We start from the raw sequence: 54,970 nt of genomic DNA on the forward strand, positions 1-54,970 counted from the left end.
CAAGATCCTCCAGCAGTACCGGGACGACCTGAACGAGGCGCAGTCCGCCAAGGCCGCCGCCGACCAGGAGGTCGCCGAGCAGCAGAAGCAGGTCGCCGCGCTGACCAAGAAGAAGAAAGAGGCCGAGCTGGCCCTGGGCAGCGTCGGCGGCGGTGGCGCGGCCGGTGGCTTCGTCAGCGTGAACTCGCCGCTGGCCCAGCCCGCACCGCGCAACTCGGACGGCTCGTGGCCCAAGGAGTCGTGCACGGTCGACGACCCGACCACGACCGGCTGCATCACGCCGCGGACGCTGCACGCGATGCAGCAGGCGCAGGCGGCCGGCTTCAACCACTATGTGGCGTGCTTCCGGCATCAGGACAGCGGTGAGCACCCCAAGGGCCGGGCCTGCGACTTCGCGGCGCATTCGACCGGCTTCCTGGACGAGGCGGCGACCGGGGCGGACAAGACGTACGGGAACAATCTGGCCGCGTACTTCATCAAGAACGCGGACCGGCTCGGCGTCATGTATGTGATCTGGTATCGGCAGATCTGGATGCCCGGCACCGGGTGGAAGGCGTACAGCCCGCAGGGTGGGCCGGCGGTCGTGCACACGAACCACGTTCACCTGTCCATGCTCTAGTTAAACCGGACATATCGCCGTGCGGCGGTGACCGGGCCGCCCCTCGGGTCACAATCGGCACATGGGGCGAAACGGACAGGATGCTTCGTCTCGCATCGGGGGCCGGTACCGGCTCGTCGAAAAGCTGGGAACCGGCGGCATGTCGGTCGTCTGGCGGGGCTACGACGAGACGCTGGGCCGGCCGGTCGCGGTCAAGGTGCTGTCCCCGCGGCTGGCCGAGGACCAGAGCTTCCGGGACCGCCTGCGGCAGGAAGCGCTGGCCGCGGCCCGGCTCTGCCATCCGCACATCACCGGGATCTTCGACTTCGGCGAATCGCCGCTCAATGATCACCTGACGGTGCCGTACGTGGTGATGGAACTCAACGACGGCGAGTCGGTGGCGGCGCGGCTCGGCCGGCAGGGCCCGCTGCCCTGGCGGGAGGCGGTCACGGTCGCGGTGGAGGTGGCGTCGGCGCTGGCCACGGCCCACGGGCGCGGGGTGGTGCACCGGGACGTGACCCCGGCCAACGTGATGCTCACGGTGACCGGCGCCAAGGTCGTCGACTTCGGCATCTCGGCGATCGTGGGGGAGCGGGACGCGGCGCCGGACGGGAGTCTGCTCGGAACGCCGGCGTATCTGGCGCCGGAAAGGCTGGGCGGGGCGCAGGTAGCGGCGGCGACGGACGTGTACGCGCTGGGGCTGTTGCTGTATCGGCTGCTCACCGGGCGGTTGCCGTGGCCGGCGGAGACGACGGCGGAGGCGTTGCGGGCGCATTTGTACGCCGATCCAGATCCGTTGCCGGCGTTGCCATCGCTGCCCGAATCAGTGGGTGAACTGTGTCTGCGGTGTCTGGCCAAGGCGCCGGGAGATCGGCCGGATGCTGCTTCGGTGGCGCGTGCGCTGGCGGAGGTGGTCGGGATTGTGCCGGTTCTGCCGCCGCCGCGCTTGCGGTCGGAACAGGCACCGGTGGTAGCTCGGGCGTCGGTTCCCGTTCCGGGGCGGGTTCCGTCGGCCGCTCTGGGGCTGCTGACCACTTCTGCTGTCAACGCTGATTCCGTCGCTGGCGCGTGCCGCGGCGCAGGCGCCGATTCCGCTTCTGGCGATCACTCCCTCCCCGAGGCCGCGTCGGGCACCCACTTCATTCCCGGTGCTGATCTCGCCGGCGGTATTGATCCCGCCCCCGGTGTGAGCCCCGGCAGGTCTGGGCCGACCGGCTCGCGGGTCAGGCTCGCGTCGCTGCGGGTGCGGGCCGGCTTGCGGATGGCCGGCTGGCTGCGGCTCGGCCGGGTGCGCCCGCTCGGCGGCGGCCTCTTCACCGGCGGCGGGCTGGCCCGCGAGCTGTTGCTGGGCCGTCATCGCGTGCAGGCCGCCCTGGTGACCGCCGGCTTGCTGGCCGTCGCCGGCGTCGGCTGGGCGGCAAGCCGGGAGACCCGCGAGGTCGAACAGGCCCAAGCCGCGGGCGCCGCACCGGGCGCGGTCGAGCCACCGGAGACTATATGCGCGGTCCGCTACCAGCTCCGGCACGACTCCGGCCGTGACTACGAGGCCGTACTGACCGTGGCGACCTCCGAAGAGGTGGGACGAGCGTCCTGGCGCGTGGTGTTCGCCTATCCCGGCTCCCAGCGCTTGACCGACGCTCCGAAGACCATCACCCAGACCGGCCGCAAAGTCATAGTGAAGGGCCATGGCACCCGAAAAGCCTTCACCCTGCACGGCGCCTACCGGGGAGACAACCCGCTCCCCCTGGCCTTCACCCTAGATGGCCGCAGATGCCGAGCCGAGGTGCTAGGCAGCAGCGTCCCCGACTCGGACGGCGACTCGGCGACGCTCAGCGAAGCCGCCGGCGAGAAGCAAACCCCCGCCACCAAGCGCGACCGCCCGTCCCGCCAACGGAAGCGCTCTCACCACTCGAAGCCGGCTCCCGCGTCGTCAGCACCCTCCCCAAAGTCCCGCAAGGCCACCGGCTACCTCCTCGCCCTCTGATCCGCGCCTGTGCTCTGGTCCGCGCCTGTGCTCTGGTCCGCGCCTGTGCTCTGGTCCGCGCCTGTGCTCTGGTCCGCGCCTGTGCTCTGATCCGCGCCTGCGCTCTGATCCGCGCCTGCGCTCTGATCCGCGCCTGCGCTCTGATCCGCGCCTGCGCTCTGGCCCGCGCACGTGGCCGCTAGTGGCGTGCCCGGCCCGGGCCGTTTGGCAGCGGCCGTCCAACTGGGCTGCGCGCGTGCGGGAGCGTCGATATGGTCGGGGCATGTCGAGGCTTGCGGTGGTGAGCGGTGGCGGGACCGGGATCGGCCGGTCGACGGCGGGCATGCTGGCTGGGGAGGGCTATGACGTCATCATCGTCGGCCGTCGCGCGGACGTGCTGGCCGACGCGGTGAAGTGGATCGGTCCGCAGGCGTCCGCGGTGACCGCCGACGTCTCCGATCCGGCCCAGATCCCCGCTGTGGCCGCCGCGGTCGGCGACCGCCCGCTCGACGTGCTGGTCAACAACGCCGGCGCCTACGTGTCCGGCGCCGACTCCACACTCGACCAAGTCGCGTCGCACTGGCGAGCCAACTTCGACTCCAACGTCCTCAGTGCCGTCCTGATGACCACCTCCCTCCTTCCGTCGCTACGCCGGCCGGGCGGCCGGATCATCCTGACCAGCTCGATCGCCGCCCAGAAGGGTGGCGGTGGCCCCTACTCGGCGGCCAAGGCAGCCCTCCACGGTTACGCGCTGGACCTGGCGGTCGAGCTCGGCGAGTCCGGCATCACCGTGAACGTCATCTCCCCCGGCTACGTCACCGACAGCGAGTTCTTCGCCGGCCGGATGACCCCCGAGGGCCACCGAAGCCGCGTCGACGCCACGCTGGTCAAGCGTGCCGGCGAACCGCAGGACATCGCCGAGGCGGTCCGCTGGCTGGTCGGCCCGGGCGGCGGCTACGTCACCGGCCAGATCATCAACGTCAACGGCGGCTCGGTCCTCGGCCGCTGACGGTCATCGTTGGCTCCTCCGGTCATTTGTCTCCCATGGTGAATCGACCTTCGCCCTCGCGGTTGGCCCGGAAACGCAGCCCCGACCAGCGCTCGTCGATCGCGACCTGCCCGCACGGGCGCATGTCGAAGTCGGCGACGATCGGCCACAACGTGTCTCGGTTGATGTCGGCCTTGTTCCCCTTCGGGTAGGCCACCCAGAACGCCCCCGGTTTGGCCAGGTCGGCGCTGTGCTCCTCGAGCAGTTTGCGCGCGCTCGCCGCATCCTCCGCGAACAGCACCGCGGTGCTGGCGGTGGCCAGCGTCTCGACCTCGCGGACGCCGTCGGGCATCGGGGTGAGCAGCGGCAATCGCGCCGGATCGGAGAGCCACACGGTCGAGTGGGGCTTGATGAGGAGCTTTTCGGCAATCGTCTTGGACATGACCCGAGCCTGGCACCGACAAATAAAGTTGTCAAGGACGTTCCGGCGGCCTGTGGATAACCATGCCCTGTGGATAACTCCGAGTTTTGTCGGAGCGGGCTGATAGACATGCCGGGTGACCGAGACGACGCGGATCAGGGCCGATCAGGCCGAGCGAGCTGCCGTGCGCGAGCGTGCCGAGGGCGTGCTGCGCAAGCTGGCCGGCGACCAAGCACGCCTCCGTGCGGACCAGTGGCGCGCCATCGAGGCGCTCACCGTCGACCGGCGGCGGGTGCTCTGCGTGCAACGTACCGGGTGGGGCAAGTCGGCGGTCTACTTCGTCGCCACCGCCCTGCTGCGCGAGGGCGTCGCGGCCGGCCCGGCTCCGGCCGCCCTGTCGCCGGCCGGCCCGACCGTCATCGTGTCCCCGCTGCTCGCACTCATGCGTAACCAGGTCGAGGCGGCCGCCCGGGCCGGCATCACCGCGCGCACGATCAATTCGGCCAATCTCGACGAGTGGTCCGAGATCGAGTCCGAGATCCGGTCCGGCACGGTCGACGTGCTGCTGATCAGCCCCGAGCGGCTCAACAATCCCGACTTCCGCGACAATGTGCTGCCCGGCCTCGCCGCGAGCACCGGCCTGCTGGTCGTCGACGAGGCGCACTGCGTCTCCGACTGGGGCCACGACTTCCGCCCCGACTATCGCCGGCTCCGCACGTTCTTGGCCGGCCTCCCCGGGCGTACGCCGGTGTTGGCCACCACCGCAACCGCCAACGCCAGGGTGACCGCCGACGTCGCCGATCAGCTCGGCGACGCGCTGGTGCTGCGCGGTACGCTCGACCGAGACTCGCTGCGCCTGGCCGTGCTCGACCTGCCCGACCCCGCCCATCGCCTGGCCTGGCTCGCCGACCACCTCGATCAGCTCCCCGGCTCGGGCATCGTCTACACGCTCACCGTCGCCGGGGCCACCGAGACCGCCGATTTCCTGCGTTCCCGGGGCTTTCCGGTCGCCTCGTACACCGGACAGGTCGAGGATGCCGATCGTCGCGCCGCCGAGCAGGCCCTGCTGGACAACAAGATCAAGGCGCTGGTCGCGACCTCCGCCCTCGGCATGGGTTTCGACAAACCCGATCTCGGCTTCGTCGTGCACCTCGGCGCCCCACCCTCCCCGATCGCGTATTACCAGCAGGTCGGCCGCGCGGGTCGCGCCGTCGAGCACGCCGAGGTCGTCCTGCTCCCGGGCCGGGAGGATGCCGCGATCTGGCGCTATTTCGCGTCGCTCGCCTTCCCGCCGGAAGACCAGGTGCGGCTGGTGCTGGCCAATCTCGCCACCGACCGTCCGATGTCGACCCAGGCTCTCGAGCCTCTGGTCGACCTGCGCCGCACCCGCCTCGAGCTGATGCTCAAGGTCCTCGACGTGGATGGCGCGGTCCGGCGCACCCGCGGCGGCTGGCTGGCCACCGGCGAGCCATGGACCTACGACACCGCCCGCCTGCGCCGCGTCGCCGAGGCTCGTTCCGCAGAGCAAAAGACCATGATTGAGTACGCGGTGACCAGCTCCTGCCGCATGGAGTACCTACGGCGTTGCCTGGACGACCCCGAGGCCAAGCCGTGCGGCCGCTGCGACAACTGCGCCGGCCCCCTGTTCGATACCGACGCGTCGGCCGCCGCCCTCGCCGCCGCGGACGCGTTCCTGGGCCGCCCCGGCGTCGAGATCGCCCCCAAGAAGATGTGGCCAACCGGCTTGTCCGCCGTCGGCATCTCCCTCAAGGGCAAGATCGGCCCCGCCGAGCAGATCGAGCCCGGCCGAGCCGTCGGCCGCCTCTCCGACCTGGGCTGGGGCAGTCGCCTGCGCACACTGGTCGCCCCCGACTCCCCGGACGCCCCGATCCCCGACGAACTGGCCGCCGCGGTGATCGAGATCCTGAAGACCTGGGCCCACGGCGAGGACGCCTGGCGACAACGCCCCGCCGCGGTCGTCGAGATCGGCTCCCACCGTCATCCACAGCTGATCCACGCCCTCGCCGAGCACATAGCCCGCGTCGGTCGCCTGCCTCTCTTGGGCGCGGTCACCTCGGCCGCAGCCCCCGAGTCCGCCTCCCGCGGAAACAGCGCCCAGCGGGTCCGCACACTCCACGACACCTTCACCGTCGATCCCGAAGTGGCCACCGCACTACCCACCCTGAACGCCCCGGTCCTGCTGGTAGACGACCTGGTCGACTCCGGCTGGACGATGTCCCTGGCCGGCCGAGCCCTACGCCGAGCCGGCGCCGAGGGGGTGCTGCCCTTGGCCTTGGCAGTCTCCGCCTGAAACGCGGCGCACGGCGCCCGGCCGCACGCGGCGCACGATGCCCGGCCGCACGCGGCGCACGATGCCCGGCCGCACGCGGCGCACGGCGCCCGGCCGCACGCGGCACACGACGCCCGGCCGCACGCGGCACACGACGCCCGGCCGCACGCGGCACACGACGCCCGGCCGCACGCGGGCCCTCGTTCGGGCGGGATCGGGTCCTGAGCGGAAGGGCCGTCAGCCCAGGGCGAGAGGGCGACTCTGCAGGCGAGTCAGCAGCTCCGGATCGGGGTCGGTGGCTCGGCCGGTTGCGGCGCGCAGGAAGTGTTCCGGGTCGGGGGCGGTTCGGGACGGGCCCAGCAGCAGTTCCTGGAGGACGTCGGCAGCGGTCGGGGTCAGCCAGGATGGCAGGGCCAGGGCGTCGGCCAGGTCGAAGCCATGTACCGCCACCTCGAGGACTCGGGTCTTCAGGAACTCGGTCAGCAGCATCGCGTCGCCGTGGCGGGTGCGGACCACTCGGTCGGGTGGCTCGGGCGTGCACCTGTCGACGATCACGCTGCATAGGTCGTCGAGTTCGGCGAGGATCGTCGGGCCGCGGAGGTCGGATGCGTGGGCTTGGGCGGTGGTGATGCGATCGGCGTTCGTGGTCGGGGAGAAGCGTTCGTCGGGGCGGTAGTACTCGACCGCCGACACCTCGGCGACCGGTGGCGCGGGCTCCGCGAGCGCCTGCGGGACACGGGCCACGGCCACTCGGACGTGGGCGAGCAGGGCGCGGGCGTCCCAGGGGCGGCAACGGGTCGGGTTGGCCCACGCCGCCTCGGGGACGGAGTCGAGCGCGTGCGTCAGCGCGGCCGTCTCGGTGACCAAGGCGTCGAGCGGGGTAGCGGCTGTCATGGTCGCCAACGTAGTCGGCGCAGTGCGGTCGGGCGGTGCCGTTGCTTGGTGCGGCGCCGAGTCGGTGGGGCTGCTGGTCGGGGTGTCGCTGGGGCTGGTGGGGTTGGTGTCGGGGTGTCGCTGGGGCTGGTGGGGCTGGTGTCGGGGTGTCGCTGGGGCTGGTGGGGCCGGTGGTCGGCGCGGCGGGGTTGTTCGGGACGGGTCGGCGTCGGGCTGTTGTTGTCGCGCGGGTGGGTGGCTCATGGTGACAAAACGGTAGGTAGTGGACAGGATGGTGGCAGCGGGCATGTGGGGAGGGGTGCCGAGGGAGATACGGGGAGGGGGTATGATGGCAGGCATGTCCGAAGAGACGACTTCGCAGCAGCATGGTCCGCATGGGTACTCCGGGGACAAGGCTGCCCTGCTCGGGCGGCTGCGCCGGATCGAGGGGCAGATCCGGGGGCTGCAGCGGATGGTCGACGAGGACACGTACTGCATCGATGTTCTGACTCAGATCTCGGCGGCCAAGAGTGCGCTGCAGGCGGTGGCGCTCGGTCTGCTCGACGATCACCTTGCCCACTGCGTTGTCGACGCGGCGCGGGCGGGGGATCCGACTGCCAAGGTCAAAGAGGCTTCCGATGCGATCGCCCGGCTCGTCAAGTCCTGACGGCCACCGTTCCCGAAAGGCGTTTTCATGGCTGTGACCAGCACCTACACCGTGACCGGAATGACCTGTTCGCACTGCGTCCAGGCGGTGACCGGGGAGCTCTCCTCGTTGCCGGGCGTTGCGGAGGTTCGGGTCGACCTCCCCTCGGGCGCGGTGACGGTGACGAGCGAGGCGCCCCTCGCCGAGGACGATGTGCGTGCGGCGGTCGACGAGGCCGGCTACGAGCTCGCGCATGCCTGACGCCTCTCCGCCCGGCGGTCGTTCCGCCGCTCCCGACCAGCCCACGACCGACCTCAATCGCCTCTGGGCACGACCCGTCCCCTCCGAGAGCCCAGTGACCAGCGCCGCGACCCAGCGACCGAACGGCACGGCGACCGACAGCGCGACGAGTCGCCCGGCCAGCGGGAGCGCGACGAGTCGCCCGGCCAGCGGGAGCGCGACGAACAGCACGGCCAGCGGGAGCGCGCCGAACGGCACGGCGAGCGAGCCAAAGGCCGAAGCGGCGCCCAACGAGGACGAGCCGGAAACCGGGCCGCAAATTGAGGAGACCGGGGACCGCGCCGGGTTCCGGCTCGCCGCCTTCGGGGCGCTCCTGGTCGTGGTGCTCTTCGCGGGCTACGGCCTCGGTCGCCTCAACGCCGGCGGCACCAGCTCGGCTCCCACCCAACCGGCGCCGGCCGCAACCGGTGAGATGCCGGGCATGGCCATGGACGAGAGCCAGCCGCACACCCACGACGCCATCGGCACCACGACCCAGACAAACGGCACGGGCGCCGCCCTGGGCGGCCTCTCCCTGAGCTCCAGCGGCCTCACCCTGGTTCCGGCCCGTACCACCCTCCTGGCCGGCCGACCGCAGCGGCTCAGCTTCCGGATCACCGGCCCGGGTGGTGCGCCGATCACCTCGTACGCCGTGGTCCACGACAAGCTGCTGCACCTCGTCGTGATCCGCCGGGATCTGAGCGGCTACCAGCACCTGCACCCCTCGATGACCGCCGACGGCACCTGGGGCATCGATCTCACCCTCGCCGAGCCGGGGATCTACCGGATGATCGCCGACTTCACCGCGCTGGTCGGCGGCAAACCGGTCGCGACCACCCTGGGCAGTGACCTGACCGTCGCCGGCGACTACGCGCCCGCCCCGCTGTCCGCCCCGGAAAGGGCCGTCGCCGTGGACGGGCTCTCGGTCGGCTACGAGGGCGCGCCGAGCACCCGGTCGACCCAGCCGATCATGATGAGCGTGGCCGGGCCCGATCACCGCCCGGCGGTCCTCGAGCCCTATCTCGGCGCGTACGGTCATCTCGTCGTTCTTCGCCAGGGTGATCTTGCCTACGTGCATGTTCATCCGGAGGCCGCGCTGGTCGACGGCAAGGTCAAGTTCTGGCTGGCGGCGCCGAGCAACGGCACCTACCGGATGTTCTTCGACTTCCAGGTCGCCGGTCAGGTGCACACCGCCGCCTGGACGGTGATCGTCTAGAGCAGCTTTTCCAGGGCGGGCGTCACGGACCACTGAGTGGTCAACAAGTCGTACTCCGCCTGGAGCGAGGGCTGGAGCGAAGGCTGAAGTGAAGCCCGGAGCGAACCCTGCGGCGAAGAAAGCTGAGCCCGCAGCAGCAGATTGCGCGGCGTGTGCGCCGAATCGATGAACTCGACCACGTCCACCCGATATCCGTGCAGCCGCAGCAGCGACGCCCGCAGCGTGTCGGTCAGCACGTCGGCGAACCGCTCCCGCATGATCGCGTGCCGGGTGAGCTCGCCGAACGGCGCCGGCGCCGCGGTGCCCTTGAGCTGGGCGGCGATGTCGTGGTGGCAGCACGGCGCGGCCAGCACCCACCGCGCCGACCACCGCACCGCGCGGGCCAGCGCCTCGTCGGTCGCCGTGTCGCATGCGTGCAGCGCCAGCACGAGATCCGGCGTGAACGGCACCTGCGCCTCGGAGATGGTCCCGGCCACGAAGGTCACCTCCGCCGAGCAGCCCAACGCCTCCGCCACGGCCGTGTTGCGTACCCGCTGATCTTCCCGAACGTCAACCCCGACAACCTGCACCTGTACGCCGCGGGCCGCCAGATAGCGGTACGCGGCGAAGGTCAGGTAAGCGTTTCCGCAGCCCAGGTCCACCACGCGCAGCGTCGGCGGCAGATCGGCCGGCAGCGTCGCGGCGAGCGCCCGCAGGAACGCGTCGACCTGCCGCCGCTTGGCCGCCGTGCCGCCGACCACCTGGAACAGCGGGTCACCCGGGTCGAGCAGCCACTGCTTGGCCCGGTCGTGCCCGGCGTCCGGCGTCGACTCCGGTGCCGCGCCGCGGTGCACCTGGGCGTCACCCTTCTTGGTGATTCGCACCTGCACCGTGGCCGTCGCCGTCTCCACATGCCAGTTCCCGAACGGCTCGGCCAGCAGCGCCTCGACCGCCGACTCCGCCTCGGGGCCGGGCGCGACGTTGCGGGTGAACGGCCGCGCGCCGTCGTCGGTGACGATCTGCAGATGCGGCCCGCTCTTCAACGCCACCGGCCGTAACTCTGCCCTGGTCACCGACGGTGTCTGCCCCCGGCGGCGGCCGGCGGCGACGGCCCGGGTGAGCCCGGGTGTGAGAAGCAGGGTGCGGACCTCGGCGAGCACGTTCGCGAGCGGTTCTGGCATCTCCCCATTCTGCCCGCGTCGCGGCGACCGGCCGGCGCACGGAACCCACCGGTGGCCCAACACACGTTCCCCAACTACTGGGCCGAGAAGTGGATCTATAGATACAGTGTCGGCGCGAGAAGCGAGGTGCGCCGCCGATGTCCTTCATGGCCGACCCGCCGGGGGCCGACCGGCTGTCCGCGCGGCTGCGCCGCGAGACCCGCGGCGCGCTCGAAATCGCCCAGGCGCACGGTTTTCTCGACGCCCTCGTCACCGGCCGGCTGTCCTGGGTCGCCTATGCCGATCTGGTCGCCCAGCAATGGTTTCTCTACGAGGCGTTGGAACTGGCCGCGCACACCATGGCCGACGACCCGGTCGCCCGGCAATTCGTCTTTCCGGAGCTGATCCGGCTGCCGTCGATCGAGGCGGATCTGCGTTTCCTGCACGGCCCGCGCTGGCCGGACCGGATAGCCGCGCTGCCCGCCACGACGACGTATTGCACGCGCCTGCGCTACGCCGCCAACTCGCACCCGGTCGGCTTCGTCGCCCACCACTACACGCGTTACCTGGGCGATCTCTCCGGCGGCCAATACCTGGGCCAGGCGATCGCCCGCGTCTATGGCCTGAACGGCGCCGGGAACCGTTTCTACATCTTCCCCGGGATCGATCTCGAGGCGTTCAAGACCTATTACCGCCGGCTCCTGGACGCCCTTCCGTGGTCGCCCGAGGAGCAGAGTGAGTTGGTCACCGAGGTGCTGGACGCCCACCGCCTGAACATCGCGATCCTCGACGAACTGGCCCGGCGCTGGATCTGAGCGCACACCAGGTAACCCCGGGCCGCTAACTCTCCGTCGTTTGCTTCCGCGCCCTTGACCGTACGCGTGAGTCAGGTCCCCGGTGCAGCGCCCCGGCCTGCTGCAACGCAAGGCCGTCGGCGGCCGCCGGGCTGTCCTGCATGGTGCGGGCCCGGCCAAGGCCGGGCCCGAAAATCAGGCGGTGGTCCCGACCCCGGCCTCGGAGCCGCCGGACATGTCGGAACCGTCGGCGGAGTCCGCGACCGAGCCGCTGCCCGACCCGCGACTGCCCCGGGCCCCACGACGGCGGCGACGCGGACGATCGGGGTCGTCCTCCGACTCCGGCCCGTCGGCGCCGGCCGCGACCTCCGCGGCCGCGACCTTGGACGCCGCCGCCTTGGATGCCCTGGCCTTGGATGCCCTGGCCTCGGACGCCACGGCCTTGGACGTCGTCTCGGCGATCGCGGTCTCGGCGACGGGCGTGTCACCGGCCGAGGCGCCTTCCGAGAACGTCAGAGCGGTGGCCGGAACCCGGCGGCGCGTGCGAGCGCGCTTCGGCGCGGCCTCACCTTCCCCGGCGACCGGCTCGGCCGCCCCGACCGACCCGGACTCCTCCACCGGGGCCGCCGCCGGCGTACCGGACGAAGGCGTGCCAGACGAGGGCGTGCCAGACGAGGGCGTGCCAGACGAGGGCGTGCCAGACGAGGGCGTGCCAGACGAGGGCGTGCCAGACGAAGCCGTACCCGGAAGATCGGAATCCACCCGGCGGCGGCGACGCTGGCGCTTGGGCCGCTCCGACTCCTCGGCCGGAGCCGCCTCCTCGGCGCCGGACCCACCGCCGCGCGGGCGGCGCGCCCGGCCGCGAGTCGGCTCCCGGCGCCGGCGCCCGCCGCCCAGGTCCTCCTCGACCTCCGCGGCCAGGCCGGCCCGGTTGCGCTCGGCGGTCGGCAGCGTGCCCGACACGTCGGACGGGATGTCCAGGTCGGAGTAGAGCGCCGCGCTCGTGTGGTACGTCTCCGGCGGCTGCGGCATGCCCAGGCCCATCGACTTGTCGATGAGCACCCAGCGCGGCATGTCCTCCCAGTCGACGAAGGTCACCGCGACGCCCGTGGCGCCGGCCCGGCCGGTACGACCGATGCGGTGCGTGTACGTGTCCGGGTCCTCGGGGCAGTCATAGTTGATCACGTGGGTGACGCCCGAGACGTCCAGCCCGCGGGCGGCGACGTCGGTGGCGACCAGCACGTCGATCTTGCCGCTGCGGAACGCCCGGAGGGCCCGCTCGCGGGCGCCCTGACCCAGGTCGCCGTGCACGGCGGCGACCGCGAAGCCGCGGAAGTCGAGATCCTCCGCGACCCGGTCGGCGGCCCGCTTCGTACGGCAGAAGATCATGGTCAGGCCGCGGTCGCGCGCCTGCAGGATGCGCGCCACCATCTCCAGCTTGTTCAGCGGGTGGGTGCGGTAGACGACCTGCTTGGTCAGCGGCGACGGGCCGCTGTCGGCGGTGTGCCCGGCGTGGATCGTCACCGGGTGGCTCAGGAACCGGCGGGACAGGGCCACGATCGGGTCGGGCATCGTCGCCGAGAACAGCATGGTCTGCCGCTGCTCGGGGAGCATCGCGAGGATCTTCTCGACGTCGTCGAGGAAGCCCAGGTCGAGCATCCGGTCGGCCTCGTCGAGCACGAGCGCCTTGATCGAGGAGAGCTTGAGGGTCTTCTGCTTGGCCAGGTCGAGCAGCCGGCCGGGGGTGCCGACCAGGATCTCCACGCCCTTCTTGAGCGCGTCGACCTGCGGCTCGTACGCCACCCCGCCGTAGATCGGCAGCACCCGGACGCCGCGCGTGCTGCCCGCGGCCGCCAGGTCGCGGGCCACCTGCAGGCCCAGCTCACGGGTGGGGACGACGACCAGCGCCTGCGGCTTGCCGTCGGCGCCCTCGGCGGGGGAGATGACCCGATCGAGCAGCGGCAGGCCGAAGCCGAGGGTCTTGCCGGTGCCGGTCGGGGCCTGGCCGATGAGGTCAGTGCCGCGCAGCGCGATGGGCAGCGCGTACTCCTGGATCGCGAAGGCCCGGGTGATGCCGGCCTTCGCCAGCGCCTCCACCGTCTCGGCGCGGACACCCAGCTCGGCAAAGGTCGGGCTGTCCGGACGGACGGGGGCGCGATTGACGACGGGGACCAGTGCGGGTTCGGAGTTTTCGATGTCTGTCATGAAGTTTTACGGGTGCCTCTCGTGGTGCGCCCGTTCAGTCGTAGGGCGCGCTATGGGTAGGCGCGGGCCACACGCTAGTGAGCGGGCCGCACGCGCGCGGGTCGCCCGCGGCGAAACGGATTCGCGGGGTGAAAAACAGCGAATCGAATCGACGTCGACGGGCGACAGGTCCCAGTCTACCCGACCAAGAGATCGTGCACCTCAGAGCAGAGTTACGGGAGGGCACCATCGATGCGAGAGCGCCCTCCCGAAACGAACCTCAGCGAGTGGTGAAGCCGAACGGCCGGTTGGACGACTCGGCGATCTCCACGTAGGCCACCTTGCTGATCGGGATGATCACCTTGCGGCCCTTCTCGTCCTGGAGCGACAGCACGCTGTCCTTGGCCATCGCCTCGGTCACTGCCTGCTCGACCTCCGCCGGGGTCTGAGCGCTCTCCAGCACCAGCTCGCGCGGCGTGTGCTGCACGCCGATCTTGACCTCCACGGGGCCCTCCCTCTGTACGGGTCTTACCGCTGTGAAGGTTATCCGATTTCGGCCGTCGAACCGCTGGTTGCGCCGCCCTGCAGGGGGAAGCTGGCGATCCCGCGCCAGATCAGCGCAGCTACGAGCGATTCGGCTTCAGCTTTGGGCGTACGCCGGCCGTTCGCCAGCCAGAACTGGGCGGACTGCCCGGCCGCCCCGACCAGGCCGGAGGCGAGCAGTTCGGCGGCGTCGGCGGAGGCCGCCGTGTCCGAGATGATCGTGTCGGTCACCGCCGCGATGCAGCCCTGCTCGACCCGCTCCACCCGCTGCCGCACCTGCGGGTCGTTGCGCAGGTCGGACTCGAAGACCAGGCGGAAGGCCTCGCTCTCGTGGTCGACGAAGTCGAAGTAGGCCCGGACCGCGCCCTTGACCCGCTCCTTGTTGTCGTGCGTGGCCAGCATCGCCTCACGCACCTTCGCGATGATCGCGTCGCAGTGCGTGTCCAGCAGCGCCAGGTATAGCTCGAGCTTGCCGGGGAAGTGTTGATACAGCACCGGCTTGGAGACGCCGGCCCGCTCGGCGATGTCGTCCATCGCAGCGGCGTGGTAGCCGTGCGCCACGAAGATCTGCTGAGCGGCGGCCAGCAACTGCTTGCGGCGCGCGGAGCGGGGCAGGCGGGTGGGCCGGGCGGTCTGTGCCCCGCCGGACGCAGCGGTCATGTCTCTCTACCCTCCAGCGGGTGTTCGGTCCCCGCGGTTCGGTGGTCGGCGCGGTTTGCCCGGATCGGCGCACGTTGCTGCCGCCCGGTCAATTGTCGCGACGCTGCAACTTATCGCCACCGCACCCACACGGTAGCCTCAGCACGGGCGAGCGAGGAGCACGCGGTGGATGAATCAGGGCATTCCGGAGACACTGGAGCCGCGGAGGGCGGCGACAGTGCCGATTCGCGGGAGCGCACTCGGGTGAACGGCTGGGCGATGCAGGATAGTCCCTGGTCCAACCCCGGCACCGCGCTCGACACGGAAAATGACGTACCGGCTTGGCGTCGGCCGACGCCCTTTCCGCGAAATCAGACATTTCCCCCCATTGGGCGACCGTACGGTTCGGTGCAACCCACGCCCGCCCAGCCGCAGCCCGTCCAGCCCGCCTCGGCCCCGCCGGTCCCCGCGCCCGCCCCGCCCGGCTTCGTCGACGCGCAGCAGTCCGGCGAAATTCCCCCGTCCGTGGAGCCGGCCGCCCAGGCCGCGTCCCGCTGGGCCGACGCCCGCCCGCGCTACTCCGACCTGCTGGCCCACCTGAGCCCGCCCGGCGCCGAGCAGGCCCGCCCGCCGGCCCCGCGCACCGAGCCCGCCCCCTATTCGCAGACTGCCCCGCAGCCCGCCCCGCAGCCGGTCCCGCCGCACCCGCGAGATCTCGGCGAGACGACCGGGTCGATCGCCCGCCCCGGCCGGCCGACCAGCCTGCGGTCGATCGAGCCGATCAGCCCGTACGAGTCGCCCGCCCCGGTCAGCGCGTACGACCCGCCCACGCCCAACAGCGCCCCGCCCTTTCCGTACGAGGGCGACCTGGAAGACACCCAGCCGCCCCCGCCCCAGCAGCGCACCGCGGTCCCGCTGGTCCGCCCGGCCGCGCCGGCCGCCCTCCGCTCCGACTGGGCCCCGCCCGATCCGCCGCCCACGCCCCCCGCGGCGGATGAGCAACCGCCCGCCCCGCCGCCGTATGATCCGAGCTTCCCGCGCCGGGTCTCCTACGAGCCCGGCCCGGCCGCCGAGCCGCCCGGCCACCAGTCCCGAGCGGCCTACGCGGCCTACGGCAGCCAGCCCCCGGCCGCCGGCGGGCCGAACGGACCGGTCGACCCCGGCCCGCGGATAAGTCCCCCGGCCGACCCCGGCCGACGAGCGAGCGGTTTGGCCGACCCCAGCCCACGGGTACTGCCGCAGCGCGTGCCGGCCCAACCGGACGTGCCTCGAGTTCCGGAGCCCCCGTTGACGGAGCCGACGGCGGAGACGCCGGCGCTGGCCCGGATCGCGACCCACCTGCGCCGCGGCGACGTTCAGCCGCGCGAGCGGCAGGAGGGGTTCGACGTGCAGGCGATCCTGGCGGCGGTGCGCGGCGTCGACGGTGTGCGCGACGCGTCGCTGCGCTCGACCCCGTCCGGTGCGCACAGCCTGCGGCTGGATCTCGCCGAGGGCGCCGACCCGGCCGAGGTGAGCCGCCGCGTGGCCCGCCTGTTGCAGGAGCGGATGGGGCTGGACGCCGCGATGAAGGGCGACGCCCTGATGCCGCCGATGGCCATGCCGGTGGCTCCGCCGCCGCCTCCGCCCCCGGCCCCCGTCTCGCCCTCCGCGCCGGTGTCGAGCCGGCCGCGCAGCGCGCCACCGGCTCCCGCGCCGGCCCCGATGCAAGCCCCGGCGCCCATCGCCCAGATGTCCGCGCCGCCCGCGCCCCCGGTCGAAAAACCGCTCGAAAGGCCGGTCGAAAGGTCGGCCGAAAGACGGTTCGAAAGGCCGGTCGAGCAGCCGGTGGAGCCGCCGATCGAGCGGCCGGCCGAGACCCTTCGCCCCGAGCCCGAGGAGGCCGAGGTCGTCCCCGCCGACGACCATCGGCCGACCCGCCCGCTCTTCCCCGGCGAGCAGCCCGGCCCCCGCATCGTCATCGAGAACGTGCACGTCAACACGTACGGCACCGATGCAACGGTCGAGGTGCGTCTCGGCGTCGGCGGCCGGTCCAGCTCCGGCACGGCCAGCGGCCCGTCCGTCGACGGCTACCTGCTGCGGCTGTGCGCGACGGCCACCACCGCCGCGGTCGACGAGCTGCTCGCCGGCTCCGATCACCCGGACGGCCCGGCCCGCTGCTTCGTCGAGCACGCGGCCGCCGTCCCGTTCGGCAATTCTCAGGTGGCGGTCGTCGTGTTGTTGCTGTCCTGCAACGGCTGGGTGGAGCAGCTCGCCGGCTCGGCGGTGGTGACGGGTGACGATCGGCATGCCATGGTCCGGGCCACATTGGCCGCGGTGAACCGGCGGCTTGAGGCACTCTTGTCCCGATGAAGGGCGCCATTCTGGCCGACGACGGCGTATTGCTGCCGGACGGCGACGCACCACCCCCGTGGCCCGCGCGCCGGGTCGTGATCGGCGGGGCAATGCTGCATGTCCGCGATACGCCGGCCACCCGGCCCGGGGCCGAGCCGGCGGTGTATGTGCACGGTCTGGGCGGCTCCTCGCAGAACTTCACCGACATGGCCGGCCTGCTCGCCGACCGGTTCGACGCGCAGGCGGTCGACCTGCCGGGCTTCGGCTACAGCGACCCGAGCCCGCGCTACTCGATCCCGGCCTTCGCGGCGACCCTGATCGGCTATCTCGAGCACGCCGGGCGCGGCCCGGTGCACCTGGTGGGCAATTCGCTGGGCGGCTCGATCGTCGTCCGCGTGGCCGCTCTTCGTCCCGACCTGGTCCGTACGCTCACCCTGATCTCCCCGGCGATGCCGTTCCTCGATCCGCGCCGGACGGCGCACGGCCCCTACCTGCCGCTGCTGGCGCTGCCCCGGGCCGATCGGATCTTCGCGTGGGGGATGACCCGCATCACGGTCGACGAGATGGCCGAGCAGGTCCTCGAGGCGTGCTTCGGCGACACCCGCAAGGCGAGCGCCCAGCGCCGGGCCGAGGCGATCGAGGAGATCAAGCTCCGCTACACGGTGTCCCACTACCCGAACGCCTACCTGCGTACGCTGCGCGGCCTGGTCTCCAGCTTCCTGCGCGCCTACCTGCCCGGGCGCAACTCGCTGTGGCGGCTGGCCACCGAGATCACCGCGCCGACCCTGGTCATCGGCGGCCTCACCGACAAGCTCATCGATCCCCGGGTGCCCGCACAGGCGGCCCGGGTGATTCCGGACAGCCGCCTGCTGATGCTGCCGGGAGTCGGGCACGTGGCGCAGATGGAGGTGCCGCGCCTGGTGGCCCGGGCGATCGTCGGCATGCTCGAGGAGAGCCCGGGCCTCGCCGCCTAGCTGGCGAAACACCGGAAACCGCGCCGCGGCGCGTGGCAATGTCGGCTTTGTCATGACAGGGACGGATCGCAGGCGTCCGGCCGCCGGGACCGCCGCGCCCGGCAGCCCGGCGATGACGCGTACGCCCGTCTGGGATCCCACCCGAAACCCGCCGGCGATGCGCCGGACCCCGCTCACCCGCCCCGCGCCCCCGCCGGCGCCGGTCCCGTTCCGCGACTTCGAGGAGGAGCCGCGGCCCGCGCGGCGGCGCCGACGGGTCCTGACCGTGCTCACCTACGTGCTACTCGCGGTCGCCGTGATCTTCCTCGGGCGCTACCTGCGGACCGGCGAGCGCGACCCGATCGTGGTGCCGACGCCGGCGGCGGCCGCGCCCCCGGCGGCGGCCCGGCGTGCCGCGACGCCCGCGGCGACCGTCGTTCGCGCGGCCGGGACCAGCGGCGTCTTCGACTACGTCGGCGGGTACGGCCCGGTGCTCGGCTTCGCCGGTCCGATCCACCGGTTCCACCTCGGGGTCGAGAAGCCGGACCCGGCCGGGGCGGCCACCGCCTTCGCCGACGCGGTCGACCGGACGCTCGGCGACCACCGCAGCTGGATCGCCGCCCGCCGGTTCCGGTTCCAGCGGGTCCCGGCGGCCGCGCGCGCCGAGTTCACCGTCTACCTGGCCTCGGCGCGCACCTCCGAGCGGATGTGCCGGCTCGGCGGGCTGGAGACCGGGGCCTACACGTCCTGCCGCCTGCCCGGCAAGGTGATCATCAACGACGACCGCTGGGAGGGCGCGGTGCGCGGCTACGGCGCGCCGCTGGCCACCTACCGCGCCTACGCGATCAACCACGAGGTGGGCCACCAGCTCGGCCACGGGCACGAGCAGTGCCCGGGCAAGGGCCGGCTCGCGCCCGTGATGATGCAGCAGACGCTCGGCCTGAAGGGCTGCGTGGCCAACTCCTGGCCCTATCCGGACGGCAAACGCTATTCCGGCCCGGCCGTCCGGTGACCGCGAGAAAATTCCCTCGTCCCGCATGTCGGGCCGGTGGGCAACGTCATGGCTACGACGACGGCGAACGAGCAACAATGGCTAGCGATCCTTACCGTCAACCCGGGGAGTGAACCGTGGCATTGCCCCCGCTCGTCGAGCCGGCCGCCGAGCTGACCATCGACGAGATCCGCCGCTACTCGCGTCATCTGATCATCCCGGACGTCGGGATGGACGGGCAGAAGCGGCTGAAGAACGCCAAGGTCCTCGCCGTCGGCGCGGGCGGCCTGGGCTCGCCGGCGCTGCTCTACCTGGCCGCCGCCGGGGTGGGCACGCTCGGCATCATCGACTTCGACACGGTCGACGAGTCCAACCTGCAGCGCCAGGTCATCCACGGCGTCTCCGACGTCGGCCGGCCCAAGGCCGAGTCCGCGGCGGACAGCATCCGGGAGATCAACCCGTTGGTGAACGTGGTCATCCACAACACCGCGCTGGACCGCGACAACGTCATGGAGATCTTCAGCCAGTACGACCTGATCGTCGACGGCACCGACAACTTCGCGACCCGGTACATGGTCAACGACGCCGCGGTGCTGCTCGGTAAGCCGTACGTCTGGGGCTCGATCTACCGCTTCGACGGCCAGGCGTCCGTGTTCTGGGAGGAGCACGGCCCCTGCTACCGCTGCCTCTACCCGGAGCCCCCGCCGCCCGGCATGGTCCCGAGCTGCGCCGAGGGCGGCGTCCTCGGCGTGCTCTGCGCGTCGATCGGCTCGATCCAGGTCAACGAGGCGATCAAGCTGATCACCGGCATCGGCGAGCCGCTCGTCGGCCGGCTGATGGTCTACGACGCCCTGGAGATGGAGTATCGCAAGATCAAGGTCCGCAAGGACCCGAACTGCGTGCTCTGCGGGGAAAACCCGACGCTCACCGAGCTGATGGAAGACTACGACGACTTCTGCGGCGCGATCTCCGCGGAGGCCGAGGAGGCGACCGCCGACGCGACGATCACCGCCCGCGAGCTCAAGGACTGGCAGGACTCCGGTAAGGACCTCTTCCTCGTCGACGTGCGCGAGCCCGCCGAGTGGGAGATCAACCGCATCCCGGGCGCCACGCTGATCCCCAAGGGCGAGATCCTCTCCGGCGAGGCACTGTCCCGCTTCCCGCAGGACCGGCAGATCGTGCTGCACTGCAAGTCGGGCGTGCGCTCGGCCGAGGCGCTGGCGGCCCTCAAGGCGGCCGGGTTCAAGGATGCCGTGCACGTCCAGGGCGGCATCGTCTCCTGGGTGAACACGGTGGATCCGTCGCTTCCGTCCTACTGACCACTCCCGCCGGGGAGCCGATATGGCTCCCCGGCGGTGAGACGTAGGGGCGGTTTGGCCGCGCAGGTTGTAGCGTCACCCCGTGGTCGACATTGACGCAGCGATTGGGTACGTGGTCGCGCACGGCGATCCCGTGGAACGTGCCCGGCTCTCGTACCTGCGTACCGGCCAGCCCCCGGCGCCGGAGATCGTCGAGCGGATAGCGTCCGGCCAGACCGCGGCCGGCGGCTGGCCCGCGTCCACCGACGGGGTGATCCCCTCGGTCGACGCCACCTGCTTCCGCCTGAACGAGCTCGACGACCTCGGCGGCCTGCACGGCCCCGTCGTCGACCGGGCGCTCGGCTGGCTGGCCTCGGTGCAGCTGCCCGACGGCACCTGGCAGGAGAATGAGGCGCTCGCCGCCGAGGCGCCCGCCTGGGCGATGCCCGGCGACCCCGAGGCGACCCTCTACCTGACCGCGCTGGCCGGCTTCTGGTTCACCGTCGCCGAGGTGGAGCAGCACCCCCATCTGGACCTGCCGGCCCGGCACGCCCCGACGCTGGCCGCGGCCGCCGGCTTCGTCAACTCCCAGCTCCGCCCGGACGGCACCTGGCCCTCGTTCCTGGCGACCGGCTGGCACGCGGCCGGCCTGCTGCACGCCCAGCAGTACTTCTACGAGTCCGCCCGCGTCCAGCTGGTGCTCGGCGACCGCCTGCACGACATGTCCCCGGCGGACGTGGCCTCGATGGCGGCCGCCCTGCGCCGCGTCCACCTCGGCGACGATTGGCTGCTGCAGGCGGCCCGCAAACGCCTCTCCGCAACCCAACGCACAGACGGCGGCTGGGACAGCGCGGAAGGCCCGATCTTCGACGTCAACACCACGCTGACCGTCTTGCGCGCCTGCCGTTAACCGTCAAATTCCGGATCAAATTCCCTTTACCGTACGGGACGGACAAGTCCCGCCTTTTCCGGGCGAGCTGGCTGCCGTCCCGACCTCCGTGCCGCCCCCATCCGGGCTGGGGGTGCAACTCGGGCGGGCCGGCCCAGGCGGTTGGTCACCGTCACTGCCGCCGCCTACGGCGGCGGTCCGCGCCGGAATGCCGCCGGCGTGAGCGGCGGCAGGATGGCGGCTCCGCGCCTGGATCGGCCTGCCTGCGTTGCAGCTAAGCCCGGATGCGGGCGGCACGGGGTCGGGACGGCAGCGAGCTCGCCCGGAAAGGCGGGACTGGCCTGTCCCGTACGGTAGCGGGAATTTGATCTTGAAGTTTACCGAGTGTGCCCGTTGCCGGAGACGATGTACTTTGTCGAGGTCAGCTCGGGTAGGCCCATCGGGCCGCGGGCGTGGAGTTTTTGGGTGCTGATGCCGATTTCGGCGCCGAAGCCGAATTCGCCGCCGTCGGTGAAGCGGGTGGACGCGTTGATCATGACGGCCGCCGCATCCACCCGGGCCGCGAAGCGCCTGGTCGCGGTCACCGACTCGCTGACGATGGCCTCGGTGTGGCCGGTGCCGTAGCGGCGGATGTGGTCGAGGGCGTCGTCCATCGAGTCGACTATCGCCACCGCGATGTCGGCCGACAGGTATTCCTTGCCCCAGTCCTCGCGGGTCGCGGGGACGACGTCGGCGCTGTAGTTGGCCACCCGCGGGTCGCCGTGCACGGTCACCCCGGCCGAGACCAGCTCCTCGATCGCCAGCGGCAGGAACGAGTCGGCGATGTCGATGTGCACCAGCAGCGACTCGGCGGTGTTGCAGGTGGACAGCCGCTGGGTCTTCGAGTTCATCGTGACGGCCAGCGCCTTCTCCAGGTCGGCGGACTCGTCGACGTAGACGTGACAGTTGCCGACGCCGGTCTCGATCACCGGAACCGTGGACTCCTCGACCACCGTCTTGATCAGGTCGGCGCCGCCGCGCGGGATCAGCACGTCGACCAGGCCGCGGGCCCGCATCAGCTCCTTGACCGAGTCGCGGGTGGTGGCGTCGAGCAGCTGGATCGCGTCGGCCGGCAGGCCCGCGTCGGCCACCGCCTTGCGCAGCACCGAGACGATCGCCGCGTTCGAGCTGAACGCCGAGCCGGAGCCGCGCAGCAGCGCCGAATTGCCGGACTTGAGGCAGATGCCGGCGGCGTCCGCGGTAACGTTCGGCCGGCCCTCGTAGATGATGCCGACCACGCCGAACGGCACCCGGACCTGCCGCAGCTCGAGCCCGTTGGCCAGGGTGGAGCCGCGCACCACGTCGCCGATCGGATCGGGCAGCGCGGCGAGCTGGCGCAGGCCGTCGGCCATCCCCTCGATCCGGGAGGGAGTCAGCGTGAGACGGTCGATCATCGCCTCGGACTGGCCGGCGTCGCGGGCATTGTTCACGTCCACGGCGTTCGCGGCGACGATGTCCTCGGTGCGCTCGACCAGCCGATCGGCCATCAGCAGGAGCGCGCGGTCCTTCTCGGCGCGGGTCGCCGCGGCCAGGTCGATCGAGGCCCCGCGCGCGTCGGCGGCCTGCTGCAGCACGGTCGTCATCACGTACTCCCTTTATAGAAGAACCAGGTCGTCCCGGTGCACGACCTCTCGTTCATATCCTGGCCCCAACTCCGCGGCCAACTCGGGGGTCGACCGGCCGAGCAGGGGCGGCAGCTCGACGGCGTCGTAGTTGACCAGGCCGCGGGCCACCGGGGCGCCGTCGCCGTCGACCAGGTCGACCGGGTCGCCGGCGGCGAACGAGCCGTCCACGGCGGTGATGCCGGCCGGCAGCAGTGATTTGCGCCGGGCGACGACCGCAGTGACCGCTCCGGGGTCGAGGTGGAGGCGGCCGCGGGGGGCGGTGGCGTGGGCGAGCCAGAAGAGGCGGGCGGCCGGCCTCGTTTTTGCCGCCTGGAACAGGGTTCCGATCTCCTCGCCGGCGAGCGCGGGCTTCGCCAGGGGAGCGCTGGTCAGGACTACCGGGATGCCGAAACCGGTGGCTATCCGGGCGGCCTCCACCTTGGTGACCATGCCGCCGGTGCCGACGCCCGATTTGCCGGGGGCGGAAATCCTTATTTCCGACAAATCCGATTCGTCGGTTACGTTCGAGATCTTCTCGGACGCCGGATCGGACGGGCTGCCGGTATAGAGGGCGTCCACATCGGAGAGCAGAACCAGTAGATCGGCGTGGACCAGGGCGGCCACCAGCGCGGCCAGCCGGTCGTTGTCGCCGAAGCGGATCTCCTCGGTGGCGACCGTGTCGTTCTCGTTGACGATCGGCAGCGCACCCAGGTCGAGCAGCTTGCGCAGGGTGCGGTAGGCGTTCCGGTAGTGCGCCCGGCGGGTCACGTCGTCGACGGTCAGCAGCACCTGGCCGACGGTCAGGCCGTGGCGCGCGAAACCCGTGGCATACCGCCCGATCAGCAGGCCCTGGCCCACCGACGCGGCCGCCTGCTGGGTGGCCAGGTCGCGCGGCCGCCGGCGCAGCCGCAGCGGGGCGAGGCCGGCGGCGATCGCGCCGCTGGAGACCAGGACCACCTCGTGGCCGCTCGTGGCCAGGCCGCCGAGCACGTCGACGAGGGCGTCGACGCGCTGCTCGTCGAGGCCGCCGGCCGCGGTGGTCAGCGAGGACGAACCCACCTTGACCACGACGCGGCGGGCGGCGGTCACCACTTCGCGCACCTGGCCCATTTTGCTCGGGTGCCTGGCCGGACCCGCGCCGAGATCCCATATCGTGGCCCGGTTTTGTCGGAGGTCACCTCTATGGTGACTGGCGTGACACCTCAGGAGTACGTCGAGGAGGTGCTCTCGCTCGTCGAGCGCATCCCCGAGGGCAAGGTCATGTCATACGGGGCGATCGCCGACGCGCTGGCCGACCACTCCGGGCGAAATTCGGCCCGGCAGGTCGGCACGATCATGGCGCGGCACGGCGGTGGCGTGCCGTGGCATCGGGTGGTGACCAGCGCCGGGCGGCTGCCGCCCGGCCACGAGCAGGAGGCCCGGCAGCGGTTGCTGAGCGAGGGCGTCCCCCTGAAAGGTGATCATGTGAACATGTCTCTCGCTTCCTGGGCGCCGTGATGGAGACGGGACAGCCCAGCCGCACGGCGTACAGTGCGGCCCGCCATCGTGCGACCCACCAGCTCCTGGAACGGGGCGTGATCTTCAAAGACCCGTTTGCCGTACGCATCCTGGGCGCCCCCGAGGAGGAGTTGCTGGCGGATGCCCCGCGTCGGCCCATGCGCGTCTTCATCGCCGCCCGCCACCGTTTCGCCGAGGATGCGCTGGCCGCGGCCGTGCGCCGGGGCGTGCGGCAGGTGGTGGTGCTGGGCGCGGGGCTGGACACGATCGCGTACCGCAACGGGTTCGCCGACGTGCGGGTGATCGAGGTGGATCACCCGTCGACGCAGGAGTGGAAGCGGCAGCGTCTCGCCGAAACCGGGATAGCGATTCCCCCGTCCGTGTCCTATGTCGGGGTCGATTTCGAGCGGGAGTCGCTGGCCGACCGGCTGGTCCTGGACGGGCCGGCCTTCTTCGTCTGGCTCGGGGTGGTGCCCTATCTGACCCGGGCGGGCTTCGACGCGACTATTTCGTACATTTCCGGAGTCTCCGGCAGCGAGGTGGTCTTCGACTACGCCCAGTCCCCGGAGAGGATGCCGCCCGAGCGGCGGGCGGCTCTCGAGGAGCGGGCGGCGCGGGTGGCCCGGATAGGTGAGCCGTGGCTGACGTACTTCGAGCCGGATGAGATCGAGGCCGAGCTGCGCGGGCTGGGCTTCACCGAGATCGAGGATCTCGGGCCGGCCCGGATGGCGGCGCGGTATTTCAACCGCCCCGACGTCCCGCCGGATACCGCCGGCGGCCACATCCTGCGGGCCCGCCGCCTCTAGGTCAGACCGATGAAGGCCGCCGCGCCGCGCATCTGGAACTCCAGGAAGCCGCGGCGGTCCTCGTCGACCGAGTTGTTGAGCTGGCCGAAGAGCTCCGCGCTGACCGCACCGCAGAGCTGGATGAAGGCGGCCATCCCGGCGCCGATCAGCCGCGGCGGGACGCCCGGGCCGAACTGGTCGGCGACCGCCTCGAGCTCCTCGGCGTACCGCCCGGCGATCTCCGGCTGCGGCCCGGTCCGGCCGGCCGCGTAGGCGTCCCGGATGATGGCGGCGATCTGCAGGACCACCCGGGTGGCCGGCCCGATCGTGTCCTGCGGTGCCTGGTAGCCGGGCACCGGGCTGCCGTAGATCAGCGCCCACTGGTGCGGCTCGGCCAGCGCCCACTCCCGCACGGCGTGCCCCACCAAGACCAGCCGGTCGGCGAAGCCCGCACCCGAGCCCGCGGCCGCGGCGACGGCCCGTTCCGCGGCCGCGCCCACCGAGTCGTACGCCTCGATGATCAGCGCCGTGAGCAGGTCGTCGCGGCTCGCGAAGTAGCGGTACACCGCGGACGAGGCCATCCCCATGTCCCGGGCGACCGCGCGCAGCGACAGGTTGGCCCCGTCGGAGGCGAGGTGCCGGCGGGCCACCGCCTTGATCTCTTCGGTCATCTCGGCCCGGACCCGGGCGCGTACTCCTTCGGCCTTCATGTGGACCAGTGTGCCACAACGAGAGCACTGCTCTTGCATTTTCCTTCAAACCCTGTAATCGTTGTTCTCAACGGAGAGCGGTGCTCGCAAAGGAGAACAGCAATGTCGAACAACGTCATCGTCGGTTCCGGCCCGATCGGCAGCGCCATCGCCCAGCTCCTGGTCGACCGCGGCGACACGGTCACGATGGTCACCCGCAGCGGGCGCGGCCCGGCCCACGCGCAGATCAAGCTGGTGGCGTCCGACGCGTCCGACGCGCGCCGCCTGTCGTCGCTGACCGAGGGCGCCGAGACGCTCTACAACTGTGCGAATCCCAAGTACACCGAGTGGGAGAAGCTCTGGTACCCGATGAACGACGCGATGATCGCCGCCGCCAAGTCGGCTGGCGCGGTCTACATGATCACCGGGAACCTGTACGGCTATGGCCCGCAGCCCAGCGGCCGGATGACCGAGAGCACCCCGCTCGCCGCGGTCGGCCGCAAGGGCAAGGTCCGCATCAAGATGTGGCGCGACGCCCTGGACCAGCGGCGTCCGCACGGTCGAGGTACGCGGCGCGGACTACATCGGCGCGGGCGCGGTCGGCGTCTTCTCGTCGGTGCTGCTCCCGGCGATCGCGAAGGGCCGCACCGCCTACGCCCCCGGCAACCCCGACCTCCCGCACAGCTTCACCTACACCGGCGACATGGCCCGCACGATGGTCACGCTGGCCGCCGACGACCGCGCCTACGGCCACGCCTGGCACGCGCCCACCCCGCCCGCCGTCACCATCCGCGACCTGGCCAACCGCTACACCGACCTGACCGGCCAGCCCCGCCTCAAGCTGCGCGCCCTGCCCCGCTTCGCGATGCGCACGGCCGGCCTGGTCGTCCCCATGGCCCGGGAGATGGCCGAGATGGACTACCAGTTCTACGCGCCGTTCCACCTCGACAGCACCCAGACCGAGGAGACCTTCGGCCTCAAGCCCACCGACCTGGACGTCCCACTGACCGAGATCGCCACCTCGGTCAACGCCACCCTCGCCCGCCGCATGAACTGACCGTCGGGCCGTGCGCGGCGGCCCGTGGGCGCGCCACCGCCCGACTGGGCCGCCCGCGGCGCAGCCCGCCCCGACTCGCGCGAACCGGATCTGGCCGTCAGCGGACCGCCCCCACTCGGGAGCCGGTCCGCTTGGCGTTGCGGCGTCTTCGATGGTGTGGTCGACCGTCAGAGCAGCAGGCCGACACCTCCCCGCCGGGGATCGCCGCCGGCGCCCGCCTGCCCGACCGCGTTCGCACCCCCGAAGTAGTGGTTGAGCCCCGGCCACTGCTTGATCTTGTAGCCGGCCCCGGCGAGCAACGCGAGCTCGTCCCGCGGATACCCCGGCTCGACGTGCACCGTGTCGTCCACGACGTGGAACCGCGGCCGCGCCAGCGCGGTTTCCATGTCCACCTCGTCGACCAGCACCCCGAGCAGCGTGTCGATCAGTGCGGTGCGAATCCGCGAAGCCCCCGCCGAGCCCGCCGCCACTGCCAGCCGCCCCTCGCCGTCGATCACCACCAGCGGGCACATGTTCGACTGCATCCGCCGCCCGGGCGCCAGGTCATCGGTGATCAGCTCGCCCTCGCCCAGCATCGAGTTGAGGTTGATGCCCAGCCCCGGCAGCCACACCCCGGACCCGAGCCCGAGCGTCGTCGTGATCACGCAGGCGTTGCCCTCGGGATCCACCACCGACACGTTGGTGGTGTCCCCGATCTTCTGCCGCCCCCGGTCACGCAGCGCGTCGGCCAGCCCGATCGCCCGCCTCGGCCGGGACAGGTCGGCGGGCAGCCCGGCGATCGTGTCCACCACCCGGTTCAGGTCGTGCCGCGCCCGCACCTCGTACCCGCCCAGCATCGCCCGGTCGACCGGCGTCTCCAGCACGCGATAATCGGCCAGATCCCGCGGCCCGAGCGCCCCGCCGGCGGCCCGCACAGTGTCGACCAGGATCGGCGCGAAGTCTCCGGCGTAGAAGATCGACGGCCCGACCACGGCCAGCGCGTCCAGCGCGGTCGCCAGCCCCGGGTGGAACAGCAACTCCCCGTCGACCAGGTTGCGCCCCTTCGGCGTGTAGACCGCGGCCCCCTCGCCCCAGGCCAGCGCCGGCGCGCACGAGTCGAGCGTGCGGGCATGCGCACCTGGGATCGGCACCCCGGTCTTGGCCAGCGCCGACGCCGGCGCCACCACCTCGGCCCACGGCAGCCGGCCCCACCGCCGGTGCACCTCGCCGCAGCCGGCCGGCACCCCGGGCACCGCGACGCTCGCCCCGCCGATGGAGTAGACCTGCGGCAGCCCGCCGAAGAACACGTCCACCGATATCATCGGCCCCGGCTCGCGGTCGCCGTCCGTCCCCGGCACCGCCACGAAGAAGTCGAGGCAGGTGACCGTGCCGGTGGCCGCCTCGAAGTACGTGGCGAACCCGCCCCCGCCCAGCCCCGTGAAGATCGTCTCGGCGACGCAACAGGCCAGCACCGCCGCCACCGCCGCATCCGCCGCCGTGCCACCGTCCCGCAGCACCTGCAGGCCGGCCCGCGCGGTCGCCGGGTGGCTGGCGGCGACCCCGGCCGCAACCCTTTTCATGCCGCGAAGCGTAGGCGTAGGGCCATGATCGTGGTTAGCATGCGCGTCCATGACGACCGCCGGTCCCTCTCCGGATGTACGGCCGACCGGCGTGTTGCCACGCCGGGTCCTGGCCGGTTACTCGCTGGGTTCGCTGGTCACGGGCGCGTTCGGCACGGTGCCCGGTTTGCTGCTGTTGCCCTATCTGACCGACACTCTAGGTGTTGCGGCGGGTGTGGCGGGATTGCTGGTGTTGCTGCCGAAAGCCTGGGACGTCCTGGTGAATCCCTTCGCCGGCCGGGTCTCCGACCGCCGCGGCGACCGGCGGCCCTTCCTGCTCGGCGCGGGGCTCGCCCTGGGTGTCCTCTTCGCCGCCATCTTCGCTGGCCCGATCCGCAGCGGCGCGGGCGCCGGGGCCTACGTGGCGGTCGCCTTCCTCACGGCGGCCACCGCGTACGCCTTCTTCCAGGTGCCCTACGTCGCCATGCCGGCCGAGCTCACCGACGGGTACGACGAGCGCACCCGGCTGATGACCTGGCGCGTCGCCGTGCTCGCGCTGGCGATCCTCATCTCCGGCGCGCTCGCCCCGCTCGTGGTCGACCGGACCGGTGGCGGCATCGCCGGTCACCGGTGGTCCGGCGTCTTCGTCGGGGCGCTCATCATGGTGGGCACACTCGGCGTCTACTTCGGTACCCGCTCGGCCGAAACCCATGCCGCCGGGGGCACCGAGCCCGACCTGCGGGCGCAGCTCCGGATCGTTGCGGCCAACCGTCCATTTCGTGCCCTCCTGCTCTGCTGGGTGATCCAGGCCGTTGGCATCGGGACGATGCTCGCCGGCGTCCAGTACTTCGCCGATCACGTGGTCCGCGCCGACTCCGGCGCGACCTTCCTGTTCGCCGCGTTCGTCGGCCCGGCCCTGCTGGTCATGCCGCTCTGGACCCGGGTGGGCGCACGCTTCGGCAAGCCCCGCTCCCTGATCGCGGCCTCGCTGCTCTTCGCCACCGGCGCGCTGGCCCTGCTGGCCGCGCCGGCCCTCGCCGCGATCCCGATCTACCTGATCGTCGCGGTCATCGGCTGCGGATACGCCGGCCAGCAGGTCTTCGCGATGGCGATGCTGCCGGACTGCATCGCCTACGACACCGAGCGGACCGGCCGGCGTCAGGCCGGCGTCTTCACGGGGGTGTGGACGGCGGGAGAGACCCTCGGTCTGGCCCTCGGCCCGGGAATCTACGCATGGGTCCTCCAAGTCTTCGGATACGTCTCCTCCGCCACCGGCCGATCCGCCCCGCAGGACGCGACGGCTCGGCTGGGCGTCCTGCTCGGCTTCACGCTGGTGCCGGCCGTCCTGGTGGGCGGCGCGGTGTTGCTGCTGCGTGCCTACCGCGACATCTCTCGTGCGGACGGCGTTGTCCCGCCATCAGACACCGAGCGCGACGCCGCGCGATAGGCGACTTTGGTCGATGAAGCACCGACCTTCGTCGGCTGCCGAGCGAACGGCCGCTCGGATAGCGTCGGGCCATGTTCGAAGCGCTGCCCGACAAGGGCGTTCCCGGCGACCAGATCCTCGACGAGCTCCGCGAGCTCCGGCGGGCCGATCTGCCGACGCACGGCGGCCGCCTCTTCGCCTACGTCTACGACCCCGCGCTCGACGGGCTCGACGACCTGGCCCGCGCGGCGCACGCGATCTCGGCCCATGTCAACGGGCTCGACCCGACCGCTTTCCCGTCCCTGCTGGCGATGGAAAACGCGTTGGTCGGCGCCGCGGTCACGCTGTTGCGTGGCGGCCCCGCGGCGGTCGGCAGCGTCACCAGCGGCGGCACCGAGTCGCTGATCCTCGCGGTCAAGGCGGCCCGCGACAGCCGCCCCGACCTGGCCACCCCACGGCTGGTCATCCCGTCGACCGCCCACGCTGCCTTCGCGAAGGCGGCGCACTACCTGCGGGTCACGCTCGACGTGGTGCCGGTCGGCGCCGATCTGCGCGCCGACCCGGCCGGCATGGCCGCCGCCATCACGCCCGAGACCGTGCTGGTCGCCGCCTCGGCGCCGTCCTACGCGCACGGCGTGGTCGACCCGATCCCCGAGATCGCCGCCGCGGCGGCCGCGCGGGGCGTGCGTTTCCATGTGGACGCGTGCTTCGGCGGCTGGGTGCTGCCGTATCTGAAACGGCTCGGCGCCGACCTGCCCGAGTTCGACCTGGCCGTGCCCGGCGTCACCAGCATCTCGGTCGACCTGCACAAGTACGCCTACGCCCCGAAGGGCGTCTCCCTGCTGCTGCACCGCGACGAGGCGCTGCGCCGCCCGCAGTACTTCGCCTACGCCGACTGGCCCGGCTACCCGATGGTCAACCCGGTCATCTCCTCCACCCGCTCCGGCGGCCCGATCGCCGCGGCCGTGGCCACGCTGCGCAGCGTCGGCGACGCGGGCTACCTCGAGCTGGCCGGGCGCACCCGCGAGGCGGTCGCGGTCCTCGCCGAGGCCGTCGCCGCCACCGACGGCGTCCGGCTGTTCGCCCCGCCCGAGACGACGGTCGTCTGCCTGGCCGCCGACGTCGACCTCTTTGTGCTGGCCGACGAGTTGGCCACCCGGGGCTGGCACACCCAGCCGCAGATGGCCTACGGCGACCTGCCCGCCACGATCCACCTCACGGTGACCGCCGCAGTCGCCGCGACCGCCCCCGATTTCGCGGCCGACCTGGCGGATGCCGTCGCCGCGACGCGCGCTCGCGGGCCGGTCGAGCTCCCCGCGCCCCTGGTCCAGGCGGCCGGCGCCCTCACCCCCGAGATGGTCACCCCCGAGCTGGTCGCCGGCCTGGCCGCGGGGCTGGGCCTGGGCGGGGGCGACTTCACCCGGATGGCCGCCGTCAACACGCTGCTCAACGTCACCCCGCCCGCTCTGCGCGAGGCGTTGCTGACCGGGTTCCTCAGCCTGCTGCAGCGTCCCACCGCGGCCACGGAGTAGGTTGACGTCGTGGCCGGTCTGCCAGGAGTCCTCGGGGAGCCCATCCGGTTCGTGCTGAACTGGGGGCGGCGCTATTCGCTCTGGGTCTTCAACTTCGGGCTCGCGTGCTGCGCGATCGAGTTCATCGCGTCGAGCATGAGCCGGCACGACTTCATGCGGCTGGGCGTGATCCCGTTCGCGCACGGCCCGCGCCAGGCCGACCTGATGGTGGTCTCCGGCACGGTCACCGACAAGATGGCCCCGGCCATCAAGCGGCTCTACGACCAGATGCCCGAGCCGAAATACGTGATCTCGTTCGGTTCCTGTTCGAACTGCGGCGGGCCGTATTGGGACTCGTACTCGGTCACCAAGGGCGTCGACCAGCTCATCCCGGTCGACGTCTACGTGCCCGGCTGCCCGCCCCGCCCCGAGGCCCTGCTGCACGGCATCCTCCGCCTGCAGGAAAAGATCGCCGCCGAGCAGTCCGGCCCGGGCGGCGTCAACCGCCCCGACCCGCTGACCAACGGACGTGACGCGGCTTCTCTTACCGCCCCGTTGATCAGCCGGCCATAGGATGCAGCCATGACTCCCGAAGAGGTCGGCGAGCGCATGGTGGCCCTGCTGGCCGCCGACGACGACGCGGTAGCGAACAGCGTCTCCGGCGGCGGCGACGGCCACGCCCGCGCGGTCGTCGACGTGCCGGTCGCCCGCTGGTGGGAGGCGATCGGCACGGCGAAGCACAACGGCGCCCTCGGCTGCGACTTCTTCGACTGGCTGTCCGCGGTCGACGAGCTCGACGAGGGCTTCTCCGTGCTCTGCCACCTCTATTCGACCCGCCGCAAGCACTCGCTGCTGGTCCGCACGCGGGTCCCGCGCGCGGAGCCGGTCGTCGAGTCCGTGGTGGAGCTGTTCCCGGGTGCCACCTGGCACGAGCGGGAGACGTACGAGATGTTCGGCATCACCTTCGCCCGCCACCCCGATCTGAAGCCGTTGCTGCTGCCGCCCGGCTTCGAGGGCCACCCGCTGCGCAAGGAGTTCGTGCTCGCCGCCCGGGTCGCCAAGGCCTGGCCGGGCGCCAAGGAGCCCGGCGAGTCCGAGTCGGGCGCCGCCAAGCGCGCCCCGATGCGCCCGCCCGGCGTTCCCGCCCCCGGCGAGTGGGGACCGGAAAAGTGATGCCGGTCTGGCTCGAGCTCGTCATCCGCGTGGTCGCCGTCGTCGTCGGCTTCCTCGTGCTCCCGCTGCTCGTCGGCCAGGCCGAGCACAAGGTCATGGCGCACATGCAGGGCCGCCTCGGCCCGATGTACGCGGGTGCCTACCACGGCTGGGCGCAGCTGGTCGCCGACGGCGTGAAGTTCGTGCAAAAGGAGGACATCACCCCCCGCGACGCCGACCGTGGTGTCTTCCGGCTCGCGCCGATCGTCGCGCTCTTCCCGTACCTCCTGATCTTGTTGGCCATCCCGCTCGGACCCGGCGGCCTGGTCGCCCAGCCCTTGGACATCGGTCTGTTCTTCGTCCTCGCCGTTCTCGGCGTGGGCGTGCTGGCCGTGCTGATGTCGGCGTGGGCGAGCGGCAACAAGTACAGCCTGCTCGGCGGCCTGCGCGGCGCCGCCCAGCTGCTCGGCTACGAGCTTCCCCTGGTGCTGGCGGCCGCGAGCGTCGCGATGGCGGCCGGCACGCTCAGCCTGCCGGGCATCGTCGAGGCGTGGAAGCCCTGGTGGCTGCTCTGGCAGGCGCCCGCCGCGATCATCTTCTTCGTGGCCGGCCTGGCCGAGATCCGCCGCCCGCCGTTCGACATGCCGATCGCCGACTCCGAGCTGGTCTTCGGCTATCTGACCGAGTACACCGGCCTGCGCTTCGCCTTCTTCCTGCTCGCCGAGTACGTCGGCATCATCGTGATCGCCGCCCTCACCACGGTCCTGTTCCTGGGCGGCTGGCACGGCCCGTTCGCCGCCCACCTCGGCTGGCTGTGGACCCTCGTCAAGATCTTCGCGCTGTCCTTCGTGATCATCTGGTTCCGGGTCGCCTACCCCCGCCTGCGCGAAGACCAACTCCAGCGCCTCTGCTGGCTCGTCCTCGTCCCGGTGGCGCTGGCCCAGCTGATCCTCACCGCGGCGGTCAAGCTCGCGATGTGATCAGAGGTACCGCGGCGTGATCCGCTTGATCGGAAGGTTGATCTCCCAGGGCTCCGCCGTGACGATCTGCTCCTGGAACGTCCCGGACGATCGGTAGAGCTCGTGCTCCGGGTCGATCTTGTAGGTGTGCACGGTCAGGCCGTCGCCCGTCTCGATCCGCCAGTAGAAGGGGATGCCGGCGGCGGCATACAGCGCGGGCTTGGTGATGCGGTCCATGCTTAGCGAGCTGGGCGAAACGATCTCGACGGCGAGGACGACCTCGTGCGGAGCGTAGAGCCGGGAGCGGCGCTGCGCGGCCTGCTCCGTGGCGACCAGGACGTCGGGGATGAACGTCCGGCGCGGGTTGATCCGGATCTCGACGCTTTGCGTGACCTGGAACTCGGCCGGGCAGGATTCCTCGAGGGCGACCATGAGGCGCCCGGCGACTATTTGGTGGATGTCCGTGGGGGAGGGGGACACGAGGAGCACTCCATCGAGCAGCTCGCGGCGCACGCCGTCTTCAGGGAAAGAGTCAAGATCATCTACGGTCCAGCCGTCTGCGGGCGGCAGGCCGCTCATCGCAGCGGTCATGCGGGGCCTCCAGGTTCGGGGTGGCTCACCCATGACTCACCGTACCGGAAGATCCGAATGGGGGTGTGCTCGCGTCCGAACGGGCGACGGGGCAGGATATGCGTTTGTGACTGATGACGGGGAGCGGGGCACGCCTGGCAAGGGGCTCGTGCAGGGGCTTGCCGTCACGCTCAAGACGATGACCAGGCGGTCGACCACCCGGCAATACCCGGATGTCGAGCCCGAGCTTCCACCGCGCAGCCGCGGCGTGATCGCGCTGCTCGAGGAGAACTGCACGGTCTGCATGCTGTGCGCCCGCGAGTGCCCCGACTGGTGCATCTACATCGACTCGCACAAGGAAGAGGTCATCGTCCCGGGCGCCGCGCGGGCCCGTCAGCGCAACGTGCTCGACCGCTTCGACATCGACTTCGCTCTCTGCATGTACTGCGGCATCTGCATCGAGGTCTGCCCGTTCGACGCGCTGCACTGGACCCCCGAGTTCGAGTATGCGGAGACCGACGTCCTCGATCTGCTGCACGACAAGAACCGGCTGGGTGAGTGGATGCGCACGGTGCCGCCGCCGCCGGCGCACGACGTGCTCGGCGAACCTTCCAAGGAGGAGGCGTCAGCCACGCGGAAGGCTTCGGGTCCGGGGGCGGCAAAGCAAGCCCGAGCGAACGTACGCCGTCCACCTTCCACAACCGCGGAGCGGCCGCCCCGGGCTGAGCAAAAACCGGGCGAACCCGCCGTGGACGCTCCTCAAGCCCCACCGGGGATCGACTCGGAGACCGAGCCCCCGGAGCCGGAGAAGTGACCGTCGCGGACGCGCTGCTGCTGGCTCTCGGTCTGATCGCGGTCGGCTCCGGCGCGCTCGTCGTGACCAGCGCCCAGCTGGTCCGGGCCGGCTTCTACCTGGTGGTGAGCCTGGGCGCGGTCGCCGGCCTGTATCTGGTGATGGGCGCCGAGTTGGTCGCCTGGGTGCAGGTCCTGGTCTACGTCGGCGCCGTCGTCGTGCTCCTGCTCTTCGCCGTGATGCTGACCCGCGCCCCGATCGGCCCGTCCCGCGACCTGGACCGCTCGGCCCTGCCCGCCGCCGTCATCGGCGCCGGGGTCGGCCTCGGACTGGCCGCGCTGCTGGCCGATTCGTTCCGCTGGACCAGGTTCGAGCTGCCGCCGACCGGCAGCGCCCAGCGGGTCGGCGCCCAGGTCTTCGGCGCCTGGGTGCTGCCGTTCGAGGTGCTCTCGATCCTGCTGCTGGCCGCCCTGGTCGGCGCGATCGTGCTGTCCCGCCCCGACCTCGGCGCCCGTCCCGACCCGGAGGCGGCGGCCGTCCCGGTCGGGCCGCCACACGACCCGGTCGACGAGTCCGCCGAGGTGGTCGCCCGCCTCGATCGGATCGCCGCGCGCCAGGCCGACGCCCAGGCCCGGGTCCGCCAGGCCCACGCCGACAAGGTGGCCGCCGAGAACCGCGCCGCCGCGGCGACCGTCGTCGAGGCCGATCCCGAGGACGAGGTCGATCCCCTCCGGCAGCAGGCCCACGACATCATCTTCGGCGCCCAGCGGGCCCGTCCCAAGGTCGGCGAAATGGCCCCGGAATCCGGGACAACCCCGGCCCGTGATCAGGACGTCATTGAGGGTGAGAGCTACCTCGTCGACGACAGCAAGATGTTGCCCGGCCGCCCGGCGTTGCCGGGCCCGGAGAAGCAGGAGGAGGAGTGATGCACGCCGTCATCCCGTACGTCATCGCCGCCCTGCTCTTCGGCCTGGGCGTCTACGGCGTGCTCCGCCGGCGTAACGCGATCCTCGTGCTGATGGCCGTCGAGCTCATGCTCAACGCGGTCAACCTGATCCTGGTCGCCGCCGACGCCACGGTGAAGAACACGCTCACCGGCGTGCAGCCCGAGGCGTGGGCGCACCCGGTGCCCGAGCCGCGCGCCGGGGCCGTCTTCGCGCTGTTCGTGATCGTGCTGGCCGCCGCCGAGGTGGGCGTCGGCCTGGCGATCGTCCTTCAGTATTACCGCCTTCGCCGGGCCGTCGTGCTCGACGAGGTGGCCCTGCACGCGCACGACCACGAGACGGACCACGAGACCGAGACCGAGCGGGTGGCCGGATGAGCGCGGGCTGGGTCGGCGCGCTGGTCCCCGGCGTACCGCTGCTGGCGGGTCTGGTCGGTCTCACCCTGCGCGCGTCGGACGACGAGGGTGACCCCACGCCGCGCCGGTCCGCCGCGGCGATCGGCATCGCCGGCGCCGCCGTCTCGCTCGCCGTCACGCTCGGGCTGTTGATCTTTGCGACGCAGCCGATCGACGCCAACCGGCGCTGGGTCGACTTCGGCGGCATCGAGGTGACGCTCGGCTTCTCGGCCGGCCCGGCCGCCCTCTACATCGCGCTCGCGGTCTGCGTGGTCGCCCTGTTCGTGCAGATCTACTCGGTCGCCTACCTGCACGACGACCCCCGCTACCCGCCGTATGCGGCGCAGGTCAGCCTCTTCACCGGCGCGATGCTGCTGGTCGTCACGTCCGGCGACCTGATCGGCATGCTGGTCGGCTGGGAGGTGATGGGCGCCTGCTCCTACCTGCTGATCGGGCACGACCGGCGGCTGCCCGAGGCGCCCGCGGCCGCGGTCAAGGCGTTCCTGGTCACCCGGGTCGGCGACGTCGGCTTCCTGCTCGGCGTCGCGCTGCTGGTCGTCGACGCCGGCACGTCCCGGATCAGCGTGGTGCTGACCCACCACTACTCGACCGCCACCCTCACCGCGGCGCTGCTGCTGTTGCTCGCCGGCGTGGCCGGCAAGAGCGCGCAGTTCCCGCTGCACACCTGGCTGCCCGACGCCATGGCCGGCCCCACCCCGATCTCCGCGCTGATCCACGCCGCCACGATGGTCGCCGCGGGCGTCTACGTGGTGTTCCGCATGTACCCGCAGTACGAGCAGTCCCCGGCCGCGCTGGCCGTGCTCGGCGTGGTCGCCGCGATCACCATCCTGCTCGGCGCGCTGAGCGCCACCGCGCAGGACGACCTGAAACGGGTGCTGGCCTGGTCGACGGTGAGCCAGATCGGCTACATGACCGGCGCGCTGGCCGTCGGCTCGCCCGCCGCCGCGCTGTTCCACCTGCTCACCCACGCCGCGTTCAAGGCGCTGCTGTTCCTCGCCGCGGGCGCGGTGATCCACGTGGTCGGCACCAACTACCTGTCCCGGATGGGCGGCCTGCGCGAGCACATGCCGGTGACCTTCTGGTCGTTCGCGCTCGGCCTGGGCGCGCTGGCCGGCCTGCCCCCGCTGGCCGGCTTCTGGTCGAAGGAGAACATCCTGACCGCGGCCGTGCACGCCACCGACGGCGGCGGCCCGACCCCGGTCTGGGTCGCCTGGGTGGTGTGGATCGCCGCGTTGTTCGCGGTGGCGGTCACCGCGTGGTATTCGACGCGCCTGCTGCTCTGCGCGTTCTTCGGCGTCTCCCGCGAGCACGGGCCCGATGGCCCGGATTGGGAGATCGGCTTCGACGACGCCCGCTACACCCGCCCGCGCTCGCCGCACGACCCGCCGGCCGCGATGCGCTGGCCGATCGTCCTGCTCGCGATCCCGGCCGCCCTGCTCGGCCTCGCGGCGTATGCGCCCGGCTTCCGCAGCGCGCTGGAGCTGGAGGAACCGCACCTGAGCGTCTCGATCGTGCTGCCGCTGGTGCTGCTCGCGCTGGGCGCCGGCGCCGCCTGGTGGCTGTGGCGCGAGGTGCCCACCGGCGACCCGGCCGAGGCGCTCGGCCCGGCCCGCCCGTTCCTGGCCGCCGGCTTCCGCCTCGACGCGGTGCAAGATCGACTGGTCGTCCGCCCGGTCCGCGCCCTGGCGGGCCTGGTCAAGACGGCCGACGAGCGGGTCGTCGACGCCACCGTCGAGGGCGCCGGCACCACCGCGACCCGGCTCGGCGCGCTGCTCGCCGCCGCACACCGGATCGCCCTGCCGATGGCCGCGGTCCTGGTACTGGGCGGCGCCCTGGTGCTGACCCTCTGGTTCGGAGCCGCGTCATGACCGCCGACCGCGCGACGTTCGGGCCGCCTCGTGACCGCCGACCGGTGATGTTCGGAGCCGCCTCGTGACCGTCTACCAGGTGATGCTCGTCGCGACGCTGGCCCTGCCGGCCCTCGGCGCGGCCGCGCTGGCGCTGCTCCCGGCCCGGGCCGACCGGCCGGCCCGGCTGCTCGCCACCGCCGTCGCCGCGGTGACCCTCGTGCCGATCGTCGTGCTGGCCTTCGCCCACCACGCGACCTGGGTGGCCGACACGCCGGAGAGCTCGGCGATCCGGCCGTGGGCCGAGGTGAAGTGGTCCTGGGTGCCCGCCCTGCATCTCGACTTCCATCTCGGCGTCGACGGCGTGTCCTACCCGCTGGTGGCGCTCACCGGCCTGCTGACGCTGCTCTGCTGCGCGTACACGATCTGGAGGGTCCCGGAGGGTGGCTCCGCCCGTACCCTCCTCGCCCTGCTCCTGGTCTTGGAAGCCGGCATCCTCGGCACCTTCCTCGCCCTCGACCTGGTGTTGTTCTTCCTGTTCTTCGAGGTCGTGCTGCTCCCGATGTACGCGGTGATCGCCGGCTGGGGCGGCGACCAGCGACGCGCGGCGGCCCGCAAGTTCGTGCTGTACACGCTGTTCGGCTCGGTCCTGCTGCTGCTCGGCGTCTTCACCGTCGCCGACAAGGCGGGCACCGGCGACCTGGTCACCCTCACCGGCGGCCACGGCCTCAGCCGCGGCACGCAGTATGCGGCGTTCGCCCTGTTCGCCGTGGCGTTCGCGGTGAAGGCCCCGCTCTGGCCCCTGCACACGTGGCTCCCCGACGCGCACACCCAGGCCCCCACGGTCGGCTCGGTGATCCTCGCCGGGGTGCTGCTGAAGATGGGCACCTACGGCCTGATCCGGGTCGGCGTCGGCGTCGCCCCGCTCGGCGCGCACTGGGCCGCCCCGGTGCTCGGCATCCTGGCCGCCGCCGCGATCCTGGCCGGCGCCCTGATCTGCCTGCGGCAGACCGAGCTGAAACGGCTGATCGCCTACTCCAGCGTCGGGCACATGGGGTTCGTGCTGCTCGGCATCGCCACGCTCACCGCCACCGGCATCCAGGCCGCGCTGCTCGGCAACGTGGCGCACGGGCTGATCACCGGCCTGCTGTTCTTCCTGGCCGGCGCGATCAAGGACAGGGCGCACACCGGCGAGCTCGCCGAGCTCGGCGGCCTGCGGGAGACCGCGCCCCGGCTGGCCGGCGTGCTCGGCTTCGCGGCGATCGCCTCGCTCGGGCTGCCCGGGCTGGCCGGGTTCTGGGGTGAGGCGTTCGCGGTGGTCGCCGCCGTCCGGCGCGGCGGCGGGCTGTGGATGACGCTCGCCGTGCTGGCGGCGATCGGCGGGGCGCTGACCGCGGCGTACTTCCTCCGGCTGCTGCGCAAGGTGACGCACGGGCCGGCCGCCACGCCGGTGCCGGCCGGGATCGCCGGCGCCGAGTGGTTCGCCTGGGCGCCGCTGGTCGCGCTCACCCTCGCGGTCGGCCTGGTGCCCGCGCTGGTGCTGGTCGCCACCGAGGCGCCGGTGCTCGCGCTGACGGGAGCGTTCCGATGACGATCGACCAGGTCACCATCCTGCCGCTGTACGCCGCGTCCGGCACCGCGATCCTCGTCCTGCTGGCCGACCTGCTGGTCGCTCGGCGAGCGGTCACCTTCGGCACGCTGGCGCTGGGCGGGCTGGCCACCGCGATCTGCGCGATCGTGGTGGGCGACTCGCGGCCGCCGACGTTCTGCGCCGGCGCCGAGTGCTCGTGGCTGCCCGGCCCGGTCGCGGTGGTCACCGCCGTGCTTTTCGCCGGCCTGACCGTCGGCGTGCTCGCGCTCTCGGTGCCGGCGCTGCGCCTGGGCACCGCGCCGGCCGGCGAGTTCTGCTTCCTGCTGGCCTCCTCGATGACCGGCGGGGTGGTGATCGGCTACGCCGGCGACCTGATCTCGCTGATCGTCGGCCTCGAGACGCTGACCCTGCCGCTGTACATCCTGGTCGGCCTCCGCCGCTTCGCGCCCCGCGAGCGCGTCTCCACCGCCGGCGCCTCGGCGTCCATCACGTTCTTCCTGATCAGCGTCATCTCCACGGCGGTGGCGCTGCTGGGCGCCGCGCTCAACTACGCCGCCACCGGCGCCCTGCACTACGGCCACCTGATCGCCGGCTTCGGCCCGATGTACTCGCTCGCGCAAGTCGGCGTGACGCTGCTGGTGATCGGCTTCGCCTTCAAAGTCGCGGCCGTCCCGCTGCACGCGTGGGCGCCCCCGACGTACGAGGGCGCGCCGCTCCCGGTCGCCGCCTACCTGTCGACCGCCTCCAAGCTGGGCGGGGTGCTGGCCCTGGCCGCGATCGTGTCCCGGCTGGACGCCACCGCGATCACCGCCGCCCTGGCCGTCCTGACCATGACCGTGGGCAACCTGGTCGCCCTGCGACAGCAGCGCATGGTCCGCCTGCTGGCCTGGTCATCGATCGCCCAGGCCGGCTACGTGCTGGCGGCCCTGGCCCTGGGCGGCCCCGGCGTGCGGCCGGCGATCGTCTACGCGGTCTTCTTCATGATCCTGGAGTTCATCGCCTTCGCGACCGTGGTGGCACTGCGCCCGGTCGCGTCCGACGGCGGCGACATGCGCGCCTACCGGGGCGCGGGCCGCAGCTCCCCGTGGCTGGGCGCCGCCCTGGTGCTGGCCTTCGCCGGCCTGGCCGGTCTGCCGCCCGGCCTGGCCGGCCTGTTCGCCAAGGTAACCGTGGTCGGCGCCCTGATCGACGGCGGCTGGGGCTGGCTGGCCGGCGTGGTAGCCCTCAACGCGGTGATCGGCCTGGCCTACTACGTGCGGGCCACGGCCAACCTGTACGCCGCCCCACCCAAGCCCGGCATCCAGATCGTCGACCCCGACCTGCTGGAGCGCGCCACCCACCCCCGCCTGCCGGTCTCCCGCCCGGTCGCCGCCGCCCTGATCGCCGCCACGACGGCGGCGGTGGTGCTCGGCTTCGCCCCCCAGCTGCTCTTCGACGCGCTCAGCTAGGCGAGACGCCCCAGCCAGGCGAGACGCTCCAGCCAGGCGAGACGCTCCAGCCAGGCGAGACGCTCCAGCCAGGCGAGACGGTCTCAGCCAGGCGAGACGCCCCGCTAGGCGAGACGGTCTCAGCCAGGCGAGACGCCCCGCTAGGCGAGACGGTCTCAGCCAGGCGCGACGCCCTCAGCCTGCCAGTGCACGACTACGCGCGCTACGCAGATCCGCGTAGCGCCGGGTCCTCCCTCATCCCCCTGCCGGACCAGTCCGAAGAGGGGGCCGCACTCGTAGCATGACGCCATGACCCCAGAGCCCGGCAACGGCTGGAAGGGCCTCGCCGACGCCTTCCGTACCCGGTGGTCGCCGCTCTCCCTGATCCCGGGACTGGCGCTCGGTGGTGTCGTCCTGGCCGCCACGCTCGTCGCCGCGGCGCCGCAGACGGATCGGCATGCGACCCGGCTGGCCGAGACGCTACGGCACCTCGGCGGGTGGGGCGGCACGCTGGTCGTCGTCACGGTCGCGGTCACCGTCGCACTGCTGCGTGCCGCGCCGCTGGCCGCGCTGGCCGCCGCCGTCGTCCTGGTCGACGTCTATCTCCTGCTGCATTTCCCGTACGGGCCGATCCAGCTGTGCATCGTGGTGGCGATGTACGAGGTGGCCCGCCGCCGGCCGTTCCCCGTCTCACTGGTGACCTGTGGCATCGCCGCCGCGATCAGCTCCACCGTGGTGTACGTGCGGCTCGCCGACGAGCTCGAACTGCCCTGGGCCCTGGCGCTCGCCTGGACCGGCTGGCTGATCGTGCCCTGGCTGCTCGGCGCGCTCGTGCAGACCGTTGCCCTCAGCCGCGAACGCGGCCGGCGCGAGCTGATCACCCGCGGCGCGATGGCGGAGCGGGTGAAGCTCGCGGCCGAGGTCCACGACGTAGCGGGGCACGGATTCGCCCTGGTGGCGATGCAGGCCGGCGTGGCGTTGCTGGACTTCGACGCGAGGCCCGCCCAGGCGCGCCGCTCGCTGGAAGCGATCCGGACGACCAGCGCCACCTCGCTGACCGCCCTACGCGCCATGCTCGGCACGGTCCACAACGGAACGGATACCGAAGAGTCTCCGCCGGTCGAGCAGTCGCCGGACCGGGGCCTGTCCGGCGTCATCGAACTCGTGGACGGCGTGCGCGCGAGTGGCCTGCCCGTCCGGCTCGACCTCCACTGCCTCGACCGGACCCCGGCGACCGGCGCCGCCGCGGTCACCTACCGCGTGGTGCGGGAGTCGCTGACCAACGTGCTGCGGCACGCCGGCCCGACCACCGCGGAGGTCTCGATCGCCCAGCACGACGACTGGCTGGTGGTGTGCGTCCAGGACCGGGGCCGGGGGCTCACCGGCGAGCCGTCGGGCGCCGCCAGCGGGCTCGCGGGGATGCGCCGGCGGGTCGAGGCGGCCGGCGGCTCCCTGGCCGCGGGCCCGCGCGCCGACGGTGGCTTCCGGGTGGAGGCCCGCCTGCCGATCGGGAAGGAACCGCGATGATCCGGGTGGCCCTGGCCGACGACCACGAGCTGGTACGGATGGGCCTGCGTGCGCTGATCGACCGCGAGGACGACATGGAGGTCGCCGGCGAGGCCGGCAGCGGCCTGGAGGCGATCCGTCTGCTCCAGCGCGTCCGGCCCGACATTCTGCTGCTCGACATCCGCATGCCCGGCATCGACGGACTGGAGACGCTGCGGCGCATCCAGGCCGACCCGGCCATCGCCGGCACCCGGGTGATCGTGGTAACCACGTTCGAGATCGACCGGTACGTGTTCACCGCGCTGCAGGCCGGCGCCGCCGGTTTCATCCTCAAGGACACCGCGCCCGAGGAACTGGCCCGGGCCGTACGCGTGGTAGCGGCCGGCGACTCCCTGCTCTCGCCGTCGGTCACCCGCCGGGTCGTGGCGCTTTTCGCCCAGCAGTCCGCGTTCGACCCGACGCTCGATCTGAGCCTGGACGAGCTCACCGACCGGGAACGCGAGATGGTCGCCTGGGCGGCCACCGGCGCGTCCAACGAGGAGATCGCCGCCGCGCATTTCGTCAGCCCGGCCACCGTGCGGACGCACATCGGCCGGGCGATGGTGAAGCTCGGCGCGCACTCACGGGCCCAGCTCGTGGTCATCGCCGTGCGGGCGGGCTTGACCGTGGACCGCTGAACGCACCCGTCGCCGGCGCATGACGCGTACGCGCTTTCGCGTAGCGCAGGTGACCGTCGCGACTGACTACAAGAAGCCGTCGCAGTCCTAGATTTCCCACCATGACCAGGAGCGGCGGCGAGAACGCGATCGAGGTCCATGGGCTGACCAAGCGCTACGGCAGGACGACCGCCGTCGAGGACGTCAGCTTCGACGCCCGGTGGGGTGCGATCACCGGCTTCCTCGGGCCGAACGGCGCCGGCAAGTCCACGACGATGCGGATGATGGTCGGCCTCGCCAGCCCGACCGCCGGCCATGCCACCGTGCTCGGCGTCGACTACCGGCGCCTGCCCGATCCCGGGCGGCAGGCCGGCGTCCTGCTGGACGCGTCCGCCCAGCACCCCGGCCGCGCCGGCCGCGAGGTGCTGCACCTGGCGGCGACGGTGCTGGGTCTACCGGACAAGCGGGTCGACGAGGTCCTCACGATGGTCGGGCTGACCCCGGCGGAGGCGAGGCGGCGTACCGGCGGCTATTCGCTGGGCATGCGGCAACGCCTCGGCATCGGGCACGCGCTGCTCGGCCAACCCCGGGTCCTCATCCTGGACGAGCCGGCCAACGGGCTGGACCCGGCCGGCATCCACTGGATGCGCGGCCTGCTGCGGGGGTTCGCCGACGAGGGCGGCAGCGTGCTGCTCTCCTCCCATCTGCTGCACGAGGTCGAGGTCCTCGCCGACGACCTGGTCGTCGTCGGCGGCGGCTCGATCGTCGCGCGAGGCCGCAAGAGCGACCTGCTGGCGACCGCCGGCACCTTCTGCCGGAGCGCCGACCTGCCCGGCTTGGCCGCGGCCCTGCGCGAGGCCGGGCTGGCCTTCACCCGCGCCCCGGGGGACAGTCTCACCGTCTCGGCGCCGCCCGGGGAGGTGGCCCGCGCCGCGATGGCGGCGGGGATCGTCCTCGAAGAATTGCGGCCCGCCGCGGCCGGCGGGCTCGAGGAGATCTTCCTGCGGCTCACCGCGGACCACGCACGCGAGGACTCGATGGAAGGAGCGCGGCGATGAGCAACTTGATCACCGGCCGTGCGGGCGTGCCCTTCGGCCGCCAACTGCGGGCCGAGCTGCGCAAGCTCATCGACACCCGGGCCGGCAGGTGGCTGCTGATCGTCATCTTCTCGGTGATGCCGGCGGTGGTGGCCGGGATGCTGATCATCGCGAGGCCGGCCACCCTCACGTACAGCCAATTCATCGACGTCACGTCGAGCCCGGAGCGGATCATCCTGCCGATCCTGGGCATTCTCACCGTGACCACGGAGTGGAGCCAGCGCACCGGCTTGCTCACCTTCACGCTGGAGCCGAACCGCCGGCGGGTCCTGCTGGCCAAGGCAACGGCGACGCTGCTGCTCGGCATCGCGGTCATCGCGGTCGGTTTCCTCTCGGCCGCGATCGGCAACCTCCTCGGAGTGGCACTGCGCGACGGCGCCGGCGACTGGACCTTCGGCGTGGGCGGCTACCGCGACATCGTGGTCGTCCTGCTGGTCGGCCTGTTGCAGGGCCTCGCGTACGGGATGCTGCTGCTCGGCAGCGCGGCCGCCATCGTCGTCTACTACGTGGTGCCGAACCTGTCGAGCCTGCTGTTCACGGCCGTCTCGGGACTCAAGGAGGCGGCTTCCTGGCTGGATCTCCAGAAGGCGCAGGCCGCTATCTACCTGCACGACGTGACCGCGAGAGAGTGGGCGCAGTACGCTACGGCGGCGCTCATCTGGGTCGTCCTGCCGGGCGTGCTGGGCTTCGTCCGCGTGCTGCGCAGCGAGATCAAATCCGGCTGATGCGGTCCTCCACCTCTTCGCGTAGGTCGTCCGGCAGCGACTCAGCCTCCAGCAGACGGGCCAGCGACCCCGGCTCCAGCATGTAGATGCCGAACGCTTCGGCGATGCTCACGCTTTTCGCCGGCCGGTAGATGACCGTGATCTCATCGCCCGCCTGTACGTGCCCGGGCGTGATCACCCGCAGGTAGGCGCCGGTACGGTTCGCCTGCGTGAACCGTTTCAGCCACTGCCGCTCCTGCATCCAGGCCTGGAACGTCGCACACGGAATGCGCCCGAACGTCGGCTGCAGCTCCAGCTCGTCCCCGATCCGCCAGATCTCCCCGATCAACGCCCCGTTCACGTCGATCCCCTCGGTGGTCAGGTTCTCCCCGAAGGCGCCGCCGGCCAGCTGCCGCCCCAGCTCCTGCTCCCACCATTCGTAGTCCTCCCGGGCGTACGCGTAGACCGCCTGGTCGTTGCCCCCGTGGTGCTTGATGTCCCCGATCGGGTCGCCGACCAGCCCGCTGTGCAGCCCGGTCGTCTTCGGCCCGGGGGCTCGCACATACACCGGGCGGTCGACCGGCCGCTTGTCGATCCCGGTCATCGCCAGCTGTTTGGCCGGGTTGGAGCGGGGGACCCCGACATTCACCTGGACGACCTTGCCATCGATCATGACGAGAACTCCATCACCACGCGGTCGAGGACCGGACGGTAGCCGATCCGCTGGTACACCCCGTTGCTGGTCGGGTTGTCCAGGTCGGTGAAGAGCACGACCTCGGCCGCGCCCTGATCGAGCGCCGCCTGACTGACCGTCGCGGTGACCGCGGCCGCGTACCCGTGCCCGCGATGGTCCCGCGGCGTGTAAACCATCTGGATGCGGACCATCCCGGCGTCGAGCCGGGAGCGGGACGCCATCGAGACCGGTACGCCGTCGACCTCCCACAGGGCGATGCCGCCGTACGCCAGCCGGTCGTCGACGACCGCGCCGTAGTCGGTCTCGCTGACGTCGTCGAGTTCCTCGTGGAACGCCGGGAACCAGCGCAGCAGCAGGTCGCGGTCGCTCGCGTCGGCCGTCCGGGCGCGGCCGCCGGGCGGGGGCGGCGGGATCAGCGTCTTGAGGCGGTAGAGCCGGACCCGCAACCCCGGGCGCGCCTTGGCGGGCCAGCCGGCGACGAACTCCTCGGCGTCGGCGACCATCATGTTCACCCCCGGCAACGGCCGGCCGGCGACGGCGTCGAGCGCGGCGGCCACGGCTCCGGCGGGGAGACGGGAGAACATCATCGGGTACGGCGGGGTCTGCAGCAGGACGCCGTCGGTGGCGCCGCCACCCGGCCGCCAACTGCCGAAGATCGGGGCTTCCGGCCCGTACGCCCGCAAGCCTCGCCGGCGCAAGGTATCGACCAGCGTGAGAAAGACGGTGTGCTCGACGGGTCTTGATCTCAGGAAGTCACCCGCCGTGGCGGCGAACGCGTCGACGTCCTCGGTCAGCTCCCACATGCCACCATCCTTCCCGCCGGCGTGACGAGAAGCACCCGATTAAAGGCCCCACGCCTTCGCGACCCGGACCAGCGTGTCCTGCCGCGTCGCCGGGTCGTGGACCGTGCCGGCCAGGATCAGCTCGTCCGCCCCGGTCCGCGCGACCAGGTCGGCCAGCCCCTCGGCCACGTCCTCGCCGGTCCCCGCGAACTGGGTGCCGGGCAGCGTGTCGAGCATCGCGCGATCGAGGTCGGTCAGCTCCACCGCCGCGGCCGCCTCCGGCGAGACGATCGGCCCCAGCCGCCCGGTGCGCAGGCTCAACGCCATGACCCGGCTGGGGCCGGCCAGGAACCGCGCCTCCTCGGCGGTCTCCGCGGCGATCACCGACGCGCTGACCATGACGTGCGGCTCGGACAGCCGCGGCGACGGCTTGAACCCGCTCCGGTAGAGGTGCAGCGCCGAGTCCACATCGGAGCTGATCGCGAAGTGGTACGCGTAGCAGAACGGCAGTCCGAGCGCCGCGGCCACCTGCGCCCCGTAGGTCGAGGACCCCAGCATCCAGATCTCCGGGTACGTGGCAGCGGCCGGCGTCGCCCGCAGCCGCGCGGCCTCCCCGGCGTCGATCCGCTCGTCGCCGAGCAGCGCCAGCAACGTCTGCAGGTGCTCGGGGAACCGCTCGACCGTCAGGTACGGCGAGACGCCGCGCAACGCCGCCGCGGTCGCCTGATCGGTGCCCGGCGCCCGGCCGATGCCCAGATCGATCCGTCCCGGGTGCAGCGCCTCCAGGACCGCGAACTGCTCGGCCACCACGAACGGCATGTGATTGGGCAGCATCACGCCGCCCGAGCCGACGTGGATGCGCCGGGTCTGCGCCGCCACCGCGGCGATCAGCACCGGCGGCGCGGTCGACGCCACCGCCGGCATGTTGTGGTGCTCGGCCAGCCAGAAGCGGGCATAGCCCAGGTCGTCGGCGGTCTTGGCGATTTCGATGGTGCCGCGCAGCGCGTCGGCGCTGGTGTGTCCCTCGCGAACCGTGGCCAGGTCGAGCACGGAGAGCGGAACACGGGTGGAGCTCGTCACCTGGTTAACCTAGCGCGACCGCTGCTGATGGCGGATCGCTTGCACCCCCACGGTGACCGCCCCCAGCGCCGCGCCCGGCACCAGCATCCAGACCGGCCACGGGTAGAGCGAGCCGGAGACGGTCGCCGCGACCAGCCCGAACACCACCAGGTTGACCACCGTGAGCGCGGCCCAGATGGTCCACAGCACGAGCAGCGCGGTCGGCAGCCGGCGGCCCTTGCGGCGCTCCTCGGCCTGGCGGCGCGCGGCGATCTCGGCGGCGCTCACCCCGGGCTTGGGCAGGTCGGTGAGCAGGACCAGCAATTCCTGGTACGTCTTCGCCGCGTACGCCTCGCCGACCCGCTCGTCGTACTCCTGCAGGGTGAGCCGCCCCTCGTCGAGAGCGGCCTTGAGCTGCTCGGCCACCTTCTCCCGATCCGAGTCGGCGGCGCGGAGCCGCTCGACATCGTTCCCCATCGGACACTCCCTCGCGCCGCCGCCCGTCGACCGGGCCAGGCTAACCGAGCGGAACCGGCGCGCGGCAGGGGGAAAACCCGGAAATCTACGCGGCCTCGGCGGCGATCGCCGCGCGGAGCCGGTCCTCGGCCCGCCGGTCGGCCCGGGCGATCGATCCGCGCGGCACCGCGGCCACCAGCGCCGCGATCACCAGCACGCTGCCCGCGAACACGAACGACCAGGGCAACCCGCCCGGCTGGTCGACGATCGCGCCGGCCACCGCCCCGCCCGCGGCGCTGCCGCCGACCGAGACGGTGACCATCCAGGTGTACGCCTCGTTCAGCATCGCCGTCGGGGCCAACCGCCCGACCAGCGTGTTCTCCACGGTCAGCGCGGGCGCGATGGTCGCACCGCCGAGCACCAGCGCCATCCCCAGCCAGAGCGGGCTCGGCATGACGGTCAGCACCAGGAAGCTCACCGCGACCGCGCCGAGCAGCCAGGCGAACTGCCTCGGCAGCGGCATCGCCGGCCGCCGGGTGCCGAACCAGATCCCGCCGATCGCGCTGCCCACGCCCCACACGCCCAGCAGCATGCCGCCCAGGCCGTCGCCGCCGCCGTGCTGGTTCGCGTACGCCGGGACGATCACCCCGGCCGCGCCGAACGCCATGCCCAGCGCCACCACGCAGATCAGCAACGCCGGGAACCCGCGCGACCTGAGCGGCCCCAGCCCCTTGGCCGAACTCTTCACAGCGTGCCACTGCCGCATCACCGGCAGCCGGGCGATCCAAGCGGTGCCCACGAAGGTGGCCGCCGCCGCGCCGACCAGCGCCGTCGCCGGCCGGTGGGTGACCACGACCAGCGCCGAGACCAGCATCGGCCCGAGCACGAAGACCAGCTCGAACAGCGAGGTCTCGGCGGCCAGCGCGGCCCCGCGCAGGTGATGGTTCCCGCCGCCGACCTCGGTCATGTCGGTCCAGCCGCGCCGGATCGCCGCGGTGAGCGGGGGATAGGTGGCGCCGGCCAACGCCGCGGTCACCAGGAAGTCGCGGCTGTCGACCACCAGCGCGATCAGCGCGAGCGGGTGCAGCACGGCGGTGAGCAGCAGGATCGGTGCCGGCCCCATCCGGTCGGCCAGCCGGCCCGCGATCGGGCTCACCGCCGCGCCGGCCAGCGCGTAGAGGCCGACGGCCAGGCCGGCCGAGGAGTAGCGGCCGGTGGTCTGCTGGACGAGAAGCAGGAGTGCCAGCGGGGTCATCCCGATGCCGAGCCGGGCCAGGATGCCCACCGCCAGCAGGGTTCGCCCGCCGGGCATGCGCCAAACGTCAACGTACTGGCGCACTGCGGAACTCCTTCGACGTGTAACGACCCCTACCGGGGACCGACCCTAACGTCGAAGGGTCCGCAGCCGCGAGTGATTACCGATACAGCTGGATGGCGCCGGCCTGCTCGCGCAGCCGGGCGATCCGCTGCTCCATCGGCGGGTGGGTGGAGAACAGCGCCGAGATGCCGCCGCTGCGGAACGGGTTGGCGATCATCAGGTGGGCGGCGCTGGTCAGCTGCCCCTCGGCCGGCAACGGCAGCCGCCGCGCGCCGTACTGGATCTTCTCCAGCGCGCTGGCCAGGGCCAGCGGGTCGCGGGTGAGCTCGGCGCCGGACGCGTCCGCCTGGAACTCCCGGTTCCGGCTGATCGCCAGCTGGATGATCGAAGCGGCCAGCGGCCCGAGAATCAGCATCGCCAGCAGCGCCGCCGGGTTCGGCCGGTCGTCGTCGTCCGAGCCGCCCAGCGGCAGGAAGATCGCCAGCTGCGCGAGCATCGTGACGATCCCGGCCAGCGCCGCGGCCACGCTCGAGATCAGGATGTCCCGGTTGTAGACGTGCGACAGCTCGTGCCCGATCACCGCGCGCAGCTCACGCCGGTCGAGCAGCTGGGTGATGCCCACGGTGACGGCCACCGCGGCGTGCTCCGGGTTCCGCCCGGTCGCGAACGCGTTCGGCTGGTTCGACGGCGACACGTACAGCCGCGGCATCGGCTGCCCCGCGGTCTGCGACAGCTCCCGCACCATCTGGTAAAGCGCGGGGAACTCGGCCTCGCTGACCGGTTGCGCCCGCATCGCCCGCAGCGCGAGCTTGTCCGAGTAGAAGTAGCTGAACGCGTTCATCCCCAGCGAGATGACCACCGCGATCACCAGTCCGGCGCTACCACCGAGCCAATACCCGGCCGCGAGAATCAACGCGGTCAGCAGACCCAGCAGGGCGGCGGTCTTGAGGCCGTTGTGATGGCTGGACAATGCGACTCCTCAGTCTGCGGTCCCTTCGGACCCGCACCCTGCAAAACGCCCCTGACCGGCCGTTTCATCCGCCTGGGGCTGTGAGTTCGCTGAACAGCCGCTACCGTCCCCGCCATGCCCGTGATCGCCCTGCGCCCCCTCGTGGACACCGACGCCGACGCCCTCTTCCGCATGATGCAGGACCCCGAGTCGGTCCGCATGGCCGCCTTCACCCCCGAGGACCCCACCGACCGGGCCCGCTTCGACACCTACCTGACCCGCATCCGCACCGACCCGACCATCACCAGCCGGGCGATCACCTACGACGGCGCCGTGGCGGGGAACATCGGCGCCTTCCGGATGGAGGGCGACCTCGACGTCGCCTACTGGATCGACCGCCCGCTGTGGGGCCGAGGCATCGCCAGCCAGGCGCTCGAGCTGTTCCTGCGCATCGTGACCGAGCGCCCCCTGCACGCCCGAGCCGCCAGCGACAACCTGGGCTCACTGCGGGTCTTGCGCAAAGCGGGCTTCCAACCCCAAGCCACCGAGATTTCGTACGCGTCGGCACGCGGCACCGAGATCGAGGAGACGATCCTGCGGCTGGACGCCTGACGAAGAAGGCCCCTCTCCGCCGGTGTCAGCAGATGAGGGGCCTTGCCGTCCCAGGGTGGCGGGTGAAGGATTCGAACCTTCGTAGCTTTCGCGACGGATTTACAGTCCGCTCCCATTGGCCGCTCGGGCAACCCGCCTGGGAACGCTCCTGTGCCTTCGCACAGCAGCGGACAACAGGATAGCCGTACCGCCGCCCCCGATTGCAACCGGGTACGGTCGGCATGGGGCGGTCCGCGTCCGGCCCTCCGCATACATCGACGTACGCCAGCCCGCAGGAGTCTGATCATGGCAGCCAGCCCGTCCTTCGACATCGTCAGCAAGGTCGACAGGCAGGAGGTCGACAACGCGTTCCACCAGGCGGAGAAGGAGCTCGGCACCCGGTTCGACTTCCGGGGTACCGGCACCGGCATCGCCAAGTCGGGGGAGGAGGGCGTGACCATCACCTCCGAGACCGAGGAGCGCGCGATCGCCGCCCTCGACGTCTTCAAGGAGAAACTGGTCAAGCGGAACATCTCGCTCAAGTCGCTGGAGGCCGGCGAGCCGCGGCAGTCCGGCAAGACGTACAAGATCGACTGCAAGGTGGTCGAGGGGATCGAGACCGACAAGGCCAAGGCGATCAGCAAGAAGATCCGCGACGAGGGCCCGAAGGGCGTGCAGGCCCAGATCCAGGGCGACCAGTTGCGGGTCACCGGCAAGAAGAAGGACGACCTGCAGGCCGTGATCGCCCTGCTCAAGGCCGAGGACTTCGGCGTCGCCCTGCAGTTCACGAATTACCGCTGACCGATTTGCCGCCGCCGGGGGCGACCCCGGCGGCAGACTGAGGCCATGAGCGCCAGTACGTGGACCATGGTGGTCGGCGGGGTGGCCGGGATGGTCCTGGCCGCGTTCGGGGCCGGCATGCTGGTCACCGGGCGCGCGCCGGACGCGACCACGCGCGCGTTCCGTACCGTGCGCGACGCCGGCTGCTATCACCTGCTGTTCGGCGTGGGCCTCGCGCTGATCGTGTTCGGCACGGCGTGGGGCGGCGGGCTGGTGACGCTGCTCACCACGGTGGTGGCGATCGCCCTGGTGGCGGTGGCGGTGGTCCGTTTCCGCCCGCGTGGGCACCGCGACCGTTTCGCCGGGAACGGGCGCCACGGCGGCAGGGGAAACGGCTAAAAGCGATCAAAACCACGATTGCGTACGCCGAGGAAAAGCACCACCCTCCTCAGTAAGAACGGTGAACAACGAGGAGCGGCAGTGATCGATCCGGTGGTCGGCCCCGACTTCGTCCGCGCGCATCCCGAGCGGGTGCTGCTCGCCGACGTCCGCTACTACCTCGACGGCCGGTCCGGCCGCGCCGCCTACGAGGGTGGCCACCTGCCGGGCGCGATCTTCGTGGATGTCGACACCGATCTGGCCGCGCACGCCGGCCCGGCCGAGGGCCGGCACCCGCTCCCGACCCCCGAGGCGTTCGCCGAGCGGATGGCGGCTCTCGGCCTGAGCGACGACACCATCGTGATCGCGTACGACGATGCCGGCGGCGTGATGGCCGCGCGCCTGGTCTGGATGCTCCGCGCCACCGGCCACGACGCCGCGCTCCTGGACGGCGGGCTCCACGCGTACGCGGAAAAGCTGGAAACCACGACGCCGCCGCGCGCTCCCGGGGTTTTCGAGGCGAGGCCCTGGCCGAGCGAGCGGCTCGCCGACATCGAGGACGCCACCCGCGCCGAGTTCGTGGTGCTCGACGCGCGGCAGCCGGAGCGGTTCCGCGGCGAGACCGAGCCGATCGATCCGCGGGCCGGCCACATCCCGGGCGCCCGCAGCCTGCCCACCCGGGAGAACGTGGACGCCACCGGCCTCTTCCTGCCTCCCGCCGAGCTGCGCGACCGGTTCCTCGCGGCCGGCGTCACCGACGGCGCGACGGTCGTCTCGTATTGCGGGTCGGGCGTGACCGCCTGCCACAACCTGCTGGCCCTCGAGCGGGCCGGCTTCGCGCCCGGAAAGCTCTACCCCGGCTCCTGGTCGCAGTACAGCGCCACCGACCGGCCGGCCGCGACCGGAGCCTAGGAGTCCGCCTCGCCGGCCAGGTCGCGTGCCTCCGCGACCGCGTCGGGGGCGAGTCCTTCGTAGCCGGTGCGGTCGTGCTGGCGGGCCTGCTCCTCGATCCAGCGGGTGTGCGCCTCCCAGGCCGCCTGCTTGCTGCTGCCCAGGGCCGTCCCGATCTGGGTCCACGATGCCCCGGCGCCGCGGGCCGCCCGTACCATCGCCTGCCGGCCGTACCCGGCCTTGCGGATCACCACCTCGCTGAGCGCGAGCATCTCGAGCGCCTCGTCGCGGCTGAGCGCCGGAGCAACGTCGTCGCCGGGTGTCCCACCGGCCACCGCGGCGAGCGCATCCCGCATCCGCAGCTCGTCGTACCGCGTCGTGGCGGTCGACAGCGTGTGCTCTCGCTCCAGTTCGTCCGGTGAGGCAGTCATCGGGAAAGCCTGCCCGTCAGGCCGACTTGACGTCAAGTGATCTTGACGGACACGAGGTGAATAGCATTCTTTTTTGCCGTTAAATCCGACCGAAAGCCATCAATCTTTCGGTCCCAGCTCCCCCGTGAACCTCAGCCGTTCGGTCAGGATTTCGGTATGTGCGGCCTCGACCCGCCGCTGGACACTCCCTGTCGCACAACGGGTGTGGCACCATCATGTGACCCACCACAGGTTGCGTAACACCGTGTTCGCGTTCGAGGTCACAGGAGTCAGGCATGTTCGCAAAGAAGCTGGGCCGCGTCGCGCGTCTAGTTCTCGTGCTTGCCGTTGTCTTCGGCGGCGTCGGCGTTGCTACCGGGGGCGCCGATCAGGCCCACTCTGCCGCGACTGAGTTCGCCGCTCTCATCGTGGACTGGGACTGAGCCTCCCGCTGGGCCGAGCGACCCGGGTGTGGGCCGACGGCCTCGACTGACAAGGGAGTGTTATGGCCAGGCGTCCGCGGGGCCGTCAGCATTCCGCGCAGTACGCATGGCTGATCACGGGCCCCTTGGCGCTGTTCGCCGCGGCCTGCTTCGCCTGGTTCTGGGCCGAGCGCCCGGACTGGTATGACTCCTGGCCGGCCGGCCTCGTCGCGCTCGCCGGGATCTCCCTGGTCTACGTCGGCGTCTTCAACGTCGTCATCCGCCGCAGCACGTACAGCATCATCCTGACCGAGGTCCCGCTCGTTCTGGTGTTGTACTTCCTGCCACCGCCGATGGTCATTCTCGTAGTCGGCGGCGCCTCGCTCGGCACTCAGTTGCTGCGTTCCGCAGTGATCACGCCGGTCAAGATGTGGTTCAACGTCGCCAAGGTGTCGGCGACGATCGCGGCCGCGCTCCTGGTGATCGCCGCGCTGCCGGACATCAAGGGCGCGGGCCCGGCGACGTGGGGCGTGATCGCCACGGCCCTGCTGATCAACACGGTGCTCGACTTCTTCTGCCTGGCCGGCGTGATGGCCGCCGTCCAGGGTGTCCGGGCCGGTCAGGACGCGTTGCGCGGGATAGGCCCGGCGCTGGCCATCGCGAGCGTCAACATCGTGATCGGGCTCGTCTTCCTGGTCGCCATGGTCGCTACCCCGTGGGCGGCGCTTCTGCTGCTCGTCCTGGTCGCCGCGCTGGTCCTGATGCTCCGGTCGTTCGCCGAGTTCTTCCGGCAGCACCGCACCCTCAGCGACGTCTACGAGCTCACCAAGGCGGTCCGCGAGGAGGGCGCCGACACCGGCCTCCCGGATGTGCTGCTCGGCCGGGTCCGAGCGCTGATGCGGGCCGAGTACGCGACGCTGTGGCTGGCCCCGCAGGGCCGGCATCCCGAAATGCTGCTGACGGCTCGAGTGGAGAACAAAGGCCTGCTCGACCTGTCGCTGACGCCGCCCGCGATTCGCGACCGGGCGATCGCCGAGGGGCAGACCATCGCGGTCGGGCCGAGCTTCAAGGAGACTCAGGACCTTCGTCACGAGCTCCGGGCCTTCAAGATCAAAGACGTGGTGATCGTGCCGCTGCGATCGGGACAGACCACGATCGGCAGCCTCGAGGTGATCAACCGGATCGGCGACACCCGCGTCTTCCGCGGGCCCGACGCGCAGGTGCTCGAGACGATCGCGGCGCACGCGGCCGCGGCCGTCGAGAATTCCCGGCTGGTCGAGCGGCTGCGGCACGACGCGTACCACGACCGGCTCACCGGCATGCCCAACCGCCGGCGGATCACCGACGCGCTCGCCGAGGCGGTCAAGGTGCGTGCCGAGTCCGAGGTGGTCGCCACC

At 71.9% G+C, this 54,970-nt stretch carries 53 protein-coding genes, 1 tRNA gene and 2 pseudogenes (2 of these 56 only partly in view); 37 read left to right on the forward strand and 19 right to left on the reverse strand.

The genetic code is table 11. The features are described 5' to 3' along the window. The 3 genes from IH26_RS0113060 to IH26_RS0113070 form a co-directional block, all read left to right on the forward strand. Positions 1-619: the 3' portion of a coiled-coil domain-containing protein gene (locus IH26_RS0113060; RefSeq protein ID WP_051808066.1), read on the forward strand. Its footprint begins 395 nt before the window's first position; 619 of the gene's 1,014 nt are visible here — the last part of the coding sequence; its start codon lies beyond the left edge, outside the window; its stop codon occupies positions 617-619. Positions 620-680: 61 nt separating this feature from the next. Next, positions 681-2,582 carry a serine/threonine-protein kinase gene (locus IH26_RS0113065; RefSeq protein WP_030436439.1) on the forward strand — a complete coding sequence of 634 codons (1,902 nt, stop codon included), beginning with the start codon at positions 681-683 and terminating at the stop codon, positions 2,580-2,582. Between the two features lie 262 nt (positions 2,583-2,844). After that, positions 2,845-3,570 (forward strand): SDR family NAD(P)-dependent oxidoreductase, encoded by a 726-nt coding sequence (locus IH26_RS0113070; RefSeq protein WP_030436440.1) that lies wholly within the window; start codon positions 2,845-2,847, stop codon positions 3,568-3,570. Positions 3,571-3,592: 22 nt separating this feature from the next. Here the strand turns inward: IH26_RS0113070 and IH26_RS0113075 are convergent, their stop codons facing one another. Beyond that, on the reverse strand, positions 3,593-3,991 hold the full coding sequence (locus IH26_RS0113075) for a hypothetical protein (RefSeq protein WP_030436441.1): 399 nt from the start codon (positions 3,989-3,991) through the stop codon (positions 3,593-3,595). A gap of 133 nt (positions 3,992-4,124) precedes the next feature. Here IH26_RS0113075 and IH26_RS0113080 point away from each other — a divergent pair, with 133 nt between their 5' ends. Further along, entirely contained in the window at positions 4,125-6,281 is a 2,157-nt protein-coding gene (locus IH26_RS0113080) for a RecQ family ATP-dependent DNA helicase (protein ID WP_030436442.1), read from the forward strand. Between the two features lie 216 nt (positions 6,282-6,497). Here the strand turns inward: IH26_RS0113080 and IH26_RS0113085 are convergent, their stop codons facing one another. After that, positions 6,498-7,154, reverse strand: coding sequence for a maleylpyruvate isomerase N-terminal domain-containing protein (locus tag IH26_RS0113085; protein ID WP_030436443.1), 657 nt, complete (start codon positions 7,152-7,154; stop codon positions 6,498-6,500). 337 nt (positions 7,155-7,491) lie between these two features. Between IH26_RS0113085 and IH26_RS0113090 the strand changes: the two genes are divergently transcribed. The 3 genes from IH26_RS0113090 (at position 7,492) to IH26_RS0113100 (ending at position 9,274) form a co-directional block, all read left to right on the forward strand. Next, positions 7,492-7,800, forward strand: a complete 309-nt coding sequence (locus IH26_RS0113090) for a metal-sensitive transcriptional regulator (protein ID WP_030436444.1) — start codon at positions 7,492-7,494, stop codon at positions 7,798-7,800. A gap of 27 nt (positions 7,801-7,827) precedes the next feature. Further along, positions 7,828-8,040 (forward strand): heavy-metal-associated domain-containing protein, encoded by a 213-nt coding sequence (locus IH26_RS0113095; RefSeq protein ID WP_030436445.1) that lies wholly within the window; start codon positions 7,828-7,830, stop codon positions 8,038-8,040. Between the two features lie 94 nt (positions 8,041-8,134). Further along, on the forward strand, positions 8,135-9,274 hold the full coding sequence (locus tag IH26_RS0113100; protein WP_245665157.1) for a hypothetical protein: 1,140 nt from the start codon (positions 8,135-8,137) through the stop codon (positions 9,272-9,274). On the opposite strand, the gene IH26_RS0113105 is transcribed toward IH26_RS0113100, so the two are convergent. Continuing rightward, positions 9,271-10,434, reverse strand: coding sequence for a class I SAM-dependent methyltransferase (locus tag IH26_RS0113105; protein WP_030436447.1), 1,164 nt, complete (start codon positions 10,432-10,434; stop codon positions 9,271-9,273). The genes IH26_RS0113100 and IH26_RS0113105 overlap by 4 nt on opposite strands. Positions 10,435-10,571: 137 nt before the next feature. Between IH26_RS0113105 and IH26_RS0113110 the strand changes: the two genes are divergently transcribed. After that, positions 10,572-11,228: a biliverdin-producing heme oxygenase gene (locus IH26_RS0113110; RefSeq protein WP_030436448.1), complete on the forward strand. Its 657-nt coding sequence runs from the start codon at positions 10,572-10,574 to the stop codon at positions 11,226-11,228. A 654-nt stretch (positions 11,229-11,882) separates the two neighbouring features. Here the strand turns inward: IH26_RS0113110 and IH26_RS0113115 are convergent. From IH26_RS0113115 to IH26_RS0113125, 3 genes and pseudogenes are all read right to left on the reverse strand, one after another. Beyond that, positions 11,883-13,412 (reverse strand): annotated as a pseudogene (locus IH26_RS0113115) (DEAD/DEAH box helicase); the annotation flags it as partial. A 259-nt stretch (positions 13,413-13,671) separates the two neighbouring features. Continuing rightward, the gene (locus IH26_RS0113120; RefSeq protein WP_030436450.1) at positions 13,672-13,896 is read right to left on the reverse strand and encodes a DUF3107 domain-containing protein; all 225 of its coding nucleotides are present in this window, start codon (positions 13,894-13,896) and stop codon (positions 13,672-13,674) included. 38 nt (positions 13,897-13,934) lie between these two features. Then, complete coding sequence (locus IH26_RS0113125) at positions 13,935-14,594, reverse strand: TetR/AcrR family transcriptional regulator (protein WP_030436451.1); 660 nt, start codon at positions 14,592-14,594, stop codon at positions 13,935-13,937. 387 nt (positions 14,595-14,981) lie between these two features. Here IH26_RS0113125 and IH26_RS53510 point away from each other — a divergent pair, with 387 nt between their 5' ends. The 5 genes from IH26_RS53510 to IH26_RS0113150 all read left to right on the forward strand — a co-directional run bounded on the left by IH26_RS53510 (position 14,982) and on the right by IH26_RS0113150 (position 21,056). Further along, positions 14,982-16,922 (forward strand): Daple, encoded by a 1,941-nt coding sequence (locus IH26_RS53510; protein WP_245665159.1) that lies wholly within the window; start codon positions 14,982-14,984, stop codon positions 16,920-16,922. Next, positions 16,919-17,878 carry an alpha/beta fold hydrolase gene (locus tag IH26_RS0113135; RefSeq protein WP_030436453.1) on the forward strand — a complete coding sequence of 320 codons (960 nt, stop codon included), beginning with the start codon at positions 16,919-16,921 and terminating at the stop codon, positions 17,876-17,878. The genes IH26_RS53510 and IH26_RS0113135 overlap by 4 nt, the downstream gene beginning before the upstream one ends. Positions 17,879-17,930: 52 nt before the next feature. Continuing rightward, positions 17,931-18,869 (forward strand): DUF3152 domain-containing protein, encoded by a 939-nt coding sequence (locus IH26_RS0113140; RefSeq protein ID WP_245665160.1) that lies wholly within the window; start codon positions 17,931-17,933, stop codon positions 18,867-18,869. A 116-nt stretch (positions 18,870-18,985) separates the two neighbouring features. Further along, complete coding sequence (gene moeZ / locus IH26_RS0113145; RefSeq protein WP_030436455.1) at positions 18,986-20,167, forward strand: adenylyltransferase/sulfurtransferase MoeZ; 1,182 nt, start codon at positions 18,986-18,988, stop codon at positions 20,165-20,167. Positions 20,168-20,249: 82 nt separating this feature from the next. Next, the gene (locus IH26_RS0113150) at positions 20,250-21,056 is read left to right on the forward strand and encodes a prenyltransferase/squalene oxidase repeat-containing protein (protein WP_030436456.1); all 807 of its coding nucleotides are present in this window, start codon (positions 20,250-20,252) and stop codon (positions 21,054-21,056) included. 356 nt (positions 21,057-21,412) lie between these two features. Here IH26_RS0113150 and IH26_RS0113155 read toward each other — a convergent pair whose 3' ends face one another. Beyond that, a complete protein-coding gene (locus IH26_RS0113155; protein ID WP_030436457.1) occupies positions 21,413-22,657 on the reverse strand; it encodes a glutamate-5-semialdehyde dehydrogenase in 1,245 nt (414 codons plus the stop codon). A gap of 12 nt (positions 22,658-22,669) precedes the next feature. Beyond that, on the reverse strand, positions 22,670-23,779 hold the full coding sequence (proB, locus tag IH26_RS0113160) for a glutamate 5-kinase (protein WP_030436458.1): 1,110 nt from the start codon (positions 23,777-23,779) through the stop codon (positions 22,670-22,672). 93 nt (positions 23,780-23,872) lie between these two features. Here proB and IH26_RS0113165 point away from each other — a divergent pair, with 93 nt between their 5' ends. Together IH26_RS0113165 and IH26_RS0113170 are read left to right on the forward strand one after the other, a co-directional pair. Further along, complete coding sequence (locus tag IH26_RS0113165) at positions 23,873-24,175, forward strand: MGMT family protein (RefSeq protein ID WP_030436459.1); 303 nt, start codon at positions 23,873-23,875, stop codon at positions 24,173-24,175. After that, a complete protein-coding gene (locus IH26_RS0113170) occupies positions 24,175-24,981 on the forward strand; it encodes a class I SAM-dependent methyltransferase (RefSeq protein WP_030436460.1) in 807 nt (268 codons plus the stop codon). Before IH26_RS0113165 ends, IH26_RS0113170 begins: the two co-directional genes overlap by 1 nt. On the opposite strand, the gene IH26_RS0113175 is transcribed toward IH26_RS0113170, so the two are convergent. Next, the gene (locus tag IH26_RS0113175; protein WP_030436461.1) at positions 24,978-25,670 is read right to left on the reverse strand and encodes a TetR/AcrR family transcriptional regulator; all 693 of its coding nucleotides are present in this window, start codon (positions 25,668-25,670) and stop codon (positions 24,978-24,980) included. The two genes, IH26_RS0113170 and IH26_RS0113175, sit on opposite strands and share 4 nt — an antisense overlap. A 595-nt stretch (positions 25,671-26,265) precedes the next feature. On the opposite strand from IH26_RS0113175, the gene IH26_RS62820 reads away from it, so the two are divergent. Further along, positions 26,266-26,706, forward strand: coding sequence for a Rossmann-fold NAD(P)-binding domain-containing protein (locus tag IH26_RS62820; RefSeq protein ID WP_245665163.1), 441 nt, complete (start codon positions 26,266-26,268; stop codon positions 26,704-26,706). A 167-nt stretch (positions 26,707-26,873) separates the two neighbouring features. Here IH26_RS62820 and IH26_RS0113185 read toward each other — a convergent pair whose 3' ends face one another. After that, the gene (locus IH26_RS0113185) at positions 26,874-28,265 is read right to left on the reverse strand and encodes a gamma-glutamyltransferase (RefSeq protein WP_030436462.1); all 1,392 of its coding nucleotides are present in this window, start codon (positions 28,263-28,265) and stop codon (positions 26,874-26,876) included. 49 nt (positions 28,266-28,314) lie between these two features. On the opposite strand from IH26_RS0113185, the gene IH26_RS0113190 reads away from it, so the two are divergent. The 5 genes from IH26_RS0113190 (at position 28,315) to IH26_RS0113210 (ending at position 33,313) form a co-directional block, all read left to right on the forward strand. Continuing rightward, the gene (locus tag IH26_RS0113190) at positions 28,315-29,691 is read left to right on the forward strand and encodes an MFS transporter (protein WP_051808069.1); all 1,377 of its coding nucleotides are present in this window, start codon (positions 28,315-28,317) and stop codon (positions 29,689-29,691) included. A 71-nt stretch (positions 29,692-29,762) separates the two neighbouring features. Beyond that, complete coding sequence (locus IH26_RS0113195; RefSeq protein WP_030436464.1) at positions 29,763-31,202, forward strand: pyridoxal phosphate-dependent decarboxylase family protein; 1,440 nt, start codon at positions 29,763-29,765, stop codon at positions 31,200-31,202. Between the two features lie 9 nt (positions 31,203-31,211). Continuing rightward, a complete protein-coding gene (locus tag IH26_RS0113200; protein WP_030436465.1) occupies positions 31,212-31,754 on the forward strand; it encodes an NADH-quinone oxidoreductase subunit B in 543 nt (180 codons plus the stop codon). Positions 31,755-31,763: 9 nt separating this feature from the next. Beyond that, positions 31,764-32,354 (forward strand): NADH-quinone oxidoreductase subunit C, encoded by a 591-nt coding sequence (locus tag IH26_RS0113205; protein ID WP_030436466.1) that lies wholly within the window; start codon positions 31,764-31,766, stop codon positions 32,352-32,354. Then, on the forward strand, positions 32,354-33,313 hold the full coding sequence (locus IH26_RS0113210; protein ID WP_030436467.1) for a complex I subunit 1/NuoH family protein: 960 nt from the start codon (positions 32,354-32,356) through the stop codon (positions 33,311-33,313). The genes IH26_RS0113205 and IH26_RS0113210 overlap by 1 nt, the downstream gene beginning before the upstream one ends. On the opposite strand, the gene IH26_RS0113215 is transcribed toward IH26_RS0113210, so the two are convergent. Next, a complete protein-coding gene (locus IH26_RS0113215; RefSeq protein WP_342668265.1) occupies positions 33,314-33,916 on the reverse strand; it encodes a Uma2 family endonuclease in 603 nt (200 codons plus the stop codon). 73 nt (positions 33,917-33,989) lie between these two features. On the opposite strand from IH26_RS0113215, the gene IH26_RS0113220 reads away from it, so the two are divergent. The 10 genes and pseudogenes from IH26_RS0113220 (at position 33,990) to IH26_RS0113265 (ending at position 44,864) form a co-directional block, all read left to right on the forward strand. Then, positions 33,990-34,676: a NuoI/complex I 23 kDa subunit family protein gene (locus IH26_RS0113220; protein ID WP_051808071.1), complete on the forward strand. Its 687-nt coding sequence runs from the start codon at positions 33,990-33,992 to the stop codon at positions 34,674-34,676. Then, positions 34,673-35,236, forward strand: a pseudogene (locus IH26_RS0113225) (NADH-quinone oxidoreductase subunit J family protein); the annotation flags it as partial. The gene IH26_RS0113220 and the pseudogene IH26_RS0113225, both read left to right, overlap by 4 nt. Before the next feature lie 344 nt (positions 35,237-35,580). Next, a complete protein-coding gene (gene nuoK, locus IH26_RS0113230; RefSeq protein ID WP_051808074.1) occupies positions 35,581-35,976 on the forward strand; it encodes an NADH-quinone oxidoreductase subunit NuoK in 396 nt (131 codons plus the stop codon). Next, the gene (locus tag IH26_RS0113235; protein ID WP_030436472.1) at positions 35,973-37,883 is read left to right on the forward strand and encodes an NADH-quinone oxidoreductase subunit 5 family protein; all 1,911 of its coding nucleotides are present in this window, start codon (positions 35,973-35,975) and stop codon (positions 37,881-37,883) included. The genes nuoK and IH26_RS0113235 overlap by 4 nt, the downstream gene beginning before the upstream one ends. 82 nt (positions 37,884-37,965) lie before the next feature. Further along, positions 37,966-39,453, forward strand: coding sequence for a complex I subunit 4 family protein (locus IH26_RS0113240; RefSeq protein ID WP_425394378.1), 1,488 nt, complete (start codon positions 37,966-37,968; stop codon positions 39,451-39,453). After that, a complete protein-coding gene (locus tag IH26_RS0113245; RefSeq protein ID WP_030436474.1) occupies positions 39,450-40,901 on the forward strand; it encodes an NADH-quinone oxidoreductase subunit N in 1,452 nt (483 codons plus the stop codon). The genes IH26_RS0113240 and IH26_RS0113245 overlap by 4 nt, the downstream gene beginning before the upstream one ends. A gap of 288 nt (positions 40,902-41,189) precedes the next feature. Further along, positions 41,190-42,407, forward strand: a complete 1,218-nt coding sequence (locus tag IH26_RS0113250; protein WP_051808076.1) for a sensor histidine kinase — start codon at positions 41,190-41,192, stop codon at positions 42,405-42,407. Next, positions 42,404-43,063, forward strand: a complete 660-nt coding sequence (locus tag IH26_RS0113255; RefSeq protein WP_030436476.1) for a response regulator transcription factor — start codon at positions 42,404-42,406, stop codon at positions 43,061-43,063. Before IH26_RS0113250 ends, IH26_RS0113255 begins: the two co-directional genes overlap by 4 nt. Before the next feature lie 101 nt (positions 43,064-43,164). Beyond that, positions 43,165-44,100 carry an ATP-binding cassette domain-containing protein gene (locus IH26_RS0113260; protein WP_030436477.1) on the forward strand — a complete coding sequence of 312 codons (936 nt, stop codon included), beginning with the start codon at positions 43,165-43,167 and terminating at the stop codon, positions 44,098-44,100. After that, positions 44,097-44,864 (forward strand): ABC transporter permease, encoded by a 768-nt coding sequence (locus IH26_RS0113265; RefSeq protein WP_030436478.1) that lies wholly within the window; start codon positions 44,097-44,099, stop codon positions 44,862-44,864. The genes IH26_RS0113260 and IH26_RS0113265 overlap by 4 nt, the downstream gene beginning before the upstream one ends. Here the strand turns inward: IH26_RS0113265 and IH26_RS0113270 are convergent. The 6 genes from IH26_RS0113270 to htpX all read right to left on the reverse strand — a co-directional run bounded on the left by IH26_RS0113270 (position 44,851) and on the right by htpX (position 50,122). Further along, positions 44,851-45,516 carry an MOSC domain-containing protein gene (locus IH26_RS0113270; RefSeq protein ID WP_030436479.1) on the reverse strand — a complete coding sequence of 222 codons (666 nt, stop codon included), beginning with the start codon at positions 45,514-45,516 and terminating at the stop codon, positions 44,851-44,853. The genes IH26_RS0113265 and IH26_RS0113270 overlap by 14 nt on opposite strands. After that, the gene (locus tag IH26_RS0113275) at positions 45,513-46,340 is read right to left on the reverse strand and encodes a GNAT family N-acetyltransferase (protein ID WP_030436480.1); all 828 of its coding nucleotides are present in this window, start codon (positions 46,338-46,340) and stop codon (positions 45,513-45,515) included. The genes IH26_RS0113270 and IH26_RS0113275 overlap by 4 nt, the downstream gene beginning before the upstream one ends. 39 nt (positions 46,341-46,379) lie before the next feature. Further along, a complete protein-coding gene (locus IH26_RS0113280; RefSeq protein WP_051808078.1) occupies positions 46,380-47,399 on the reverse strand; it encodes an LLM class flavin-dependent oxidoreductase in 1,020 nt (339 codons plus the stop codon). Between the two features lie 9 nt (positions 47,400-47,408). After that, a complete protein-coding gene (locus IH26_RS0113285; protein WP_030436482.1) occupies positions 47,409-47,855 on the reverse strand; it encodes a DUF1707 SHOCT-like domain-containing protein in 447 nt (148 codons plus the stop codon). A gap of 85 nt (positions 47,856-47,940) precedes the next feature. Next, positions 47,941-49,146 carry an MFS transporter gene (locus IH26_RS0113290; protein ID WP_051808080.1) on the reverse strand — a complete coding sequence of 402 codons (1,206 nt, stop codon included), beginning with the start codon at positions 49,144-49,146 and terminating at the stop codon, positions 47,941-47,943. A 103-nt stretch (positions 49,147-49,249) separates the two neighbouring features. Then, positions 49,250-50,122, reverse strand: a complete 873-nt coding sequence (gene htpX, locus IH26_RS0113295; protein WP_030436484.1) for a zinc metalloprotease HtpX — start codon at positions 50,120-50,122, stop codon at positions 49,250-49,252. A 114-nt stretch (positions 50,123-50,236) separates the two neighbouring features. Here htpX and IH26_RS0113300 point away from each other — a divergent pair, with 114 nt between their 5' ends. Continuing rightward, complete coding sequence (locus tag IH26_RS0113300) at positions 50,237-50,713, forward strand: GNAT family N-acetyltransferase (protein ID WP_030436485.1); 477 nt, start codon at positions 50,237-50,239, stop codon at positions 50,711-50,713. Between the two features lie 56 nt (positions 50,714-50,769). On the opposite strand, the gene IH26_RS0113305 is transcribed toward IH26_RS0113300, so the two are convergent. After that, a tRNA-Tyr gene (locus IH26_RS0113305) sits at positions 50,770-50,850 on the reverse strand. Positions 50,851-50,998: 148 nt separating this feature from the next. Here IH26_RS0113305 and IH26_RS0113310 point away from each other — a divergent pair. From IH26_RS0113310 to IH26_RS0113320, 3 genes are all read left to right on the forward strand, one after another. Beyond that, complete coding sequence (locus IH26_RS0113310) at positions 50,999-51,493, forward strand: YajQ family cyclic di-GMP-binding protein (protein WP_030436486.1); 495 nt, start codon at positions 50,999-51,001, stop codon at positions 51,491-51,493. A 45-nt stretch (positions 51,494-51,538) separates the two neighbouring features. After that, positions 51,539-51,871 (forward strand): hypothetical protein, encoded by a 333-nt coding sequence (locus IH26_RS0113315; RefSeq protein ID WP_051808082.1) that lies wholly within the window; start codon positions 51,539-51,541, stop codon positions 51,869-51,871. 81 nt (positions 51,872-51,952) lie between these two features. Beyond that, positions 51,953-52,762 (forward strand): sulfurtransferase, encoded by an 810-nt coding sequence (locus tag IH26_RS0113320; RefSeq protein WP_030436488.1) that lies wholly within the window; start codon positions 51,953-51,955, stop codon positions 52,760-52,762. Here IH26_RS0113320 and IH26_RS0113325 read toward each other — a convergent pair. Further along, on the reverse strand, positions 52,759-53,172 hold the full coding sequence (locus tag IH26_RS0113325) for a hypothetical protein (RefSeq protein WP_030436489.1): 414 nt from the start codon (positions 53,170-53,172) through the stop codon (positions 52,759-52,761). The two genes, IH26_RS0113320 and IH26_RS0113325, sit on opposite strands and share 4 nt — an antisense overlap. Positions 53,173-53,447: 275 nt before the next feature. Here IH26_RS0113325 and IH26_RS59740 point away from each other — a divergent pair, with 275 nt between their 5' ends. Next, positions 53,448-53,594: a hypothetical protein gene (locus IH26_RS59740; RefSeq protein ID WP_157437174.1), complete on the forward strand. Its 147-nt coding sequence runs from the start codon at positions 53,448-53,450 to the stop codon at positions 53,592-53,594. A gap of 62 nt (positions 53,595-53,656) precedes the next feature. After that, a protein-coding gene (locus tag IH26_RS0113335) for a putative bifunctional diguanylate cyclase/phosphodiesterase (protein ID WP_030436490.1) crosses the window boundary here: on the forward strand, positions 53,657-54,970 show its 5' portion. It continues 1,221 nt past the right edge of the window; 1,314 of the gene's 2,535 nt are visible here — the first part of the coding sequence; it begins with the start codon at positions 53,657-53,659; the stop codon falls past the right edge of the window.

It is taken from the genome of Actinoplanes subtropicus (assembly GCF_000721705.1).
In the GTDB taxonomy this organism is placed as follows: Bacteria; Actinomycetota; Actinomycetes; order Mycobacteriales; family Micromonosporaceae; genus Actinoplanes; species Actinoplanes subtropicus.

Excerpts from the sequence above, each read along its gene's own strand:
- IH26_RS0113255 (WP_030436476.1), top strand. The coding sequence starts at position 42,404 with ATGATCCGGGTGGCCCTGGCCGACGACCACGAGCTGGTACGGATGGGC.
- IH26_RS0113085 (WP_030436443.1), bottom strand. The coding sequence starts at position 7,154 with ATGACAGCCGCTACCCCGCTCGACGCCTTGGTCACCGAGACGGCCGCG.
- IH26_RS0113240 (WP_425394378.1), top strand. The coding sequence starts at position 37,966 with ATGCTCGTCGCGACGCTGGCCCTGCCGGCCCTCGGCGCGGCCGCGCTG.
- IH26_RS0113075 (WP_030436441.1), bottom strand. The coding sequence starts at position 3,991 with ATGTCCAAGACGATTGCCGAAAAGCTCCTCATCAAGCCCCACTCGACC.
- IH26_RS0113215 (WP_342668265.1), bottom strand. The coding sequence starts at position 33,916 with ATGGGTGAGCCACCCCGAACCTGGAGGCCCCGCATGACCGCTGCGATG.
- IH26_RS0113290 (WP_051808080.1), bottom strand. The coding sequence starts at position 49,146 with ATGCCCGGCGGGCGAACCCTGCTGGCGGTGGGCATCCTGGCCCGGCTC.
- IH26_RS0113270 (WP_030436479.1), bottom strand. The coding sequence starts at position 45,516 with ATGATCGATGGCAAGGTCGTCCAGGTGAATGTCGGGGTCCCCCGCTCC.
- IH26_RS0113095 (WP_030436445.1), top strand. The coding sequence starts at position 7,828 with ATGGCTGTGACCAGCACCTACACCGTGACCGGAATGACCTGTTCGCAC.
- IH26_RS0113250 (WP_051808076.1), top strand. The coding sequence starts at position 41,190 with ATGACCCCAGAGCCCGGCAACGGCTGGAAGGGCCTCGCCGACGCCTTC.
- IH26_RS0113090 (WP_030436444.1), top strand. The coding sequence starts at position 7,492 with ATGTCCGAAGAGACGACTTCGCAGCAGCATGGTCCGCATGGGTACTCC.
- nuoK (WP_051808074.1), top strand. The coding sequence starts at position 35,581 with ATGCACGCCGTCATCCCGTACGTCATCGCCGCCCTGCTCTTCGGCCTG.
- IH26_RS0113260 (WP_030436477.1), top strand. The coding sequence starts at position 43,165 with ATGACCAGGAGCGGCGGCGAGAACGCGATCGAGGTCCATGGGCTGACC.
- IH26_RS0113265 (WP_030436478.1), top strand. The coding sequence starts at position 44,097 with ATGAGCAACTTGATCACCGGCCGTGCGGGCGTGCCCTTCGGCCGCCAA.
- IH26_RS0113155 (WP_030436457.1), bottom strand. The coding sequence starts at position 22,657 with ATGACGACCGTGCTGCAGCAGGCCGCCGACGCGCGCGGGGCCTCGATC.
- IH26_RS0113070 (WP_030436440.1), top strand. The coding sequence starts at position 2,845 with ATGTCGAGGCTTGCGGTGGTGAGCGGTGGCGGGACCGGGATCGGCCGG.
- IH26_RS0113310 (WP_030436486.1), top strand. The coding sequence starts at position 50,999 with ATGGCAGCCAGCCCGTCCTTCGACATCGTCAGCAAGGTCGACAGGCAG.
- IH26_RS0113185 (WP_030436462.1), bottom strand. The coding sequence starts at position 28,265 with ATGAAAAGGGTTGCGGCCGGGGTCGCCGCCAGCCACCCGGCGACCGCG.
- IH26_RS0113065 (WP_030436439.1), top strand. The coding sequence starts at position 681 with ATGGGGCGAAACGGACAGGATGCTTCGTCTCGCATCGGGGGCCGGTAC.
- IH26_RS0113285 (WP_030436482.1), bottom strand. The coding sequence starts at position 47,855 with ATGGGGAACGATGTCGAGCGGCTCCGCGCCGCCGACTCGGATCGGGAG.
- IH26_RS0113105 (WP_030436447.1), bottom strand. The coding sequence starts at position 10,434 with ATGCCAGAACCGCTCGCGAACGTGCTCGCCGAGGTCCGCACCCTGCTT.
- IH26_RS0113300 (WP_030436485.1), top strand. The coding sequence starts at position 50,237 with ATGCCCGTGATCGCCCTGCGCCCCCTCGTGGACACCGACGCCGACGCC.
- IH26_RS0113315 (WP_051808082.1), top strand. The coding sequence starts at position 51,539 with ATGAGCGCCAGTACGTGGACCATGGTGGTCGGCGGGGTGGCCGGGATG.
- IH26_RS0113175 (WP_030436461.1), bottom strand. The coding sequence starts at position 25,670 with ATGAAGGCCGAAGGAGTACGCGCCCGGGTCCGGGCCGAGATGACCGAA.
- IH26_RS0113195 (WP_030436464.1), top strand. The coding sequence starts at position 29,763 with ATGTTCGAAGCGCTGCCCGACAAGGGCGTTCCCGGCGACCAGATCCTC.
- IH26_RS0113235 (WP_030436472.1), top strand. The coding sequence starts at position 35,973 with ATGAGCGCGGGCTGGGTCGGCGCGCTGGTCCCCGGCGTACCGCTGCTG.
- IH26_RS0113190 (WP_051808069.1), top strand. The coding sequence starts at position 28,315 with ATGACGACCGCCGGTCCCTCTCCGGATGTACGGCCGACCGGCGTGTTG.
- IH26_RS0113325 (WP_030436489.1), bottom strand. The coding sequence starts at position 53,172 with ATGACTGCCTCACCGGACGAACTGGAGCGAGAGCACACGCTGTCGACC.
- IH26_RS0113110 (WP_030436448.1), top strand. The coding sequence starts at position 10,572 with ATGTCCTTCATGGCCGACCCGCCGGGGGCCGACCGGCTGTCCGCGCGG.
- IH26_RS0113275 (WP_030436480.1), bottom strand. The coding sequence starts at position 46,340 with ATGTGGGAGCTGACCGAGGACGTCGACGCGTTCGCCGCCACGGCGGGT.
- IH26_RS0113245 (WP_030436474.1), top strand. The coding sequence starts at position 39,450 with ATGACGATCGACCAGGTCACCATCCTGCCGCTGTACGCCGCGTCCGGC.
- IH26_RS0113210 (WP_030436467.1), top strand. The coding sequence starts at position 32,354 with ATGCCGGTCTGGCTCGAGCTCGTCATCCGCGTGGTCGCCGTCGTCGTC.
- IH26_RS0113135 (WP_030436453.1), top strand. The coding sequence starts at position 16,919 with ATGAAGGGCGCCATTCTGGCCGACGACGGCGTATTGCTGCCGGACGGC.
- IH26_RS0113125 (WP_030436451.1), bottom strand. The coding sequence starts at position 14,594 with ATGACCGCTGCGTCCGGCGGGGCACAGACCGCCCGGCCCACCCGCCTG.
- IH26_RS59740 (WP_157437174.1), top strand. The coding sequence starts at position 53,448 with ATGTTCGCAAAGAAGCTGGGCCGCGTCGCGCGTCTAGTTCTCGTGCTT.
- IH26_RS0113205 (WP_030436466.1), top strand. The coding sequence starts at position 31,764 with ATGACTCCCGAAGAGGTCGGCGAGCGCATGGTGGCCCTGCTGGCCGCC.
- IH26_RS0113170 (WP_030436460.1), top strand. The coding sequence starts at position 24,175 with ATGGAGACGGGACAGCCCAGCCGCACGGCGTACAGTGCGGCCCGCCAT.
- IH26_RS0113140 (WP_245665160.1), top strand. The coding sequence starts at position 17,931 with ATGACAGGGACGGATCGCAGGCGTCCGGCCGCCGGGACCGCCGCGCCC.